General features: G+C 27.6%; 38 protein-coding genes (1 of these 38 only partly in view). 33 read left to right on the top strand and 5 right to left on the bottom strand.

Annotated elements, in window-relative coordinates:
* Nucleotides 1–285: 285 nt before the first annotated feature.
* The 6 genes from KW512_RS01660 (at nt 286) to KW512_RS01635 (ending at nt 7,467) form a co-directional block, all read left to right on the top strand.
* On the top strand, nt 286–651 hold the full coding sequence (locus KW512_RS01660; RefSeq protein WP_258841762.1) for a hypothetical protein: 366 nt from the start codon (nt 286–288) through the stop codon (nt 649–651).
* On the top strand, nt 623–2,425 hold the full coding sequence (locus tag KW512_RS01655) for a hypothetical protein (RefSeq protein ID WP_258841761.1): 1,803 nt from the start codon (nt 623–625) through the stop codon (nt 2,423–2,425). Before KW512_RS01660 ends, KW512_RS01655 begins: the two co-directional genes overlap by 29 nt.
* A gap of 668 nt (nt 2,426–3,093) precedes the next feature.
* Nucleotides 3,094–3,294, top strand: coding sequence for a helix-turn-helix domain-containing protein (locus KW512_RS01650; RefSeq protein ID WP_258841760.1), 201 nt, complete (start codon nt 3,094–3,096; stop codon nt 3,292–3,294).
* A 32-nt stretch (nt 3,295–3,326) separates the two neighbouring features.
* Complete coding sequence (locus tag KW512_RS01645; RefSeq protein WP_258841759.1) at nt 3,327–3,533, top strand: DNA cytosine methyltransferase; 207 nt, start codon at nt 3,327–3,329, stop codon at nt 3,531–3,533.
* A 164-nt stretch (nt 3,534–3,697) separates the two neighbouring features.
* The gene (locus KW512_RS01640) at nt 3,698–6,205 is read left to right on the top strand and encodes a DNA cytosine methyltransferase (protein ID WP_258841758.1); all 2,508 of its coding nucleotides are present in this window, start codon (nt 3,698–3,700) and stop codon (nt 6,203–6,205) included.
* Between the two features lie 2 nt (nt 6,206–6,207).
* Nucleotides 6,208–7,467: a restriction endonuclease gene (locus tag KW512_RS01635; RefSeq protein ID WP_258841757.1), complete on the top strand. Its 1,260-nt coding sequence runs from the start codon at nt 6,208–6,210 to the stop codon at nt 7,465–7,467.
* A gap of 24 nt (nt 7,468–7,491) precedes the next feature.
* Here the strand turns inward: KW512_RS01635 and KW512_RS01630 are convergent, their stop codons facing one another.
* A complete protein-coding gene (locus KW512_RS01630; protein ID WP_258841822.1) occupies nt 7,492–7,809 on the bottom strand; it encodes a KilA-N domain-containing protein in 318 nt (105 codons plus the stop codon).
* A 1,178-nt stretch (nt 7,810–8,987) separates the two neighbouring features.
* Here KW512_RS01630 and KW512_RS01625 point away from each other — a divergent pair.
* From KW512_RS01625 to KW512_RS01595, 7 genes are all read left to right on the top strand, one after another.
* Nucleotides 8,988–10,448 carry a hypothetical protein gene (locus KW512_RS01625; RefSeq protein ID WP_258841756.1) on the top strand — a complete coding sequence of 487 codons (1,461 nt, stop codon included), beginning with the start codon at nt 8,988–8,990 and terminating at the stop codon, nt 10,446–10,448.
* Nucleotides 10,420–12,189: a hypothetical protein gene (locus tag KW512_RS01620; protein WP_258841755.1), complete on the top strand. Its 1,770-nt coding sequence runs from the start codon at nt 10,420–10,422 to the stop codon at nt 12,187–12,189. The genes KW512_RS01625 and KW512_RS01620 overlap by 29 nt, the downstream gene beginning before the upstream one ends.
* Nucleotides 12,190–13,157: 968 nt before the next feature.
* Nucleotides 13,158–14,189 carry an Mbov_0400 family ICE element protein gene (locus tag KW512_RS01615; protein WP_258841754.1) on the top strand — a complete coding sequence of 344 codons (1,032 nt, stop codon included), beginning with the start codon at nt 13,158–13,160 and terminating at the stop codon, nt 14,187–14,189.
* Nucleotides 14,190–14,379: 190 nt separating this feature from the next.
* A complete protein-coding gene (locus KW512_RS01610) occupies nt 14,380–16,107 on the top strand; it encodes a hypothetical protein (protein WP_258841753.1) in 1,728 nt (575 codons plus the stop codon).
* Nucleotides 16,108–16,153: 46 nt separating this feature from the next.
* Nucleotides 16,154–16,951, top strand: coding sequence for a DNA (cytosine-5-)-methyltransferase (gene dcm / locus KW512_RS01605; RefSeq protein WP_258841752.1), 798 nt, complete (start codon nt 16,154–16,156; stop codon nt 16,949–16,951).
* A gap of 297 nt (nt 16,952–17,248) precedes the next feature.
* Nucleotides 17,249–18,985: a site-specific DNA-methyltransferase gene (locus KW512_RS01600; RefSeq protein ID WP_258841751.1), complete on the top strand. Its 1,737-nt coding sequence runs from the start codon at nt 17,249–17,251 to the stop codon at nt 18,983–18,985.
* Complete coding sequence (locus KW512_RS01595) at nt 18,985–21,435, top strand: DEAD/DEAH box helicase family protein (RefSeq protein ID WP_258841750.1); 2,451 nt, start codon at nt 18,985–18,987, stop codon at nt 21,433–21,435. Before KW512_RS01600 ends, KW512_RS01595 begins: the two co-directional genes overlap by 1 nt.
* A 231-nt stretch (nt 21,436–21,666) precedes the next feature.
* Here the strand turns inward: KW512_RS01595 and KW512_RS01590 are convergent, their stop codons facing one another.
* The 3 genes from KW512_RS01590 to KW512_RS01580 form a co-directional block, all read right to left on the bottom strand.
* Nucleotides 21,667–22,950, bottom strand: coding sequence for an IS3 family transposase (locus KW512_RS01590; RefSeq protein WP_258841749.1), 1,284 nt, complete (start codon nt 22,948–22,950; stop codon nt 21,667–21,669).
* Between the two features lie 81 nt (nt 22,951–23,031).
* Nucleotides 23,032–27,576, bottom strand: a complete 4,545-nt coding sequence (locus tag KW512_RS01585) for an MGA_1079 family surface serine endopeptidase (RefSeq protein ID WP_258841748.1) — start codon at nt 27,574–27,576, stop codon at nt 23,032–23,034.
* 392 nt (nt 27,577–27,968) lie between these two features.
* Nucleotides 27,969–29,264, bottom strand: a complete 1,296-nt coding sequence (locus KW512_RS01580) for an ATP-binding protein (protein ID WP_258841747.1) — start codon at nt 29,262–29,264, stop codon at nt 27,969–27,971.
* A 246-nt stretch (nt 29,265–29,510) separates the two neighbouring features.
* Between KW512_RS01580 and KW512_RS01575 the strand changes: the two genes are divergently transcribed.
* From KW512_RS01575 to KW512_RS01500, 16 genes are all read left to right on the top strand, one after another.
* Nucleotides 29,511–30,539, top strand: coding sequence for a DNA cytosine methyltransferase (locus KW512_RS01575; RefSeq protein ID WP_258841746.1), 1,029 nt, complete (start codon nt 29,511–29,513; stop codon nt 30,537–30,539).
* A gap of 26 nt (nt 30,540–30,565) precedes the next feature.
* Entirely contained in the window at nt 30,566–30,715 is a 150-nt protein-coding gene (locus tag KW512_RS01570; RefSeq protein WP_258841745.1) for a helix-turn-helix domain-containing protein, read from the top strand.
* Between the two features lies 1 nt (nt 30,716).
* The gene (dcm, locus tag KW512_RS01565) at nt 30,717–32,855 is read left to right on the top strand and encodes a DNA cytosine methyltransferase (protein ID WP_258841744.1); all 2,139 of its coding nucleotides are present in this window, start codon (nt 30,717–30,719) and stop codon (nt 32,853–32,855) included.
* Between the two features lie 55 nt (nt 32,856–32,910).
* Nucleotides 32,911–33,039, top strand: a complete 129-nt coding sequence (locus tag KW512_RS01560; RefSeq protein WP_258841743.1) for a hypothetical protein — start codon at nt 32,911–32,913, stop codon at nt 33,037–33,039.
* A gap of 1,074 nt (nt 33,040–34,113) precedes the next feature.
* Nucleotides 34,114–36,093, top strand: a complete 1,980-nt coding sequence (locus KW512_RS01555; RefSeq protein ID WP_258841742.1) for a S8 family serine peptidase — start codon at nt 34,114–34,116, stop codon at nt 36,091–36,093.
* Nucleotides 36,083–37,498 (top strand): hypothetical protein, encoded by a 1,416-nt coding sequence (locus KW512_RS01550; RefSeq protein WP_258841741.1) that lies wholly within the window; start codon nt 36,083–36,085, stop codon nt 37,496–37,498. The genes KW512_RS01555 and KW512_RS01550 overlap by 11 nt, the downstream gene beginning before the upstream one ends.
* 512 nt (nt 37,499–38,010) lie before the next feature.
* Nucleotides 38,011–40,092 carry a S8 family serine peptidase gene (locus KW512_RS01545; protein ID WP_258841740.1) on the top strand — a complete coding sequence of 694 codons (2,082 nt, stop codon included), beginning with the start codon at nt 38,011–38,013 and terminating at the stop codon, nt 40,090–40,092.
* Nucleotides 40,082–41,560, top strand: a complete 1,479-nt coding sequence (locus KW512_RS01540; RefSeq protein WP_258841739.1) for a hypothetical protein — start codon at nt 40,082–40,084, stop codon at nt 41,558–41,560. Before KW512_RS01545 ends, KW512_RS01540 begins: the two co-directional genes overlap by 11 nt.
* A 785-nt stretch (nt 41,561–42,345) precedes the next feature.
* Complete coding sequence (locus KW512_RS01535) at nt 42,346–42,747, top strand: hypothetical protein (protein WP_258841738.1); 402 nt, start codon at nt 42,346–42,348, stop codon at nt 42,745–42,747.
* Between the two features lie 49 nt (nt 42,748–42,796).
* On the top strand, nt 42,797–44,509 hold the full coding sequence (locus tag KW512_RS01530) for a putative immunoglobulin-blocking virulence protein (protein WP_309509543.1): 1,713 nt from the start codon (nt 42,797–42,799) through the stop codon (nt 44,507–44,509).
* A gap of 23 nt (nt 44,510–44,532) precedes the next feature.
* Nucleotides 44,533–47,001, top strand: coding sequence for an Ig-specific serine endopeptidase MIP (gene mip, locus KW512_RS01525; RefSeq protein WP_258841737.1), 2,469 nt, complete (start codon nt 44,533–44,535; stop codon nt 46,999–47,001).
* An 853-nt stretch (nt 47,002–47,854) separates the two neighbouring features.
* Complete coding sequence (locus KW512_RS01520; protein WP_258841736.1) at nt 47,855–49,735, top strand: AAA family ATPase; 1,881 nt, start codon at nt 47,855–47,857, stop codon at nt 49,733–49,735.
* Nucleotides 49,722–50,030, top strand: coding sequence for a hypothetical protein (locus KW512_RS01515; RefSeq protein WP_258841735.1), 309 nt, complete (start codon nt 49,722–49,724; stop codon nt 50,028–50,030). The genes KW512_RS01520 and KW512_RS01515 overlap by 14 nt, the downstream gene beginning before the upstream one ends.
* A gap of 30 nt (nt 50,031–50,060) precedes the next feature.
* On the top strand, nt 50,061–50,498 hold the full coding sequence (locus KW512_RS01510; protein WP_258841734.1) for a hypothetical protein: 438 nt from the start codon (nt 50,061–50,063) through the stop codon (nt 50,496–50,498).
* Between the two features lie 540 nt (nt 50,499–51,038).
* Complete coding sequence (locus tag KW512_RS01505) at nt 51,039–52,544, top strand: hypothetical protein (RefSeq protein WP_258841733.1); 1,506 nt, start codon at nt 51,039–51,041, stop codon at nt 52,542–52,544.
* A gap of 1 nt (nt 52,545) precedes the next feature.
* Nucleotides 52,546–53,991, top strand: coding sequence for a hypothetical protein (locus tag KW512_RS01500; RefSeq protein WP_258841732.1), 1,446 nt, complete (start codon nt 52,546–52,548; stop codon nt 53,989–53,991).
* A 333-nt stretch (nt 53,992–54,324) separates the two neighbouring features.
* On the opposite strand, the gene KW512_RS01495 is transcribed toward KW512_RS01500, so the two are convergent.
* Nucleotides 54,325–55,158, bottom strand: coding sequence for a hypothetical protein (locus KW512_RS01495; protein ID WP_258841731.1), 834 nt, complete (start codon nt 55,156–55,158; stop codon nt 54,325–54,327).
* Nucleotides 55,159–55,471: 313 nt separating this feature from the next.
* On the opposite strand from KW512_RS01495, the gene KW512_RS01490 reads away from it, so the two are divergent.
* The 4 genes from KW512_RS01490 to KW512_RS01475 form a co-directional block, all read left to right on the top strand.
* A complete protein-coding gene (locus tag KW512_RS01490; RefSeq protein ID WP_258841730.1) occupies nt 55,472–55,891 on the top strand; it encodes a hypothetical protein in 420 nt (139 codons plus the stop codon).
* Nucleotides 55,892–56,180: 289 nt separating this feature from the next.
* Nucleotides 56,181–56,678, top strand: coding sequence for a 50S ribosomal protein L10 (gene rplJ, locus KW512_RS01485; RefSeq protein WP_258841820.1), 498 nt, complete (start codon nt 56,181–56,183; stop codon nt 56,676–56,678).
* Nucleotides 56,679–56,690: 12 nt separating this feature from the next.
* Complete coding sequence (gene rplL / locus KW512_RS01480; RefSeq protein ID WP_010320971.1) at nt 56,691–57,056, top strand: 50S ribosomal protein L7/L12; 366 nt, start codon at nt 56,691–56,693, stop codon at nt 57,054–57,056.
* 195 nt (nt 57,057–57,251) lie between these two features.
* A protein-coding gene (locus tag KW512_RS01475) for a DNA-directed RNA polymerase subunit beta (RefSeq protein ID WP_258841729.1) crosses the window boundary here: on the top strand, nt 57,252–57,671 show its 5' portion. It continues 3,243 nt past the right edge of the window; only the first 420 of its 3,663 coding nucleotides appear in the window; its start codon is at nt 57,252–57,254; its stop codon lies beyond the right edge, outside the window.

Raw genomic sequence — 57,671 nt, 5'->3', positions numbered from 1 at the left:
TTTAATGATAAAAGATTTAACTTTATTTTTAAAATTTTTAACTTGTTTTTTTACATTCTTGTTTATTTAAAAATAGCAATTTTGTTAGAAAAATTTTGTTTATTTGCAAAAATGTGCCTGATTTTGAGCGGTTGGAAGTTTGCTAGCCCAATCAGAATTAGCCAAAATTATTATTAATAACTTGCTGCTAGTTCAATAAAAGCCGAAATGAATAAAAAAGATCGTTATAATATGGAGGAAAAATTAAATTCTCCTATTGATTTTTATTCGAACAATCGATAAGTTATGAAAAATCTGGCTGAAAAAACAAGAGATACAGCAAATTTGATTGTAGGAAACGGATGGCTACGAGGATGATCAAATAATAATTTAAATAAAGATCCTGGTTTTACTAAAGGTGCTTTTGTTACCGGAAGCGGACTTGCTCATGATTCTATTGATTGAACCGACCCTGATAACTTCTTTAAAACTACTCACAAAGATAAAGTTTCGAACAAAAATTCGAAAAAAAAGCGGCACATAAAAGTCTTTTTCCTCGGTTATCATGTAAGAAGAGCAAGATTTAAAGATGAATTTGTAGACAGGGATAGAATGTTAAATGTTGAAAAGGTACATTTTTTATATGGAACACCAATTAGATTTGATGTCTAAGGCAAAAAAACAATTAAAAAAACTAAAATATTTAGAAATTAATATTAAAAGTCGTTGTTCAGTTGAAAGTATAATTCAAGATTATGATCCTGAGTGTGAAGATAGGTCAGCCCGAATTCCTGATTTTTTATGAGTTTATGGTATGGATTTTTGTTTTGATGCAATTAACCCGATTGAGACAATTATTGGTATTGACTATAAACAGGATGACTATGTCTATAACTTAAAATTAGCAGATATTCCAAAAACTGTGTTTTTTTCTAAGGATCTTGAAAATTTCCATTTTTATAATGACATTAGATGTTTGATTGGTAGTCGTACTTATGAAGATCAAGAATATTGTCAAAAAAATAAAAATAAGAGTGGCGAGCCTGTTCCTCGAGTTTATTTTTCAAATACTTGGTACTACACTAAAGGTTTGAAAAAGGTTGTTGTTGCCTTTGAAAACTTTGATGATATTGAAAAATGTGAATTTTCAATTTCTTATCCTACCGTTTTTAGAAAAATATTTAAATCAGTAGAAAAATTAAAAGAAATTGAATCTTTAATAATTAAGGAAATCAAAGAAATTGTTCCTTATGCAAAGCCAAAAAATTTATCAAATTATCACGAAAAAATCTTTGATTTTTTATCAAAAAGATATGAATATAACTCAGAATATGTAGATATAAACAAACCATATTTAGGACAAAATGTAGAAAATATCTACAATTTATTATTAAAAGAGAATTATAATTTTGGCAAAAAAACCCAAATTGAACCAATTCAAAATGTATTTACTTTTGAAACTTATGAAAATTTGCTTAAAAAATTTGAAAAATACGGGATTAAAAAGCTTGATTTAAACATTGAAGACCGGGATAAATTTATTCTTAGTTGATTTGATAAATTCGGTCCGGAGTATCGAAAATTTTGCATCAACCTTTTTGGTAAAAAAGGCCAATTTTACTATGATAATTTAAATAAATGAACAAATAAAATTGAATTTATCTATTTGTTGCAAATTTTATTTGGCCCTAGATATTTTTTCCCCACCGAGAATGTTGAGCTTGTTGATCCAGATTATTTTATTTTACCAAGTTGAGCTAAACTTAAACTAGAAAATTTCCAAATTTTTTACTTTGGTGGGCAAGAATATGGACTTTTTGATGAAATAATTGCACAATTTGACTCAAAAAAACCAGTTTTTTGGTTTAAACCGTATTATCGTTCAGCTTATAGTACCGAGACTGGGTGAATTTCACCAATTTCCTTAAAAAATTTTATTTTATTGTATGTCCACGGGCAAAAAATTTATTACTGACTTGCCCATTCAAATTTATATGATGATATTTATCAAGGTAAATACCAAATTTTAAAATATTATTTTAAGGAAAAATTAGTCAAACTTGAACAAAATATTTTTCTGCGCGATAATCAAGATCCACAGTTATTTGTTTATTTTCCAAACAAAAATTATTTACATAAAAATGTAATTGAATCTTCAACTGAAGAACTAATTTTATTTCGTGATGCAATAAAACGATATCGTCAAGAAACTCCTGATGATTACTTATCATTTCAAAACTTTGTAAAAAATTCAAGTTTTTATAACGAGCAAGAAAAGAAATCGATTTTAGAAGAGCATTTTAATTTTTCTTTAAATAGTAGAGGCAAAAATTACTATTTTCAAGAGATTAAAAAGACAGATTTTCGCGGTGAATATAGTGAGAAAGCTCGTGATGATGAGAAAATGTTCGCTGATCTTTTCGATGGTGAAAAACTTCGAGGCTAAAAACTTTAAATTCTTTTTTTAAAATTTTTAGCTTTTTTATTTTAGCTTATTCAAAAATAAAAAATTTGTTAGAAAAATTTTGGGTATTTTTGCATATTTGTGTTCACTAAAAAGTGAATTTTTGCTGTCAAACTTGAAACTCAGGACTTAAAAATTCTTAAAAAAATTAGCGACTTGATTTTGTTTATTAAACTTGTGATTTACTCTTGACAAATTTAGAAGGTTTTCTTATTTTTTTACTAATAAGGTCAGATTTGATTTTCTAATATTTTTTCATTTGCATCATCTGCTTTATTTTTTTTACTTATTTAAAGTTATTTTTTATCTTTTTTTGGTATTAAAAAATGCAAGCAAAAGTGCTTGTATTTTACCTTAATTTGTGTTGCACTTGAACTTATAATTAAGCAAAACATTATCTATTTATAAATGCTTGTCTGTCAATTTTTGTTATATAGTTATATTTTTAATCTATAATTAATATGAAGTTCCGTCCAATTTGGAGCTTTTTTCTTTTTTTTGTTTTAAAAAAATAATAGGGAAAAAAATTTCTGTCACACAATTATTTTTTACCTTAATTTGTGTTGTGCTCGAACTTACTATTTAGGAACTTGAGGAAACTCAAGTTTTTTGTTATAATTAAACAAGATAAAAAGGCAAGAGGTGGGCGCATGAGCATATCATATGAGCCATTATGGAATCTTTTGAAATCAAGAAATATGAAGAAAAAAGATTTATTAGAAAAAGCAAATTTAACAACAAATTGCATAGCGAATATGTCAAAGAATGAGTATATATCATTAAAAAATATTAAAAAAATATGCGATGCACTTGAATGTAATGTAGAACAAGTTATTAGTTTTAAAAAATAGGAAGGTAATGATATGTTAAAATTTTTTGATTTTTGTTAGGAATCGGCGGGGCAAGAATTGGATTAGAAAACAATGGACTAGAGTGTGTTGGTCATTGTGAGATAGATGAAAAAACTGCAGAAACTTATAAATTATTTTTTAATGATGGTAGAAATTTTGGTGATCTAACCAAAGTTGATATCGACAAATTACCTAATTTTGATTTTATGATCGCTGGATTTCCGTGCCAAACATTTTAATTGTAGGTAAAATGCTAGGGCTTGAAGACGAAAAAAAAGGGGGGCAGATAATATACTCCTTAATTGAAATTATGAAACAAAAAAAGTAAAGTATTTTACTTTAAGAATTTATGAAGATTTGATAGATATTACTAGCAAAAATTATTGAAAGTGTGGAGGATAAAATGATTAATAATAAATTGACATATATTTCTTTGTTTTCATCTGCTGGGGTAGGTTGTTATGGATTTAAAGTTGAAGATTTTGAATGTATTGCTACTAATGAACTAATTGAAAGAAGACTTAAGATCCAAAAAATTAATAATAAATGTAGTTTTAATAGTGGGTATATCAGCGGAGATATCACAAATAAAAATATACAAAATAAAATCTATAATGAAATAAAATTATGGAACAAAATGGGTAATGATAGAGTTGATGTTGTTGTAGCTACCCCGCCATGTCAAGGAATGAGTGTTGCGAACCATAAAAAGAAAGATGATGAAATTGAAAGAAATAGTTTAATTGTCGAAAGCGTAAAGATAGTAAAAAAGGTTTTGCCAAGATTTTTTGTCTTTGAAAATGTGCCAGCATTTTGGAATACTGGATGCACATATAATTCTGAAGTAGTTTCAATTGGAAATATGATTACTTCAGAATTGTCTTCAGAATACATTATAGAAAACAGAATATTAAATTTTAAAAATTATGGGTCTAATTCCTCTAGAACTAGGACATTGGTAATAGGCGTTCATAAGTCAGAAAGTGATTTTATATTGCCACTAGAATTATTCCCTAACTATAGAAAAGAGAAAACATTAAGAGAAGTTATTGGAACTATGCCTGAACTATCATGGGGTGAATATGACAATACAGATTTTTATCATAGTTTTAGGGAATATCCTATTCATATGAGGGATTGGATTTCTAATCTCAAAGAGGGGCAAAGTGCATTTGATAATATAGATGATGTTAAAAAACCTCACAAGATTATTAATGGAGAAATAGTAATCAATAAATTTAAGAATGGGGATAAATATAAAAGACAAATTTTTGATAAAGTTGCACCATGTTTTCATACAAGAAATGATCAAATGGCAAGTCAAAATACCATTCACCCTAATCAAGACAGAGTATTTTCAATACGAGAATTAATGAAGATGATGTCTATACCAGATAGTTTTAAGTGGTCGGAGTTATCTTTAGATGATTTAAATTCTAAATCCTATAAAGAAAAGAAAGCCATCTCAAAAAAGGAAGAAATGAACATTAGGCAGTCTATTGGAGAAGCTGTTCCCACTGAAGTATTTAGACAAATTGCTAATAATATAAAAAAGCATCTTAGGCAAAAAAAAATTAGAGAGGTTGATATTAATAAAATAATTGATGAGGAAAAACTTGCTGATATTAGTAATTTGAAAAAATATGTTTTGAATAACAAGGATAGTGTCTGTTTTGAAAGCTTAGCTCGAATTATAGAACTATCGAATGCTAAAAGATATTCTCATTCTGCATTTTATACTCCAAAAAAAATATTAAATGAAATAGCCTCAGTATTACCTGACTTTGAAAAGGATGAGGTTCATATTTTAGAACCTTCTGTTGGAATCGGGAGCTTTATTCCCCTCATATTTAAAAAATATGATTATATAAAAAAAGTATCACTCACAGTAATAGATATTGACCCAGAAATGTTAGATATATTAAAAGTCCTGTTCGATAGTAAATCAATTCCTGTGAATTTTAATATTAATTTTATTAACGCAAACTACATGGATACAAAGTTTAATTTTAAATTTGACCTTATTATTGGGAATCCACCATTTACTAAATTAAGTTCAAAAGATATTTTGAAATACATTAAAAATAGTGCCTTTAGTAAGAATTTAACTAATTTGGCAGGATTATTCTTGGAAAAATCATTGTTAGATTCACACAATGTATCATTAATATTGCCAAAAAATTTATTAAGCAACGTTGAGTATATAGGAACTAGAAATATACTCAAAGAATACAATGTTGATTCTATATTAGATTTTGGAGAACTAGGATTTAAAGGTGTTTTAATAGAAACTATAAACTTAACAATAAATAATAAAAAAAATTCAAAAATATTGGTTAAATCACTAACCAAAAATGTTAAAATTATGCAACCTAAAAAATATATATTTTCTGACGATTTACCTTATTGGGTGATTTATAGAAATGATTTTTTTGATAAAGTTTCGAATAAATTGATATTTGACGTCTTTTCTGTATTTAGAGATAGACAAATCACATCTAAAATGCTTAATAACTCTTATAATGGTGATTCTGTACGTGTTATAAAATCTAAAAATATTTCTGATGATGGAAGTCAAATAGTTAATATTGAGGATTATGATTCATATATGGATTTATGTAAAGCCAAAAAATTAAGTGTATATAAATTCATTGACAGCGATGTCGTTTATTTAGCGCCCAACCTGACTTACAAACCAAGACTATTAAGAAAAGAAAAAGGCTATATTACTAATGGTTCTGTTGCAATACTTCGAAAAAAATATGACTTTGAAATATCAGAAAAACAAAGATTATATATTTCTAGTCAGGAATTTAGAAAATTTTATTCATTGGCAAGAAACTATCAAACTCGCTCATTGAATATTGACAATACAAGTGTGTATTGGTTTGGATTAAATAAGGAAGTCTAATAATGAGCATTTACTCTGATTTTTTAAATCAATTTGATTATGATGTAAGAAAAAGTAACGATGCTAGATGGATAGATCAAAAATGTACTTTTGATGTTGTGTCAATTATAGCGGATTGTATTATAGAATATGTGGAAAATGAAAATGAAGAATTTACAGTGTCAGATATATGGCATAGTGAATATTCTAGAAACAATGTTATTGAAATTTTTTCAAAACCTGACCCCGAATTAAAAGCAAGTAATGAGTATGATAAATATTTTGGCCAACCAATAAAATTATTGTCTTATAGCAAAATATTATCAACAAGAAAGGAAAATAATAGATATTTTTATAAGATTAATAACCAAGAGCTATTGGAAAATATAGCTTTAAGGCCAACAAATGCATTAAATTTTCTTTATGAGTATATAGTAAAAGTTTTAAAGGATAGCGATTTATATAAAAGCTTTGAAAAATTCTTTGAAATTCAAACTAAAGATTCATATAAAGATGTAAGGCAAGACTTTATTGATTTTACTATTGAAAATACTGCGATTAATACAGAAACAGAATGTGGGAGGATATTCACAAAAATAATAAATCTATTAGCATTTAAACTTAAGAAACAAGGCACTGAAAAAGGTAGAATGTCATCAAAAAATATTACTATGAATGACTTGTTGTATAATAGAGCTAATTGGAGAGATGAGTTAAGTGGTAAGGATAAATCGGTAACAAGAGAAGAATACGAAGACACTTTGGATCAAACTAGTTCTAAAGCTTATGCTAAATATGCTGTAAATAAAGCTAAAAAAGATCTAAGAAAATATAATGATAAATATTACAGTTCTAAATCTGAAATTAAGCAACAAACAGAAACAGTTAGTGCGACGCAAGCTCATCATATTTTCCCACAATCAGATTATCCGCAAATTGCTGCCTATAAAGAAAATTTAATAATGCTTACTCCTAATCAGCATTTTATTATGGCTCATCCAAATAATAATACTCAATATATCGATAAGGATTTTCAATATATTTGTTTATTAATAAAATCTAATAAGATAATGGATAATTTGGTTTCAGATTTATTTCCTAAATTTTATGATTTTTATGATTATATGTATGTTTTGAATACAGGTCTTGATACTGAAGAGTTTAGTGAAGTTGAATATTTGGATTTTGCTACAATAGTTAACAAAATAGACTATTTTTATAGGGACTACATTGATAATAATAAATATATTTCAGTAATTAATGATAACAAAATTGCTACATAGATGTGGTTAGTGGGGGGGTGTAAACTAGGACAAAAACCAACACCTATGCCTTAACTCTTTAGTCTGTTTTATTTCACTTGCATATTTATATGATAATTGTTCACTTGTTAAATCAGATAGCAGATGTTTCTTGATGGCATCTGTATAAATTTTGTAATTAATTTTGGAGATTTCACGATGTAAATTCCAAGTAAGGGATAACTTGGAATTTACATCTGGCTTAAGTCTTTTATAGTCTAGGATTAAATAGAACTTAAATTCTGCTGAAATCCAAGAAGCAAATTCCATGGCGATATCAGGATGGGCAAACGTACCTCCGCCTCTACTTGATTTAGAAACAATACCTATCGCATTTGTATTTTCAATCTATCTTTGTGGCGATAATGTAAAGGCATTGCTACCTACTTTCTTTTTAAAGGAGTCGAATTCGACTCCTTTAAAATTAGGGTTGTTAATAGTTTCCCATAGACCAAGGAATTAAATTGTATCTCTTAGCCTTAGTCAGTTTTTAACAACATCTTTTGGTTCATGAATATTTTTATACCTTGCAATATCTGTTAAGCTTGTATAATCATTTTCAAAATCTTTTGTATAAATTTGTATTTCAAAACCCCTTTGCCTCTAGTGTTTCTTTTTTTGTTTTTGGCAAAATATATCCCCTTCCTTTTCTTCTATGTATTGTTTACAATTATTTAAACTTTAAATAACTCTAAATAGTACATAGATTTTTAATTTTTATAGTTTTTAACTTTGGTAGAAACTTCAAAACCCTTGTATTTACCTGATAACATGCCTGTCTCTTTATTATGACACGAGCCAAGAAGTTAGACCATAAACTTTAATTGTTTCACACTCTTCTAAGTGATGATGGTCATTTAAAATTTCAATTTAGTCAAAATCAATTTATGGATAAAACAACAAAAATCATAAAAAACAACTACTATTTAAACTCAATGCAAATAGAAAACTCGTTTTTATTTGCATTGAGCCTAAAAAAATATGTGAAGTTTTGAAAGAACAATAAATAAAAGCCCTAAATTTATAGATTTATAAACGGTTAAATTTAAGGCATTCCATCATATTTAAAAATATAATGGATAATTCGCATTTTCTGAGTTTTTTATGGCAAAAACATAATTAATTCCCCCTTAATTCAATATCAAAATTTATTAATTTATTCTTAGTGACAATTATTATAACATAATTTTTTCTTAGACCAAACATTTTTTTTTTTTTTTGCAAAAGACTAATTTTAAAATAATAAAAATTAAGATTCTAGGTCAAAAAACACGGATTTACGGTTATTTTTGCATATCTATATTCACTAAAAAATGAATTTTTGCCATCAACTGGGAAACTCTCGAAAATATACCTGAATTTTAGTGCAGTTTATTTTTAGCAATTGATTAACATAATAACTTATTCTTTTAAAAAACAATTTTTTTAGGCATTTTTCCTAAAAAGTTTTTTAATATATGTTAAAATTTTAATACAAAAAATTATCGAAAAAAGGAAAAAACATGAAGAAAAAGTTAAAGTTTTTTAAGTTTATCACTAATATTGTTGCTTTCACTTCACTGACACTAAGCGTTTTTGGCCCGCTTTGACACTTTCAAAATACAAAAAGCTACTCAGATTTTAAACTTGAAACTCGTGATATAGATTTATCAAATTCAAAAAAACCGGTAAATTTTGATGATTTAGTACAAATTGTTTCGACCAAAAACCAACAAAATTCGCTTGTCATCAATGCAAATATTAAAAAAGCCAAAACACATCTAAACAAAACAAATACTAATTCAGACTCTCCTAATATAGATGATATTCAAATTCAAATTAATCAAGAAGGTGAGGTAATTTTAAATAGTGCTTCACTTGAATTTGTTAATAAAAAAGCTGAACTCTATTTTGAAGAAGGTGTACCAAAACTAAAATTAGAAGGTTATGTTTTTGACTTTAGAGAGCTTCAAAATCAAATTCGAGTTCAAAAAACCTTCTTTTTCCTTTTACCTTTTATTCCATTTATTTCAAATGCTGTCGCAGCTGCCATCACCGCAGTAGCAGTTACCACAGCTGCTGCGGTAGCTGTGGAAACTATTCCAAAGGTTGTTGATGATGTAGGTAGATGATTTGGGAACCGTGAAAGTTACTATCCGTCAGATAATTATGCCCCTGTTTCTGTACCAGCTGATAATAACCCTGTTACTTGAAGAACTGAAAGTTCAATTGTGGTTGACTTAGATAAATTACCAAAAGCAAAAGGTGAGCCTAGCATTAAAGAAATAGCAAATACAGCGACTTTAGAACTTTCTATTGTAAAAGCAAAAGAAAAGGAAAAATTAGTAAACTACACTGGAATCCATCCTGCCTGATTTTTCAATTTTCACAATGAAAAGTTAGAACCTCATTTTGTTATTAGTAAACAAGCAATTCCAGAACCTGCAGCCTGACTTTTAGCGGTTGGAAGTTTGCTAGCCCAATCAGAATTAACCAAAATTATTATTAAAAACTTGCTACCTAGCTCAGTAAAAGATAATAAAAATGTTTATGACCGTGAAAATATGGATAAGAAACTAAATTCACCTATTGATTTTTATTCATATAATAGATCAGTTATGGAAAATTTGGCTATAAAAACAAAATATACTGCAAATTTGATGGTAGGAAATAAAGGACCAAGAAACCCAAATTATAATTTAAATAAAGATATTGGTTTTGCTAATGATCGCTTTGTTGTTGGAAAAGGACTAGCTAGTGATGCTATTGATTGAACTGACCCTAAAAATGCGTTTAATATCGAACTAAATGATAAGAAAAATAAACAATCATACATAAAAATACTTTTTCCCAGTTATCACGTAAGGAGAGCAAGAATGATAAAGGGAAAATTCGAAAAGAAGGATTTTATACCAAGAGAAAAAATGTTAAATATGGAAAAGGTGCATTTTTTATATGGAGATGCAATTAGATTTAGTAACTAAGGCAAAAAAACACTTAATTAAATTAAAATATATAGAAATTGATATTAAAAGTCGTTGTTCAGTTGGTAACATGACTAGGGATGATGTTGATTCAACATCTAATTGTTATTATAAGAATTATCCATTTCCAAATTTTTTATATGATTACCTTTATGAAACCTTCAATCCCAATCCAATTGAAAGAATTATTAGTTTAAATTATAAACAAGAAGATTATGTTTATAATTTAAAACTGGAAGATATCCCAAAAAGTGCATTTTTTTCCAAAAAACTAAAATATTTCCATTTTTATAATGATATTAGGTGTTTAATTGGCAACTGAGATGACAACGAATATTGTGAAAAAAACGGAAAAGAAAATGTTGATTCTATCTCTGAACTTTATCCTTGGTATGCTTTTCATGACGGCAAAGGTTTTAAAAAAGTTGTTGTTGTCTTTGAAAACTTTGGTGATATTGAAAAATGCGAATTTTCAATCTCTTATCCGGCTATTTTTTGAAAAATGTTTAAATCAAAAAGCAAATTAAGAGAAATTGAAGCTTTAATTATTAAGGAAATTCAGGAAAGCGTTCCTTATGCAAAGCCAAAAAATTTAGCAAATTTCCGCGAAAAAATCTTTGATTTTTTATCAAATAGATATGAATATGATTCAAAGTTTGTAGATATAAATAAACCATATTTAGGACAAAATGTAGAAAAAATCTATAATTTGTTATTAAAAGAGAATTATAATTTTGGTGAAAAAACCCAAATTCAACCAATTCAGAACGTATTCACTTTTGAAACTTATGAAAATTTGCTTAAAAAATTTGAAAAATACGGGATTAAAAAGCTTAATTTAAACATTGAAAATCGAGATAAATTTATTCTTAGTTGATTTGATAAATTTGGTCCAGAATATCGAAAGTATTGTAGCGAACTTTTTGGTGAAGATGGCAAAAATTATTATGATAATGTGAATAATTGGGCAAATAAAATCGAATTAATCTATTTGTTGCAAATTCTATTTGGTCCTAAATATTGAGTTGAAGATTTAGATTTTTACCCCGATACACCTGATTTTCTTATTCTACCAAGTTGGGCAAAACTAAAACTTGAAAATTTCGAAATTTTTTATTTTGGCGGGCAAGAATATGGACTTTTTGATGAAATAATTTCCCAACTTGACTCAAAAAAGCCAGTTTTTTGATTCCAACCATTTTACTACTCCGCCTATGCAGCTGGCGAAGCACGGATTTTGCCAATTGCATTGAAGAATTTTATTTTATTGAATGTTGACGGTCAAAAAATTTATTACTGATTTGGCCATTCGAATTTATATGAAAATATTTATCAAGGTAAATATGAAATTTTAAAATATTATTTCAAACAAAAATTAGTCAAACTTGAACAAGACATTTTTCTGCGTGATGGCAAGGATCCTGCGTTCTATGTTTCTAGATCACCAAGGCAAAATAATTTAACTAAAAATGTCATTGGATCATCTATGGAAGAATTAATTTTATATCGAGATGCCTTGAATAAATTTCTAAAAGGAACAGACCATGAATTTGAGTATTTTACAGACTTTCTAGAAAATACTAATTTATATAGCCAACAAGAAAAAGAATTAATTTTAGAAGAACACACTCTCTTTTCTTGAGGTTCTGATGATTGGACTGAATATTATGATGAAATTGCAAGAGTAGATTTTCGTGGTTATAAAAGCAAAAAATATCTTGAGATAGAAGGAAAATCGTAGATCTTTTTGTTAATTAATGAATTTAAAGACAAAAGATTTAGGTTTATTTTTAAAATTCTTAACTTGTTTTTCTTTTTTATCTATTTAAAAATAGCAATTTTGTCAGTTGAAATTATGTTGACTTGCAAAAATGTGGCTCCCGAGTTTCCCGGTTTGGTAAGATATCTTAAAAAAGTGTCCTGGTTTATTTTTAGGTACTTTTTAACTTTTTGGCAAAAATTAATTACCTATTTTTTTTTTACTGTTTTATTAAGATATCAAAGCTAAAATCATACCTATTTCAAATATTTGGATCACTAGGAACACCATCGCGATTTTAAAATATCATTTACTGGTTTGAAGTGTTAAATTCATCCGTCTGTCTTAATTTTTGGTAGTGTTTTAACTAAAAAAGCTAAAATTTTGACTTAAAAAACAAAATTATGAAATTTTTAAACTACTTTTTTAGTTTAAAACACTAACAAAAATCATAAAAAATACAACTACTATTTAAACTCAATGCAAATAGAAAACTCGTTTTTATTTGCAGCGAGCCTAAAAAAATATATGAAGTTTTGAAAGAGCCATAACCAAAAGCCCTAAATTTATAGATTTCTAAACGGGTAAATTTAAGGCATCCCATTATATTAAAAAACATAATGGATAATTTGCACTATCTCATTTTATTAGACAAAAAACATAACTAATTCCCCCTTAATTCTAATCTCAAAATTTATTAATTCATTCTTAGTGATGCTTATTATAACATAATTTTATTTTTGACCAAGCATTTTTTTTTTTTTTTGCAAAAGACTAAATTTAAAATAATAAAAATTAAGGTTTTGCTGTCAAAAAACCCGGATTTATGGGTATTTTTGCATATTTGTATTAGGATTTTTTTAAATAAAGAGAAAATTTTAGGAAAATTTAACTTCTTTTCTTTATAATGTACCTTTAGTAACAATAAATTTTTATCCAAAGGAGTAATTATGGAAGGTCAAGATCCATTAAAACTAAAAAAATTTAGTCCTTTTAAAACTTTTGCTTTTAATAGTTTAGGCCAAAAAATAAAAGCAAGACCAGTCATTATTTTTCATGATACCGAAAATAATTATTACTATTATATTAAAGCTCGTGATGCTCGTTTAGATGATGGTACACTAAAAGAGCGTTTCAAAGGTGAAATTTTGATCCCAAAATCAGGCAAGGATAATACTTTATTTACAAAAGATTCTTATTTAGATTGTTCACAAATTTTTTATATGCGTGATAGTGAACTAGAAGAATTAGTTAAAAATCATCCGGATACAGAAATACTTGATTCAAAAGAATTAGAATTTGATCAAGTAGAAGAAATTTTTCACAAGATTTATGAATGTTTAAAATTTAAACCACCTTTTATTGTAATTTCCAAAGTTTCTTATGATTCAAAAACAGAAACAACTAAGTCCGAAGTTCAATATGCTAGTGATGAGCATTTAGAAAAGGATTATGAAAAAATAAAAGTCAAAACAAATGAAATAGACGAACTAAAAGATAGATTACAAAAGAAAAAAAGGCAAATAATACTAGATTTATTTGAAGGCGTTTTGTATGAAGCTTGAAACGAAAATTGAGAAGAAAAAGTGTATAACCCTTTATTTGAATGAATAAAAGAAAATGAATTTATCCAAAATGGATTAAATTCAATGGAAATTATTCATGAATATAGTAAGTTATCAAGACCATTAGTGCCAACAACAATTAACGGTAAAATAATTTATGCTAGCTTAATTAATAACAAATGGCATGATGGAAGAGATTATAGCTTATCTAAAAAAATAATAGACTCTGATTATAATTTTATGCTTGATTGATTTGAAGAAAATGATTTGGATACAAGCACGGAGTCATTTAACCAATTTCGTGAATCAATGCAAGAAGAACATGGTTTAACTGAAGTTTTTTATTATTATAAATTAGAGAATCAACTTAAACAAGAAGAAAAATTTAAAAAAGATGGACCAAAAATGAAAATGTAAAAAGGAGAAAAAATATTGAACTTGTACAATTAATTCTCGCTATTTTTCACTAGTTTTTTTGTCTAACTTTGGAATTTATATTAAAACAGTTAGCCAAACAAACAAGATAAAAGCATTTATTTTTAAAACATCAAGCCGCAAAGCAAATTTAACTTTTTAATAATAACTTGTTTAATTTATGGAGTAATTTATGTTACATTTGATCTATAAAAAATTAAAAAAACAAAAAATTTTATTACTAACTACTAGTTTTTTAGTACTACCAACTTTGATAGTTTCTTGCACTGATCCTCATCAGGAATCTCCAAAAAATATTTCTAAATCGCCTGGATCTGGGCAAGGAGATACCAATCCTGGAAATACTAATCCTGATCCTATTGAAAGAAACAACCCCAAAACCGCAGATCCCCAAAAAGGAAGCCCAATCCTAGAAGACAATTCTGAAATAATTACTAATTCAGTTCTGGGCTTTAACGGACAAAAGAAAAACCCCAAAGTAGCAAAAAACCGTTTTGATGTTACCAAAAACTACACCGAAGAAATCCCTAAGGCAAGTTTTATTCTTGACAATGGTGGCACTGGAAAATACGGACTCTTGCCTTATTGATATTATTTACAATCAATTCCTAAATATTTAGAAAAGAATAATTATATTATTAATAATAAATATAATAGAGAAGAATATTTAAAAAGATTAGAGTATTTTAATACAGAAATTAGGGATTATTGAAGTCGTAATTTAGTAGACTATAAAGCTGGCGGCAAGCGTGGCGAAGTCCAAGTTTGAAAACAAGGACTAGCCAATCAGTATAAACAATTCCTCAAAAAAAATGATAAAGAAAAAGATGACAATAATATTATTTTACCCGTTGATCTGACTGATGATGATAAAATAGATCTGTCAAAAAACTTTGACGATGATAAATATTTTTCAATAATTAAGTTTGAACTTGATAAATACAACGCCCAAGTTCCTGATGAAATGAAATATAATGTCGTCTTTGACTTTTTACTTGCCAACCAAAGAGCTTGACCCTCTACGGTTGATAAACTTGTTTATGGTGCGAAGAACAAACTTGATGAAGCCCGACTATTTCGTGACGATCTTTATATTGAAAAAGGATATAAGCCTAGCCAGCCAGAAAGACTATGATACGAACTTGGCTGATTTATGCTTCGCCCACAACGGATTATAAGTTCCGCCGGCATCGCCCAAGAAGTTTTAGGAAGCGTTTATCAAATTGAAAAAAATCTTTTTAAATTAACAAATAAAAATAAAAATATTGGTGAACAATTGAGTTCTTCTATGGTTCGCCCAATCACAAACTTTATAGAAGCGCTTGCTAATTTTTTAACTCCAAAGCATCATTTGGGTCTACGAAAAGACTTGATTTTTAATATTGATATCTCAAATAACGCAGATGACCAATCGCTAATCAGTGACTTTATTGAATATTACAACCAGAAACTTGTGCCAATAATTTGAAAAAATAATTTAAAACAACAAAACACCGCACTAAAAATAATACCCCTAACAAAACACCTCAAAGACCTCAAAGATGATTACTTTTTTAACAAATATCTTGCTCCTTATTTGCCAGAAATTAAAGAACTAACAAGCGAAGAAGACATCAAAAACGACCAAACACTTGATGAAGAAGCCAAAACAAAAGCGATTGAAGAAGCCAAAAAAGCTGGCATCAAAGCATGAAAAGATTGGCTAAAAACCTACCAAGACAAATACTCAATTCAGTTTAAAGAAGAACCAGGAATTGACAACGAAGACTTTGACCACGAGAGTTTATCCTCTGTTGCCAAACCAGATCCAAGTCAAAGCGCTAGTTCAGATAGTACAGAAACAACAACCGTTGGAAGCGAAGAAACCCAAGAAGAAACCGAAGCTCTGTCCACAAACTAATCCAATTTTTAAACTTTTAAAATAAAAAACAAAAAGAGAATAATCAATGCGACAAACAAAAAATCACATATTGAATACTAACGACAGTGATAAAAACACTTTGACTACTTTTCTAAACAAAGATAAACAAAAATTAAGATTTGTTGATTTATTTGCTGGAATTGGTGGTTTTCATCAAGCAATCGAGAGTGTTGCCAAAAAGAATAAGTTTGATATTGAATGTGTTTTTGTCAGTGAAATCGATCCATATGCGATTACTACTTATATTAATAATTTTAATGTTGACCAGAATAAAATTATTAATATTAAAGACCTTGACAACAACGCTAGTCAAGTTCCTGATCATGACTTTTTATTTGCCGGTTTTCCTTGTCAAGCTTTTTCAAATGCTGGTAAAAAATTGGGATTTTTAGATGAAATCAGAGGGACTTTATTTTTTGATATCGTAAAAATTTTAAAAAATAAAAAACCAAAATATATTTTGCTCGAAAATGTCAAAGGACTGCTCAGTCACGATAAAGGAAAAACTTGAAACACAATTGTTAAGATTTTAAAAGATGACTTAGACTATATGATCCCAGAAAAACCCCTTGTTTTATCACCTAATGATTTTGGAATTCCACAAGATCGAAAAAGAGTTTATATCCCTGGTGTGCTAAGAACAAAAACTAATAATCCCTCAAATTTTTTAAACATTGATGACCTCCCCAAAAACAAAATTAATAACCCTTTAAATAATAAAAATGTTTTCGAAGTTAAAGATTATATTTGGAATAATTTTCTATTAGACGGTGTTGATGATAAATATTATTTGAACCCAAATAATGAATTTAACAAATATTAAATAAGTAGAAAAATTTTAGACAATTAGTTTTTTATGTATTATTTTCCCGGTTTCCCAGTTTGATAAGACAATTTTAAAAAAGTCTCCGTTTTTAGGCGATTTTTTAATTTTTTTGGCAAAAGTTAATTACAATTTTTTTACTGATTCATTAAAATATCAAAGTAAAAATCATACCTATTTTAAATATTTAGATAACAAAATTATTGACACTCCCACAAGCTAAAAGTAATTTAATAAAAATATTTTTTTATTCTTATCAAGTATAATTATTAAAAATAATAAATATATGGAGGATTTATGAGTAGCTTAAAAACTTTACAAGAATACAAAAATGATATTAAAAATATGTCTAAAAGTCTTTTAAATGATGACCAAAAGAATTTGATTATCGAAATATTAGAAAATTCTAAGACAGAAAATTTAGACAATATATTCCAATTATTAATTCAAAAAGTAAAAATTGGTTTTACTTTTGATGTAGCACCTAGTGTTGATACAACACAAGTTGCTCTATTAACAAAAGACCAAAAAATGTCTTTTGTTAATGATTATTCAAAACATCAAAACAATAATTTAATTATTGGCGAGAATTATGATGTGCTTAAGAATCTACTAGCTCTAGAGAGAGAGAGAGAGAGAGAGAGAGAGACCGCGACCGAGGCGCTAAGCGCTAACTACGATATTATCTATATTGACCCTCCATACAATACAGATACATCAAAGACTGACGGCAATCAATTTTATAGTGAAAAAGATGATGTAAAAGCATCTAAATTTATTTATCGCGACAAATTTAGTCGCAATGGCTGACTAAATATGATGAATGAGCGATTAAAAATGGCTCGCTCATTATTAAAAGATGATGGTGTTATCTTTGTTTCAATTGATGACAATGAACAAGCATATTTAAAAGTCTTAATGGACGAAATTTTTGGTGAAGAAAACTTTGTTGCTAATTTAGTATGACGAAAGAAAAATACTGGTGGTGGCTCTGATAAATCCAAAATTGAAGTAGAAACAGAGTTTGTAATTTGTTATTCAAAAAATAACCAACCAATTTGAAATAGTCACCCAATCAATAAAGAAGATTACAAATTTGAAGATGAATACATCAATGATCGCGGAAAATATTATTTAACTGATTTGGACCATGTTTCTTCTTCGAGTTCTTTTCAATATTCCGCGTCGCTGGATTATGAGATTCAGGCTCCAGATGGATCAATGTTTAAAAATCACAGAAATATAAAAAATCCAATGTCTTATCGGTATACCTTAGGTAAAGATTTGTTTGATTTTTCTTTCAATAATGGCTTTATCGAAATACAACGAAAAAAAGCAAAAGATGGAACTGAATATTGAAAAGCATATAAAAAAAATTATGAAAAAGTCATTATCAAAAGAGAAGAACCTTATCAAATCATCCCTAGAGAAAAAGGTAGAAACTTCTCAAACTTAATTTGCGATAGTAAAATAACTACAAGCAATGGAAAAAGAAATTTAATTTCAATAATTAAAAATAAAGATAAAGATAAAGATGAAGACAAAGACAAAGACAAAGACTTTCCTTTTCCAAAGCCAGTGGGACTAATTAAATATATAATCAATTTAATATCTAACAAAAATGCTCGTATTTTAGACTTTTTTGCTGGTTCAGGCACTACGGCACATGCTGTTTTGGAACTTAACCAGGAAGATGGTGGAAATAGAAGCTTTACAATTGTAACTAATGATGAAAATAACATAGGAACCAATATTTGTTATGAACGAATTTACCGAATCAACAATGGAATAGGTACAAAAGGCGAAAGTTTTAACTGAACACAAAAAAATCAACCCTTTAAAGCCAATCTAAATGTGTTTAAAACGCAGTATTTTGATACATCAATAACAAGCACGCAAAACGATTTGATTAAAAAGACTTATTTAGAGATGCTAAAAGATTTTAATATCAAAGATATTAATGAAAATAATATTAATGAACAAAATATTTTAGTATCCTTATGCGCTCTAAAACCAATTAAAAAAGGAGAATAATGGTTTTATCAAAAATCCAAGAACGTGCTGTTAGTGAATTAATTAACTGTTATAATGATTTTTTAAATAGCGATGAAGATGTTAACAAAAAAATCGTTTGTTTTAAAGCGCCAACTGGTAGCGGTAAAACCTTTATGATGGCTAATTTTATTCATAGAATTATTGAAAATAATGCTAATGACGGTTCGCCACATAAATTAGTTTTCATTATTGCTACACTTTCGTCGGCGGATTTACCTTACCAAATGGAGCAAAACTTGCTTGATTATAAACATGTTTTACAAGCTAATTATCAAGTTATAAAAGTTGATTCGCCAGGTGCTAGTGAGTCAAAAAATAAATCAAAAAATAAATCGAAAAATAAAAATGCATCGAAAAAGAAAAGGGACTATGACCCACAATTGCATGCTGAAGCTAATAATGTATTTATATTTGGTAAATCATCATTTGGTAAAAAGCGGATTTTAACTGAACATGGGATATTTGATGCATTTTTAGACCAAATAAGAAATGAAGATTACCGCTTAATTTACATTCGTGATGAAGCACACTATGGGGCGAATGAAACTAAAAGTAAAAAAGAATTTGAGTCTAAAGTTAGTGGTTTTGCAAGTTATGTAATTAAAATGACTGCTACTCCAGATTTTTGTCCTAATATTGTGTCTATTGATGAAAAAGATTTTGAAAATGATAATATCAAACTAATTAAAAACAACCCTGTTTTCAATGATTCAATTAACGATATTGATATTGATAAAATTGATGATATGCAAATTCTTGAGTTAGCTTGCAAGAAGTTTAACGAAATTAAAGATAAATACGCTCATAACAACAAAGAGGCATTAAATGTGCGACCAGCAATGCTTATTCAGGTTGATAGCGAAATTGAAGACCAAAGTGATGAATTTCAACAATACATCGCTAACTTAATTAAAATTTTAGAAAAGCACAATTTAAGTTGGGTTAAATATTTTTCAAATGACAAAAATGACAAAATCACATCAAATAAATTAATTGATTCTGATTTAAAAATTTCATTGAAAGAAATCTCAAGAAAAGGCGCTAATTATGATGTTATTTTATTTAAAATTGGTCCAGCAACTGGCTGAAACATACCGCGAGCGTGTATGCTAGTACAACTTAGAAAAGTTGCATCAAAAGTTTTATCAACTCAAACAATTGGTCGCATCAAAAGAGTACCAATTCCAATGCCAAGACATGAATTTGATGATAAATCAATTGCAAACACTTATTTTATTTATTCAAACCACAAAGAAACAAACAAATCTCGCATCCAATATCAATTGCAAGATGAATACAAAAATACCCAATTTGTTTATGGACAAATCAACACAGAAGCCATTAAAAAACAATTAAATAGTGCGAAATATAATGAGCAAATAATCAAAAATGTTTTTAATAAAGAACGTTTTCTTGAATATCAACAAAACTATTTAAAAGATTATAAAAAATACCATTTTTTAGATGGTAAAACTTCAACATACGGTGATAAAGTAAAAATTGATACAAAAATTACTAACTCAATTGAGCTTGAATTATACGTAATTGGCCAGTTAAATAAATTAAGAAAATATTTACCAAATGAATTGATAAATAGTATGCATCGGAAAATGTTGGACGAAAAAAATGGTGAATATTTAATTGACAAAAATATGTTTTGTTACATTCTTATCAAAAAATTTCTTGATAGCATCAAACAAAACTATCAAAATTGTTTAGAAAAAACAGTAAATTCAACAAAAAATCAAATTTTTGAAATTAAAGAAAGCAAAAATTTACCTGATAAAATTTTTATGACTATTTCTGATAACAATAAAAATAATAATATTGTTATTAAAGATGCAAGCAAAATCAAGTACGCTTACATTCCAATTGACCCAAGTCAAAATAATTACTATTTTGATTCAAATTCTGAGACTGCTTTTGTTAAAAACATTAATGATTCTCTATCCAAAAGTAATGACAATGTTCGATTATGAACTAAAAACCCACTATCTAGCGACATTTCATTTCAGTACTTTGACAATGATGATGAGATTTTAGCTTCATTTCCCGACTTTATTTTTGAAATAAAAAGTAAAAACGATGTTAAACATTATTTATATATGGAAGTCAAAAGTATTAATGATTACAACCCTGAAAAAACAAAGAAATTAATTGAATCTTATAAAAAATATATTCAAAATCAAATCGATTCAAGTGAAAATAAATCTTTTAGTAGTGAAATTAGCATTGCTGTTTGCTTTGTTAAAACCGAAAATAATGAAGACAAATTTTACTTAATAGGCGCAAGCACTAATAAAGAATTTAACAACAAAATCAATTTAGAAGTGCCATCAAACTTAGATGAAATTATAAGTAATCCAAAAAAATACATTACATATGAAAACGCCATAAATATAATTGATGATGCATTAAATATTGATTAGTTTATCGAACTTTTTCAAAAAAATTAAATCACAACACAGTATTTAGCCAATTACTGTGTTGTTTTTATAAAAAAATTAGAACCAAATTCTATTAAATAAGTAAAAAAAAATTAACAAAAGCACAGCACTCAAAATCTTGACAAAAAACTAGTTGCCTGATTTTTTTCTACTAACTTACAATTTTAATGTATTTAAATTTGTCTTCAATTGTGAATTTGTATTGTTTCATTTTTACACACCTTTTTTCGAATACGTCTGAAATTGGTGTACTAACTTACTTGGAGTTTTATATGATAAGCAACTTTGAGGTCTTTCATAGTTATACCAATCAATAAATGAACTTATTTTTTGATAAGCGGTAGCCACATTTTCAAAATTTTGACCCTCAATATTAATCAATTCTCGTTGAAAAACCGCATAAAAATATTCAATAGGGCGGTTTGCAAGGGCATTTCCTTTTGGTGACATTGATTGTTGGATACCATTTTGCTTTAAAAAATTAGCAAATTTGTAGTTCGCATATTCCACACCATGATCTGAATGGAAAAATTTTGGTTTAATATTATACTTTTTGATTGTTTGTTTTACTAAGTTTATAGTTTCTTCTGAAAATCTTGTTTTAGAAATTGAAAAATTTAGCAGGTAATTGGATTTTGTTTCAATAATTGAGTGTAGGTAAAATCATTCGTTGTTAATTTTGATAAATTTAATATCAGCAAACCATTTTTCACCAAAATTTTCTGAGCTAAATTCACCTTTGATATGATCTTCAGCCCAAATTCGTGTAAACTTTTTCTCTTTTGGAGCTGGTTTTCCTTGCCTTTTATAAGCTAGTGATTTTAATCCTAAAAATTCGTAATGTTTTTGAAACACGTACGTGGATACATAATTTCCCTGATTTATGTAAATATTATATAGGACGTCACGGCCTTTAACTTTTCGATTTAAATTGAAATTTTCAAGAATTCACTCAAGTAATTTTTCATCATAAACTATTTTCTTTGGTGGTTTTTTTGCCCTTATTTTCTCATAAATCGAAGTGCGATTAATATTAAAAACACTGCAAATTCTAGTGCAATTTTCGATTTTATCTTTATCTTTATCTTTCTCTTGTTCTTGTTTTAGTTTTTTGAGCTCCTCAAGAATAATTGCGGGGTCAATTCCGGATCTTTTAAGAACCCTCTCCACTATTTCTTGATAAATTCCACGATCATTTTCAGAAAGATCGTTAATTGTATATTTCTTTTTTGGTTTACGCGGAGATTTAATTTTTCCACGAGTACTTATTAGACTTTTCATATCATTATTATAAAACTTTTTTTGCCAATTTCTTATCAAATTATTAGCATATATATGCAACATTCATTCTTTATCCGCTTTTTTACTTTTAGATTTGTTTTTGTAAATTTCTCTAAATTCTTCTGCAAAATGCAAAATTGCGTTTTTTAACCCTTTAGATTCGGCAATTTTGATATATTTAAATTTCTCTTCAATTGTGAATTTGTATTGTTTCATTTTGACACACCTTTTTTTGAATGGTCTGAAACTAGTATACTAACTTATATATAAATTTATACACTTTTTTGACATTTTGATTTATTTTGTGTTTGTTTTAAATGGATTAAAAAATCATGGTGAATTTGCACTGGCGGGCGCAAGTAGATGCCATCTTAAAATTTGAGCAGCAAATGATTTAGTATTTTTTAAATCCAATGGATGTTCACCATTGAAGTTCACACCAAAATAGTTAAAACCGCGAGTTGCATAATTTCAACCTTGCAAACTGTTGCGAGGTGTTCCGGAGTTAATTAATGAAATGTAATTGTTATCAGCGCTTAAAATTCCAGTTCCTGAATTTCCGGCGTCAAAATATGTAGGCACATAGCCATTTTGATGTCTTAACATTACATTATAATTGCTTAATCCTGGTCGGTGAATAACATATGCAGATTGTTTTCCATAAGGGAAACCAACAATTGAAAAGTCATAAATTAATGACTGGTGGTTTATATTATAATCCATACCATTGAAATTAAATTTCATATTTTCAAGCGCTAGTCATGATTTTAATCAGTTGGCATACTCATATTTTCCTTGTGCAAGCGCTTCATCATAAAGTGGCTTAACATCGACCACAAAAATAGTAGCATCAATATTGCGGCCTTTATGTTCCTTTCCATCCCGACTTTGTTGATCTGATCCAGATCAAATTTGAGAAAGTAGAAATCCAGAATTTGGGTCTTCTTCTTGCTTTTGGCCTTGTATTGGTTTAGGTTTTGTATTTTTTGAAGAATTTGGACCTTTTAATAAGCCACCTCAGTAACTAAATCCAGCATTAACATTATTTCCAAAATTAAGTGAAGGTTTTACAATGTAACTATATCTTCGATAAGTGTTTGGCAGGCCAGTTGTTGAGTTATTTAGCTGGTCAAAATTTTTGACATTTTCTACGTGATTATTAGTTATAAAGTAGAATTTTCAGTCATTTTCATCATTATTTACTTTTCCAATCATCGTTGCAGAACCAAAACTAAAAGCAAGTGCACGTTGGAAATTATTTTCAAATTGAGGATTTGATTTGATAGTGGAATAATTTATATAATCATTGTTTTGTAAATAACCATTATGAATTTCATAGGGAACGTTTTGGTTTGGAAAATAAACATTTTTTCGAACACTAGGATCGGTATAAAAAGGAATTGGTGCATTTTCTTGAGTGTATGAAATCTGCTTATAATCGAATAAATTAGTTCGTCTAGTATGCTCTTCATATTGTTCATAATTCTCATAAATAACATTTACACCAGCTCCTCTATCTCACAAGATAAAAGCTTTATTTTTGTCAAATTTATCATTATTTGTAAAAGGATCATAACCTTGAGTGGTATTTACATAATTCACAGGATTACCAACAATAATGCTATATTCTTCACCTTTCAAACTTAATTTAAAGTGCAATCCATCTATTTTTTTTGTAACATTTAATACTAATGTTAATTTGGGAAGTGGTGTAGAGGAAGTATTAGTATTATTATATCTTTCTGGTAGTTCAAGTTCAATATTTAGTTTTGACTTTATTTTCAGTTCTGAATAGTCTATAGTAAATGAAGGAAACTTATGTTTAGCTTCATTGCCAATGATAGGATCGCCTGGTTTAGTGAATCTATTATAGCGATTGTCATCTTGAATTAAAACATTTCCATAAATTGTTAAATCTAGTTTTACATCTCGAGCATTTTCTAACATTTTTTCAAGGTACTTTTCTTTTAAAACTCAGGATGCACCTTTTCCATCTTGTGATCAAATTGCATCTTTAGCATTAAATTCAATTTGCCGATTTCGAATAACTTGATAATTTTCTACTATTAAAGTATTAAGACCCGAATGTCTTCATTTGAAACTTGAATTTTTGATATCATCAAGTGAAACAGAATTCGAACCAGCAACCTTGTATCAATTATTACCAACAACTATTTTTTCTGTTTCTTTTTTTTGGTTAGGGTAAGTATATTTTAAATTAATATAAGTATTGTTTTTATACTCAACTTTTTCATGAATTGTAATATCTTTAGTCTCAATAGAATAGTTATTTAGTGTCAAAGTTTGTTTATTTCAAGTTAATTGTTGATTATTATATTGAAAATCTTGTAGACTCACTTTATTCATAAGTAATTCTGGATATATATTATTTTGAAAATCATTTGATAAATTCACAAGTGTAATTTCTTCTGATTTTGAATAAACTTTGCTAGGATCACTTTTATTAATAAAGCCAATTTTGAATTTTAGCTCGCCTGTTCTTTCTGATTTTACATCATAATATACAATAAAATAGTCATTAATAATAGCAGAAATATTATTTGGATTAGTTGTTACTCCACTAGGAATTATGCTATTTGTATTTACTACAAAAACATTTGCTGAATTATCAATTTTAGCTTGAATACTTTGTTTGTCAAATTCATCTCCTCCGGTGGCAGCTTTTGATTCATCTAAAGTTCCTTTAAACTCTGTTGAATCATTTTGAGTCTTGTTATTATGATTATTTTTAAGTTTTAATAAATATTGTAGGGCACTACCAGCATCTTGTTTTCGAAATTGGCTAACTAAGTGTTGAGGGTTTAAAACACTAAAAAGTGTTTCTTTTCCGTTCACTTTAGCACCTGGAGTTTTTCTTAAATCGAAATTAGAGGCGTTAATTTCATCAATTAATTTTTTATGACTATTATCAAAATTACTACTTACTCAATTAGAAGGTAATTCAATATCACTAGCACGAAGTGGTCGAAAATATCACATATTTTTAGCATATTTAGTTTTATAATCGCTTTCAGTTATCTCTAAATTTCAATCTTGAAAATTAAGTTCTTGATTGTCCTTTTTGATTCCAAAAATTAATTTTGCTGTCCCGCCGCGATTAGAATCATAAATATTTGAATGATCAAGTACTTCCTTAACAAAAAGTGAGTACTTACCAATTTGTGGCCACTTATAGATTTCATTCAATTTTTGTAGTGCTAACATTGAAGGAATTCCATGATGATCAACATCTTGTTTAATAGGTTGTAGATCTTTTAAAATTGGTTGGCTAGCCTCTAGACTATGGTAAGATCAATCTTTATTTGTAAGGTAACTAGAAATTAAAAGTTCTAGATCAGCTCGATCCTTTTTGCTTCCTATTAAATCTTTTGTTCGTAGTTCAATCTCGACATTGGATTTTAGCTCTAAAGTTTTAACAACTTTGTTGAACATTAAAAAATGCACTTGTGCACTAAAGTGTTTATTTTTATAGCTTATTTGGCCTAAATTATGTTTAAAAATTTGATCAATTCTATTACCTTTAGATCTAAAATTTTCTTTAATAAAATCTTGTAAATTATCAATATACGTCTCTTGAATTTGTGATAATTTAATTTTATCAAATTCATATAAATCATCAAGTGAGTTAAATTTTTTGTCTAATTCTTTAATTTTGCTTTCTATATTAAACTTGCCTTTGTTGTGAAAATCAAGAGTTTTTGTAAGGCGAGCTCGATGATTATTTTTATCTTTAACTTGATATGTGATTTCTAATTTGTTATTGTCTAATTTACTAATATTAGTATCTTTTATTTCAAAAGTGTAGCCTTCTTTTTCAATTTTAGTTAATAATTTTGTAGTTTCAACATCAAAAGCTGCAGGATTTAATTTGTCCTGTAGTTCATAAGTACTTATTTTTTCATCATCAAAAGAGGGATTTGCATCATTAATTGCTTGCTCAATATTTTTAATATTTTCTTCTGATGTGTTGCCATTCAATTCATTTTGAAGTCTTATTATTTCATTTTGTGTACCATTAATTTGTACTTCTAAATTATCTATATTATCAGAAAAAGCTAGTTGGTTATTGTGAAAAAATGATTGTGCTTTTAAAAGTGTTGTATCTAATAATTTATCAACATTATTTGTGGTAGAAGTATATTTCGAAGTTGTTTTTACAAAGTTTGCTGATTCAATTGTTTCCTTTAATTTTGCTGATAAATTTGAAATTTTGTTAAATTTTTCTTCTAGTTTTTTAAGATCTTCAGCACTTTTTTGCTCACTTACTTTTTCTGCAAAAAAGTGTTTAAAACTAGAAGAAATTGTACTAAGTTTACTAATTTTTTCAATAGTGTCTTGTTGTTGCTGTTCAAATAAGGTTAGTTGAGTTTTTTTAGATGTTTTAGAATTTGTATTATTTTCTAAAGAAGAGGCGTTATTAGTTTGGCTGGCATTATTTTCGGTAGCACTTGTAGTATTTTTTAGAGAATCTGAATCAATATTAGTATCAATTTTGGAAGATTCATCTGTTCTTGTAGCAGAATTTGATGTATTTTTTATATCTTTTTCTGATTCTTGATTTTCCTCTTCTGTTTTATCTTCTGTCTTTGTTTTGATTTGTTCATTATCTCTTCTTGAGGTTGAATTATTTTCCTCTTCTTTTTTGTCTGAAGATAAATTATTTTGGTTATCTAAATTTGGTTTCTTAGGCAGTGGTTTTGCATTTTCGTTTTGTTTAGCTGGTATTTTAATTTCAGGAGTAGTTCCACAAGCAATTGCAACACCAAAAACTGTTACAAAAGAAGATAAAAGTAAGCTAAATTTAGTAATTTTAGATTTCATAATTAACCTTTTATTGAATACAATATTTTTTTTATTATATAACACATTTTACTTTTTTGTAAAAAGGTGAAAAATAAACTTTAGGTTTTGGTAATAAAACTAAAATTGTTCATGGTTTTGCAACACAGTTTGGGTTTTTCTAAATATTTAAAATAAGATCTTCTTTATAATAATTTGGAAATAAAAAATGCAACCATAACTAAACCAGAACAAAAAAGCCAACGCCTTAATCTTAATTTTCTTTGTCCTGGTTTAGTCCAGACAATTAAATTTTTTACCTTAATTTGTGTTGGCTTGAACTTACAATCAAGCTTTTAAAAACCCCTCGAATTCGAGGGGGTTAAATTCAAGATCATTTAATTGCTCCCATATTCCTAAATATTCTTTAAAAATTATAAGTCTATTATTGATTCATTAAGCAAAAAATCTTCTAAACCAATGTATAAAATACCATTTTCATCGTGTTTTGGAATTATTTTGTTTCTTACTATAACTATTTTTTTAAATGAATCATTTATTTTTTTAAGCGAGGTTATTTCTTGTTCTTTTTTCTCTAAATTGTCAATATTAAGTGCTGATTGAATATAGTATCTTTTGTGGCCTTTATTTATAACAAAATCTATTTCAAGCTGAATTTTTTTTCTTGTTGAGCCATTTTTAAATTCATGTTCTACAACACCAATGTCAATATTGTATCCTCTTCGAAGTAAATCATTGTAGATTATATTTTCCATAATATGAGTGTTTTCTATTTGACGAAAATTTAATCTTGCATTTCTTAGCCCAATATCTGAAAAATAATATTTAAGTGGGGTTGAAAAATATTTAGAGCCCTTTACATCGTAGCGATAAGCGCATTGAATAATATAAGATTCTTCAAAAAATTTAAGATACTTAAAAATTGTATTTGATGATATGTGTATTTGTTTTTCTGACAAAAAACGGTTTGCAAGCTTAGAGGGGTTGGTTAAAGAACCAATATTTGAAGATGTAAAGTCAAGCAGGATTTCAAGTATTTGTTGCTCATTATGTATTTTGTTGCGCTCAAGAATGTCTTTAATATACGTTTGCTTGAATAACTGCTTTAAATAATGACTTTTTTGTTCATCATTTTGCAATTTATAAATATGTGGCATACCACCATATACAAAATAATGTTCAAAAGCTTCTGATTTGTCATCAAATAATTCATAAATTTCAGCAAAAGATAAAGGATTTACATGCACTTGGTCTCCGCGGTCTCTGAATTGAGTTAATAAATCTGATGAAAGCATTTTAGAGTTACTACCAGTAATATAAATGTCTAAGTTACTATGTTTCATAAGACTTAAAAGCACATCTACAAAGGTTATATTTTTTTCTTTAGTCTCAACATAGGGATTTGATACATTTTCAGATAATTGAATTTCGTCAATGAAAATGTAGTACATTTTGTTTATATTTTTTGTTTTTTTCTTAATATATTCATTTAATCTAAATGGATTTCGGTATTCAATATTATCAATTTGGTCAAGAGCAATTGTTATAATTTGATTTTCTTTAGTTCCATTGCTAAGTAGGTAATCACGATAAAAATTGAATAATAAATATGATTTTCCACACCTTCTTATTCCGGTGATAATCTTGATTCTGCCATTCTCTTTTTTATCAATTAATTGGTTAAGATAAAAATCGCGCTTTATTATCATTTTGCTACCTCGCTTGAAAAATTTAAGTGGATTTCCACCTTTTTATTTCAAAATAATTTTAACATAAATAAACTTATGTTTAGTAATAGTTTGAAAAATTTAGGTGGATTTCCACCTTTTTATTTCAATGTATCCAATATATTTAATTTAAATTTGCGAAAATACTTAAAACATTATCTATTTATAAATGCTTGTCTATCAATTTTTGTTATAATTAAATAAGATAAAAAGACAGGGGATCTGTTAATGAATAGTGAGTATACAAGTATTGAACTTTTTGCAGGCGCAGGAGGATTGGCGCTAGGGTTAGAGCAGGCGGGATTTAAGCACATCGGATTAGTTGAAAATGACAAATATGCTGTCAGTACACTAAAAGCTAACAGACCAAAATGGAATGTTATTTGTGAAGATATAGAGATTGTTGCTAAGAAAGATTTAGAAAAAGAATTTAACATAAAAAAAGGAGAATTAGATTTATTATCTGGTGGGGTACCTTGCCAAAGTTTTAGTTATGCTGGTAAAAGATTAGGACTTGAGGATGTTAGGGGTACAATGTTTTATCACTATGCAGTGTTTTTAAATAAATTGCAACCTAAAATGTTGTTGTTTGAAAATGTAAAGGGACTTTTATCTCACGATAAGGGGAGAACATTCAAAACAATTATTAATATTTTTGAGCAAGAGGGATATAAAATATTCTACGAGGTATTAAATGCTTGAGACTATGGTGTTGCTCAGAAAAGAGAACGATTAATTGTCGTTGGCATAAGAAATGATTTAGTTAATGATAAAGAATTTGTCTATCCTTCAAAATATGAATATAAACCAGTATTATCGGATATTTTACAAGATGTTCCTAGTAGTCTAGGCGCCAAGTATTCAAAAACAAAAGAAGATATTTTTTCATTAGTTCCTCCAGGGGGATATTGAAGAGATATTCCCGAGGATATAGCTAAAAAGTATATGAAGTCTTGTTGGTATATGGGCGGTGGAAGAACAGGAATACTAAGGAGATTGAGTTTAGATGAGCCGTCATTAACAGTTTTAACTACACCCCAAATGAAACAAACCGATAGATGTCATCCAACAGAGACTAGACCATTCACCGTCAGAGAAAATGCTAGAATACAATCTTTTCCAGATGAATGGATATTTACAGGGCCAATGTCTTCACAATACAAGCAAGTAGGAAATGCAGTTCCTTGTAATTTAGCAAAAGAAGTAGGTTTAAAAATATTGGAGAAGTTAGAGGAAATTAGATATAGAAATTTATAAGTTAGATTTTATTTCACAAGAAGATTTTGAAAAAAGCTTCTGGTATTAGCAGCAATATTGTAGCTAGAATGGGAAAAGATGAAAGTGTAAGTTTAGAAACGATAGTAAAAATATGTGCCGCACTAGATTGTAAAATTAAAGAAGTGGTTGAAATAATTAGGGATACGGAGATTTAAAATGAGTAAGAATCTTAAATTTATAGATTTATTTTCAGGAATAGGCGGATTCAGGTTAGCGCTTGAAGAGTTGGGATTAGAATGTGTATTTAGTAGCGAAGTAGACGAACACGCAATAGAAATGTACAAAGCTAATTTTGGCGATAATTCTAAATGTGATATTACACAATTAAATCCAGAAACATTGCCTAATTTCGATATTCTTTGTGCAGGATTTCCTTGTCAAGCTTTTTCAATTAGTGGAAAGCAAAAAGGTTTTGAGGACAGAGCAAGAGGAACTTTGTTTTTCGATATTTGCAGAGTATTAAAGGAAAAAGAACCTAAAGCATTTATTTTAGAAAATGTTCAAAATTTAGAAAAACACGATAAAGGAAATACTCTATTTATAATGATAAAAACTTTGAATGAATTAGGATATTCTGTTTCATATAAAGTTTTGAATGCTAAAGATTTTGGTGTACCTCAAAATAGAGAAAGAATAATAATAATTGGAAATAAAGAGGGTAAGGTATTTGATTTTAGTGATATACAGAAACATAAAGTAAGTTCAATGTATGAATTTCTTGATAAACAGGGTGAGTTTGAATACTTAGAAGAAACAGACTACACTTTAATAGAAACAGAAAGAATTAAGAAGCAAAAATCAGGGCTTATTTTTTGTGGGTATCGAAATAAAAAAATTCGCACAATTGGAGTTAGAGAGGGAACAAAATATTTATCAAGAGTTCATAAACAACCAAACAGAATTTATTCTGCTAAAGGAATACATCCAACAATTACTTCTCAAGAGCAAAGCGGAAGATATTTTATTTATGTTGATGGTAAAGTTAGAAAACTGACACTTAATGAATGTTATAAGTTTATGGGATTTCCAAATGACTTTATAAAGGTCGGGACAAAAGCAAAATTGTATGAAAGAATAGGGAATAGCGTTTGTGTACCAATGATAAGAAATGTTGCTAAAGAAGTAATAAATCAATTTTGGAAGGAAAGTGAGGGCAATGTAGTGAATGTGAGTGAGTTTTTAGAAAAAACATATAATGATAGTTTGTCAATTAAGTCCTTAGATGAAATTGATTTAACAGATACTCAGAAAAATTATATTAAGTCAATTGTTGAAAAACAGGAAACCTTAAAAGGTGTATATACTGTCTTAGTTACAAGTTTAGTATATAAATGTTTGCATATAGAACAAGATATTAGATTACATCAGGCAAATATGGAGAATGGTTATAGCGGAAGAAGTTTTGATACTAAATACATTACTCCATTTATGAAACAGAAGCAGTTCTTAGGAGCAATGAAAGAGTCAGGATGGTTCACAAGAAGTCTTGAACAGAATATACCATACAACTTAGATTTTCCAGGTAAGATAAATAATAAAGTGGTTAAAGACGCTTTCTTAAAGATTTTAAATGATATAGAAGAGAATGGGGCTAAACCACAAAATTATTTAATGGGAATCTTTCATTTAAGCATAAAAGCAAGGGAACTTAAATCTGTTAGAGTGATAAACCCGGTAGAAAGAGAATCGAGTTTGAGTATAAATGAGATAATAGATTTGTTAGAAAAACATTTTTATTATAGTTATAAAAGTAGAGGAGCTTCCATATTGCCAGTAGTTGCACTATACAGTGTGTATGAATGTATAACTAAAGAGTTAAAAAGATTTGACGATAAATTTTTACAGCAAATATCATCTCATTATAGTTCTGATAGAAGTAGTGGAAATGCTGGCGATATTGTAGTTATAAACAACGATGGAAGTTTATATGAAGTTGTAGAAGTAAAGTTTGATATAGCACCAGACTATATAATGGTAGATGATGCCTATAAAAAGTTTTGTAATACAACAATACAAAGGTATTATATATTAAGTACATTGGCTCCTAAAGATGATGAATTAGAAATAATTCATGATTTAGTTGAAAAAATCAAAACTGAACATGGTTGTCAAGTAATTATAAATGGTGTATTTCCGACCTTAAAATATTATTTAAGATTGTTAGATAATACGGATTTATTTATGGAAAGGTATATTCATAACATACAAACTCATCCAGAAATAAATGCAGAACACAAAATAGCTTGGAATGATTTATTAACAAAAAAAGAAAAAAACAATACTAAAGGCGGTTAAGAAATAAAAATCTTAGTCGCTTTTTCTATGCTCAAAATTCAAAAGAAGAAGAATTGTGGAAACTAAAACTGAATTACAAAAGCTAAAATCAGAGATTGAAAGTAGACAAGAAGAAAACAGAAAACAAGAAAAAAATAAAATTAAGTATAGAAGAACAGCTAAAACAGGGAAAATAAAACACTAAAGAAAAGTGGAATTAAACTATCAGAACTAAAAGAAGTGAAGAAAAATAAAATCCCGAGTTTGCCAGTTTTAAGGCAAAAATTCACTTTTTAGTGGATCTAAATATGAAAAAACACCCGGATTTACGGGTATTTTTGACGCTAAAAACTTAATTTTTAATATTTTAAAATTAGTCTTTTGCAAAAAAAAAAAAAAATGTTTGGTCTAAAATAAAATTGTGTTATAATAAGTGGCACTAAGAATGAATTAATAAATTTTGATATTGAATTAAGGGGGAATTAGTTATGTTTTTGCCATAAAAAAATCAGAAAATGCGAATTATCCATTATATTTTTAAATATGATGGAATGCCTTAAATTTACCCGTTTAGAAATCTACAAATTTATGGCTTTTGATTATGGCTCTTTCAAAACTTCACATATTTTTTTAGGCTCAATATAAATAAAAACGAGTTTTCTATTTATATTGAGTTTAAATTGTAGTTGTATTTTTTATGATTTTTGTCAGTGTTTTAAACTAAAAAAGTAGTTTAAAAATTCCAAAATTTTGCTTTTTAAGTTAAAATTTTAGCTTTTTTGGTTTGCTTTATTTGATTAATAAGTGTTTTTTTCTTTCGTGAGTGTCAGATTTAAAATTCAGTGTTTTGGCTTTGATAGTCATTTTTCGTGTTTGCCCTCAAACTAACAAACTCGGATTTTTTTCCCGAGTTTCCCAGTTTCATAAGGTAATTTTAAAAAAGTATCATGGTTTTAGGTGCTTTTTTAAATTTTTGGCAAAAGTTAATTACAATTTTTATTAGCGATTTATTAGGATATTAAAGTAAAAATTATACCTATTTCAAATATTTAGATCACAAAATTATGAACACTCCCGAAGAAAAATTAACAAAGGCGTTGCAATTAAAATTACTGGTAAAAACTAGTTGCCTGATTTTTTTCTATTAATTTTTTTTTAGTTTTTATAACAACTTTTATTGAATCACAACTATTTTTTGGTATAATTAATTAAGAATAAAAAGATAGTTTAGAAATTTCTTACTTGATATAGATTAGATAGAAGATAAGATTTGGTTTTTATGGTTAAAAAATTTAAAAAAATTAAAAAGTTTGCCTTATATTTGTCTGGTTTTGCTTCAATTCCATTAATATACAGTTCGCTGCTTATAAATTGAAATAATAATAAGCAATATTGGTATTCTACAAACTTTAGTAATAAAATCGATGTAAGGGAACCTTTTATTAAAAAATTAAATAAATCGTCAAGGGTTGAAAGCCTAGATAATAATTTTGAATTAAAATTATTATTAGACCCTGACTTTTTAGATACTGATCCTGAAAAAATAACTTCTTTTAATATTGACTTTTTAGAAAAAATGAAGAAGTTAAACTTAAGATATAAAGAAACAAAATACAGCCAAATGTTGCCAATTGTCTGGTTTTATTTTGAAACTGAAAATGATCGAGAATTTTTTGTTAAAAATTCCTTAAAAAATTCTACTATCAGTCGATTTATTGTTTATAAAAATGAAGAAAAAGACAAACAAACAGGACATGTTGAAATTATTGATGATAATAATCCGTTAAATAATAATGATAATTATCACTCACTTTTTAGCGAGTCATTAAATAAAAATATTTCAATAGTAAATTTTCAAAAACAAGCAGCAAAAGACAGTGAAAATCAAGATAAGACCACCTCAAAGGTTGGTGCTATAGAATTTTTAGACAAATTTAACTCAAATTTTAATATATATTTTAATGAAAATCAATTAACTATAAACGATCTAGTCTCAAATAGACCTAAGCAAGCAGAAAAACCATATCATTCAACGCTAGTCTCATTAATTTTAGGCGGCAAGACAGGTGTTGATAAAAAGTCGGATTTGTATTTATCAATATTTAAAACAGATGCTGAATGACACAAAGCAATCGAATGAATGGCTACTAATAATGTAAGGATAATAAATCATAGTTATGGAAATAAGTTTGTTGATTTTAAAGACTACAACGAAAATGCATATTTACTTGATTTTTTAGCAAGAAAATATGGCGTAATTAATGTCTTTGCTGCAGGTAATGGTGCTGATAAAATTGACAAGCATGAATTTGGCAAAAATAAATCTGATTATAATCCATGAATTGATGATAGAAGCTTGTCACTAAATTCAATAGTAGTTGGTGCCCTCCAAGATAATTCTAGTAATTCTAATATTCCAAAAAATGAAATAGCACCTTATTCTAATTTTAAAACTGGTGATCAATACTTGCAATTTGCTAAGCCCTTATTAGTAGCTCCAGGTCAGATTTATAATGTTCTTGATGATAAAAATCAATCCGGTCAAAGCAAAAAATATGTAAGTGGAACTAGTTATGCAGCGCCTATTGTAACCGGACTAATATCAACACTTTTAAGAGAAATAATTTTTGTTCGTGATGATTTTAGAGTTCCGGCAATAAAATCCCTTCTTTCTGTTTCTGCAATAAGTCCAAATCATATTGATTTGGATAAAAAAGATAGTGGTTATTATGAAAAATATGGGGCTGGAACCCCTGATTTTGAAAAAATGAAAGAAGCAGTAGAAAATACTAGTTATATTTTCGGCAATAAAGAAAATGAGGGCGAAGTTATTTTTACTGGCAATAGGTTCTGAGTTAATTCAAATGAGCGAGTTAAAACCTCTTTGTCTTGAAATTTTAACGCTGGTTTGCTAAAAAATAACGAAAAAAGCCAAAATACATCTAGCTGATGGTGATTTTTACCGGCAATTACCAGAAATGTTACCGGCGATTGATTACCATTAGAGGCAACAAAAAAACGACAAGGTGGTACTTTTGTTTCAGATTATGATCTTTACTTACAAAAATTAAATTCAAATGGCGATTGAGTTGATGTTGCAAGATCTAATAGCATCCTGAGCAACGATGAATTAATAGATTTTAAGTCAAACGAATCTGCCTATTATCGTATTTATGTTAAAAATTATAGATCTTCCGTTTTTGAAAATTCGGAGGATGACAGATTAGTTGCTTCATATTTGGTGCATAATGAAAATTAAATATTTTTTTAGTAAATTTATAGTTATAAGTTCCTTAACTTTGCCAGTTTTTTTGAGTTCATGTGGTCAATTTTTTAATTTCACCACTACTAAACCAAGTCTACCAAGCCTAGATGAAGATAATCATAAATATAGTGGAGATTATTTTTTAAATCTATTAGATAAACATTATGAAGAGAACAATGTAAAAAGGGCGACATTTTCGCCATTAAATTTTTTCTATTCCTTGCAAAAAGAAAATAAAGATAGCAATGTAGCCCAAAATCGAAGCCGAAATTATTTTCTTGGTAATAAAAACTCAATTGATATTTATACTCTTGAAGAATTTCAAAAAAATATAGTTGACAAATCCAAAGAAATTACAAAAGACGCCAATATAGATCGTTTTGTTAGTGATGCTTCAATAAAAAAAGAATTTGAAGAAAAATTTCTAAATGGTACAACAATAGAAGAAACACTTAAGAACAACAATATTTTAATTATGGAACATTTTGGCGAAAAAAGTCTATTATCGGCTAGACATTATTATTTTGACGATAAAGAGGATCACTATATAAATATGACTCCTTTTCGAGCAAAAGATATTCATTATATTCAGTATACGAATTTGGGGATTGAGCCAGTTTTTAATCCATATTTTACCGTTGTTTTATATCCCAAAGATCGAAAAATTTATTTTCACTATGATTTTAATAAAGCTGACGCAGAAACTTTAGTAAATAAAACTAGAAAAATTTATCATGATCTTGAAAAAAGGTATTTACTTCCGAATTATTTAAAAAATAAAGCATTTTATGATATTTTCGATGAAATTAAGTCTATCCAAAAGAAAAATAAAATTCAATTTTTTAAATTAAAGCAACCCTACGATAAAGTTGCTGAAAAACTCGACCCTTGAGTCAATAATTTTTTCGAAAATAAACATGCGATAATAAAAAATTTAGAAGAATTTAAAGATAAAATAATTAATCGTATTTCAAAATTGGATCCAAGTTTAAAGATAGATGAAAAAGAATTTATAAATGATTTTGAAACAAAAGTATTTAGTGGAAAAAAGCTAGAAGATATCTTTAAAAATTCAAATATTTTTATATATGAAACATGAGAAAAGTTTGTCTATGGTTCTCCTCAATCTTATTATTTAAATTCTGGTAATAAATCAACAACAGTAGAATTTGAAAATATAATCATTACAAATGAAGAAAATAACAATATTTTTTTAGAACCTATTAGCCATTCAGATTATAGTTTTGATGCTTTTACGCGTTTTTTCCCGTCATCAAAATTTAATAAACTTGCCTTTCAAATTTTAGTAGTTCCAAAAGAAAAAAATATTGTCTTTAATAAAAAAATTAATCGCCTTAAAACACTCGAATCAGTAATAAAAAATTATTTACAAAAATAGAAAAATGAAAAGAACGAGCTAGTACAGATTTATTTTTCATAGACTTATCAAACTTTTTTGCCAATTTCTTATTAAATTGTTTCATATACATGCAAAATTAACTCTTTATGTCAATTTTGCATTTTTTTTCCAATTTTCCCAGTTTGATGAGGTAATCTTGAAAAAGTCTCTGTTTTTAGGTACTTTTTTAATTTTTTTGATAAAAGTTAATTACAATTTTTTACTGATTTACTAAAATATGAAAGCAAAATCACATCTATTCCAAATATTTAGATCACAAAATTATGAACACCCCCTAGAAAAATTAACAAAAGTACTACACTCAAAATCGCTAATAAAAAAGTAGTTGTATGAATTTTTTCTACTAATTTACATTTAGTTTTTATAACAACTTTTATTGAATCACGACTATTTTTTGATATAATTAATTATGAATAAAAAGATGATTTATAAATTTGTTAAGTTCATATAAGTTAGATAGAAAATAAAATTCATAATAAGGTTTGGTTTTTATGACTAAAAAATTTAAAAAGTTTAAAAAATTTGCTTTATATTTGTTTGGTTTTACTTCAATTACATTAATATACAGTTCATTCTTTATAAATTGAAATAATAATAAGCAGTATTGATATTCTACAAATTTTAGTAATAAAATTGATGTAAGAGAGCCTTTTATTAAAAAATTAAATAAATCGTCAAAGGTTAAAAATCTAGATAATAATTTTGAATTAAAATTATTATTAAACCCTGACTTTTTAGATACTGAATCTAAAAAAATAACTTCTTTTAATATTGATTTTTTAGAAAAAATTAAAAAGTTAAACTTAAAATATAAAGAAGCAAAATACAGCGAAATGTTGCCAATTGTTTGGTTTTATTTTGATACTGAAAATGATCGAGAATTTTTTGTTAAAAATTCCTTAGAAAATTCTACTATCAGTAGATTTATTGTTTATAAAAATGAAGAAAAAGATGTACAAACAAGATATGTTGAAATGTTTGATGATAGTTATGAGTTAAATAATTATCAGTCAAATAATAATTATATTAATGATTGACTTTTTAAAATCTCGTTAGGCAGAAATATTTCAATAGTAAATTTTGAAAAACAAGCAGCAAAAGACAAACAAAATCAAAATAAAATCACCTCTAAGGTTGGTGCTATAGAATTTTTAGACAAATTTGACCCAAATTTCAATATATATTTTAATGAAAATCAATTAACTATAAACGATCTAGTTTCAGATAGATCTGATCAAAACAAAAAGCCAACTCATTCAACGCTAGTTTCATTAATTTTAGGTGGCAAAGTAGGCGTGGATAGAAAGTCGGATTTGTATTTATCAATATATCGAACAAATGCTGAATGACAAAAAGCAATCGAATGAATGGTTGGTACTAAGGGTGTAAAAGTAATAAATCACAGTTATGGAAATGGGAAAGCGGATTTTAAAGACTACAACGAGAATACGTATTTGCTTGATTTCTTAGCAAGAAAACATGGTGTAATTAATGTGTTTTCTGCAGGCAATAGCGCTGATGAAACTGACAAAAATAAAGTTGGTTATAATCCATGAATTGATGATAAAAGCTTATCACTAAATTCAATAGTGGTTGGAGCGCTTGAAGATAATTCTAATAGTTTTAATATAGCAAGAAATAGAATAGCTCCTTATTCTAATTTTAAAACTGGTGATGAATACTCGCAATTTGCTAAACCCTTAGTAGTCGCCCCGGGGCTGATTTATAATATTTTTTATGATAAAAATGAACCCGATAATAACAAACAATATATCCATGGAACGAGTTTTGCAGCCCCTATTGTAACTGGGTTAATATCAACACTTTTAAGAGAAAAACCAAATTTAGATTATAATGATTATAGAATTCCGGCGATAAAATCGATTCTTTCTGTTTCTGCAATAAGTCCAAATCATACTGGTTTGGTCAAAAAAAAGAATGGTTATTATGAAAAGTATGGGGCTGGAACCCCTGATTTTGAAAAAATGAAAAAAGCAGTAGATAACACCGCTTTTATTTCCGGCAATAAGGAAAATGTGGGCAAAAGTATTTTTACTAGCGATAAGTTTTGAGTTAATTCAAATGAGCGAATTAAATCCTCTTTGTCTTGAATGTTTAATGCTGGTATTCTAAAAAATAAGGAAGACTACAAAATAGGGCAAAATATACCTAGCTGATGGTGATTTTTACCCCCAATTACCGGGGTTGTATCTGGACTATTTAATCCTACAATTCCTATTAAAACTGCAGTTGGTTTAGGTCTAGCAGATATGCATAAGTGATCATCAGATCATCTTAACAAGCAATGATTGTCATTAGACGCAACTAAAAAACGACAAAATAATAATATTGTTTCTGATTATGATCTTTACTTACAAAAATTAAATTCATATGGCAAATGAGTTACTATTGCATCATCTAATAGTGACCTAGGTAATGATGAATTAATAGATTTTAAGTCAAACGAATCTGGTTATTATCGGATTAATGTTTGAAATTATAGATCTTCTGTTTTTGAAAATTCGGTGGATGACAAATTAGCTGTTTCTTATTTGGTAGACAATGAAAACTAAACTAATTCTTACTAAATTTTTGGGAACAACCCTTTTAATTCCGGCATTTTTTTTAACTTCCTGCGGAAATTTAATTCATTTTATTACTAAACAAATTTTTAATATAGATGAGGAAATTAACAATCCGAAAAATTATAATTCTAACTATTTTTTAAATTTACTAGCAAAACATTATGAAGAATTTAATGCAAAAAATGGTACTTTTTCAGCCTTAAATCTGTTTTATAACCAACCCCAAAGAAAACGTGACAAATATTTATTCCTTGGCGAACAAGATATAATAACAATCGAAAACCTAGAGCAATTTCAAAAAAATATTGTTAATAGAACAGAAGAAATTATAAAAAATAATCCTAATTTTGCCAAAGTTAATACTTCTGGACTCAAGTCAGAATTTGAAGACAAATTTCTAAAGGGAGAGCCTCTTGAAAAAGTATTAGAAAAAAACAATATTATAATAGACGAAAATGTCAGAAATTGAATGCAAACTCGTGTTACCCACTATTATTTTGAAGAAAATGGTTCTTCAAACATTATAGCTACAAGACTTGTACCAGATTATATTATAGAAGGAGAATTAGTTCAACCCCATGTAGTTTTTGATGATTCGCCTTTTTTTAATGTTATAGTTTACCCTAAAAATAAAACAATCACCTTTAGGGACATTGACGAAGGAATTTACATTAAAGATAATGATACAATTAAAGATTCTAGAAATAGGGAAAAGATAATTGAAAGAGAAGCTAGAAAAATTTATAATAAACTCACAAAAAAGTACAATTTGTCAAAAAACAAGATTAGCGGTTCTTCCCCCTCTTTTATATTTGATATTATCGATTTTAGCCAAGAAATTAATAATATTAAAACTTTAAAGCCAAAAATTCTTGATTTAATTACAGACAAAATTAAACCTTCATCTAACAGTTTTTTACCAAAAAAACATGCAATTATCAAGAATATTGACGAATTTAAGACAACAATTATTGACCGAATTTTAAAATTAGATCCTAAATTAGAAATTGACCAAAATGATCTAATTTCTGATTTTGAGCAAAAATTTCTAAACGGCGAAAAACTTGATGAATTTCTAAAAAATAACAATATTTTTATTTACGAAACTTGGGAGCGAATTGGTTATGAATCATTTTGAAGGTTGACTCCCGACCCTATACCAGATCCTGCTGATTTTCCAAAAAGGGTGGAGTGAGAAAAATTGCTTCTTAGAAAAACAGAAGATAATAATATTTTTTTGACAACAGTTTTTGAAACGGATTTAACACTAAATTTTGTTGGAAGTCCTAAATCTAGTTTTGAGAAGGTGGCTTTCCAAATCTTGGCTTTTCCTAAGAATAAGAATATCGTTTTTGATAAAAACGTTAGGCGGCTTGAACTAATTGATGATTTAAAAAAGAATTATTTAGATAAATATGAAGAAAAAGACAAACAAACAGTAAATAACGACGTATAAGTTTAAATTAGTAGAAAAAATAAGACAAATAATTTTTCATTTATAGTTTTGATTGTACACTTTTGTTAATTTTTTCTATCATGTTCATTTTAAAAGATTTGGAGAAATTAATTTAGGTTGTGTGGGGACTTGACTCTTTATATACAAATAACATAAATTCCTAAATTATGCGAGTTTCCCAGTTTGATGAGCTAATCTTGAAAAAGTCTCTGTTTTTAGGCACTTTTTTAATTTTTTGCAAAAGTTAATTACAATTTTTTTGCTGATTTATTAAGATATCAAAATAAAAATCATACCTATTCAAATAATTAGACCACTAGAAAACTCAGAAAAATCCTTTTAAAAAAGCTTAATATGATTAAACAACTAGCAAAAAACTACCAAAGTTTAGAAAATTTAAATCTTTTGAGCGTTCTTTTTGTACAAAATATTCATTTTTTACTTGAAAAAAATTATTAATAGTTTAAAATTTTTATTATATATCTAAATTTTCTATAAAAAATCACATTTTAAAAAAGAGGTTGGATATTAATTTATACTAAGTCCCCCTTTTTAAAATTTTCCATTTTAAAATATCACTACGAGGTGTTTCTTAAACTCAAAAAAATATAATGAAAATTATTAATTTGACTGTTTTTTGGCAAAAATAATTAAATTAATAATAAAAAGGCGATTAAAACTACATAAACTAACAAATTCAAAATTTGTAGTACATTTTTTATTTTTAAAAAATAAAAAATTTGTATAATTATTATATCCTATATGAAAAGTAATAAGGAGGAAATATGCAAATTTATGTTCCAAGAAGAAGAAAATTAATAATTTTAGCCGCATCCGCTATGGTTTTAGTTGGTGGTTCTTTTGCTAGTTCCTTAGCTAATAATTTTATTAGCTCCAGTAATGAAATTCACTATAGTTCTTCGACCCCTTCAATTGTAAATAAAAATAATCCAAATGATTTAACTTATGTCTCACCGGTCGTTAATTCTGATTTTAAACCACAAGAAAATAACCAACCGAAAGTGGATTTAGTTAAACCAAAAGAAGAAACACCCAAACCGATAATTAAACAAGAAACTCCTAAAGTTCAAACAAAAATAAAAGAGCCGGTAGTTATAACCAAAATAGAAACTCCAGTTCAAAGACCTTCAACTCCACGTCGCTCTCTCTCTCTCTCTCTCTCCTAGGAAACCTGCAGAGGTTTCAACCCCACATACGCAAACTAGATCACCAGTAATTGTTCAAAATTCATCGCCAGTTCCAACAACTCGTCAAAACCCGGTTCCAGGAGTTTCTCAGTCAAGAATTCAGTATGCTCTTGAAAGATATAGAAAAGCTCTTGCTAACGAAATTAAAACTATTGAATTTCGAGTTTCAAACTTGCAAGCTGAAGTTAATGAAATCGAGCGTTCCTATAAAGAAGATTTTGAAAAAGATCATATTCGCGGTAAAATTCCTAAAACTGAGGCTGGAAAACACCTCTGAAAAGAAGCCTACCAAAGAAGAATTGATCTTCCTAGATATAATTTAAATCGTGAAAAAAATTATTTAGAATATTTAAAAAACCTTCCAGAAAAAACTTCCCTTACTTTGGAAGAGCTAAAATCACTTAGACAAGGTTTGGTTCCTTCACTTGATACGATTCATGCTTGAGAATATGAAGATGAAAGTAAAAATCCAACTTTAAATAGACTAAAAAAACATAACCAAAGTCGTACTTTTAATACTCCAAGTTGGTATTCTTTAAGTCCGTGGAATATTTCTAATGGCGAATTTCCCGGTTGGTCAAAATCAGATGTAAGTTCAACTTTTTCTTCAGAAATTGGCAGTTTTACTAATTCAATTAAGGTTTATGAATACAGTCCTAATTCAGAAAATGAAGATAAAAATCGCCAACCTTTAAAATTAATTCAGCTTGATGCTAATGATAATAATGCTTTTGAGAAATTTCAAGAAATTATGGCAAAAATTTCGCAAAAGGACGGCAAAGTTCAAGCTATAAGAATAAAAAATATTGGTGAAGCTAACTCGCTTCAAAATGCTTCAAGCATTCTTGAAGCCATTCCTAGTCAAATTAATACAGTTTCAGTATTTTTAAATAATATAAATGCCACAAAGTCCTTACGTGGTCTTGAAAATAAAAAATTAAAAGAACTGTCAATTTATACAGAAATTAATTCGGTAAGTGATGAATGAAGTATTAATCCTAATGGTCTAAAAAATGTTGATTTTATTAGTTTTGACTATAATAATCAAGCAACTTTTGATCAATCTCAAGGTAAAATTGGTGGTTCAATAGTTTTTTCAGGTCTAAGATGAGAAAAAGGTGACACTGTTGAAAAAATTAACGAGGGTCTCTCGATAGTTTTTGACTCAAAAATTAATCAGCGAGTGTTCCAAGGAAACTTTGGTGGAAAAGGTGGCTGACCAACCACACTTGATTTTTCAGAAACAGATGTAAATACTTTTAAAGGGATAAAATTTGCTGAATTTGATAAAACTTTTAACGAAAAAGTTAAAAATTGGGAAGATGATCCTTATGCTCAGGAAAATTACACTGGCTTTAGAAAATTAAAGTTCACCAAGTTAATAATTAAAGGTTCAAATTCTAATGGGGCTAACAGTCTAAACTTTAAATTTTCTGATCTTGATGGTGCCCAATTTACTGAAAGATTTTCTGAATCTGTCCCTGGAAGTAGTCCAAGAGTTGATGTGAAAATTGATGGGCGTCAAATTAATTCTTACCCTGTTTATATTTCTGGATCACCAACAGGCGATTCAGTTGAGCAACTACGAAAATTCATTAGCGTTGCAAATGCTTCAGGAAACAATATAAGTCAAATTTTTGTAGAAACTGAAGAAGCAAAAAGTAAAATTGGCTCAACAATTGGAACAGCACAAGTTCTTGTTGGTCGCCAAAGTAGCTCAAGTTCTTCTGGACTTGTCTAATTTAATTTTTTTGGTGGTGAAATATGAAAAAAAATAATTTTTTAGTAAAAAACAAAGCACTTTTTTTACTTTTTGGACTTGGTTTAAGTAGTTTTGTTTTTTATTCATGTACAACTAACAATGAAACTAAAGTTGAACAGCCAAAAAAAGATCCAAAACCAGGGGGCGGCGGTCAATCAAATACTGAAACTCAACAGCCTAAATTTGATGAAAATGCCAAAAAAAGTTTTGAAGACAAAATAAATTCTGCTTATTCTACTTTTGAAGCTAGTTCTTCACAGACTTCATACCAAAATTTGACCAAAACTCTTGATGAAGTTAAGTCTTCATTATCTCAATTATTTCAAAATGAAGATTTAGAAAAAAAACAAATTGACTGAGATAGTGCTAAAAAAACTTTGGATTTTCAGCTTGAAAAAACTGGCTACCAAACTGATAATTTAACTAAATTAATAATTGGATCTTTTTTAGATATTCTAAAACCAATTGAAAAAACAAGAGAATTACCACAGCAAAGTCAGCCCGAAATTCCCGAAGATCGAGTTAATAAATATTATGAACAATTAAATGCTGTTGCCCCAAAAGGTCAAAATTGAGCAATTGTAAAAGATGGAAAACGAACTGTTGAAGATCAATATAAATACGATTTTCCTGATAATGAATGAAGATATTACCTCGAAAAATACGGTGGTGGCGGAGCTAAAGTTCTTGGACTTGATGACCCTGATGGACTTAGTGATTATCCACTTGGCAATACCAAAAAAGTCTCTTCAAATTTAAAATCATCTTTAGATCAAAAAGCTAAAAATGTAAATCAACCTTTATATGATAATGCTTCTCAGCGAACTTTTGTCTTACCAAAATATGATAATTCTGGAAAAATAACAGGAATTGATATTCCCGAACATCATAAAGGTGATACATCCCCGGCAATTCACCTTGATCCTCAAAGCGGACAAGTTTTAAGAGGTGGACCTGGAAGAGTTGGTTTGCCACGGATTTTACCAAACCAAGAGTATAAAAAATTAACAAAAAGTGCAATTTCTGTTGCTTTTAGAAATGGTCAATTTTTAAGAACTCACAATGGAAAAGAGGGTGAGCCTGATTATTTACCCCCTAATGAAATAGTTCATTTTAATAATATGCACAGAGGAACTCTAAATATTATTGACTATAAAAAAGAAGATGGCAATAAATATCCTCTGACTTGGTATTTTATTACAAATGCACACGTTTTAAATCGACTTCAAGTTGCAAATGACTATCATAAAGATAAAATTTATGGCCGTGATGATGATGCTTATAACACTCATAACCGTCAATATAACACATGAAGTTTGGTTTTTACAAAAATTAAAGATTCTGTTAGCCTAAATAATATAATGCCAACAACTGCTGAACCTCGCCACCAAAATTATTATGATACAGTCAATCTTACCGTGCGAACAAAAGGAACAAATATTCATAATGCCGGAAAAACACTTGATAGTTCCAATAATTTTGCCGTAAATGATGAAAAACTTGATAGTCAAACAATTCCCGAAAATGCTGAACTAAATGTTAGAACAATTGTCTTTGGTTCAAATGTTTTTGACAAAAAACTAGGCGACTTTACAAATCAAGAAAAATACAAAAATATGGAAGAATTGCTTGATTTTGCAATTATGGAAGTTACCTTTGACAACGAAGACCAAGCAAAAATAATCACAAAAGACTGGTATGATGACCATAAAGACCAAAAAACCAAAGACAAATCAACAGCAATTACTTCTGATGCTGACTTTTTAAAAGATGAACAATATGACAAACTACCAGCAAATCAGTTTTATGGTCTAGGTTTTCCACTTACAGAAGCAGAAACAAGTCAAACTTTAAATGAATTCAAAAATAAAAATGCTTGAGAAACAAGAAAACATAGCGTTAGTCCTTATGTAAATAAAGATAATGGTCTCTATTTTAATCAAGATCCATCTAACCAACAGTTACAAAATGGTGGCGATCTTTCTTGATCAAGATCTTATCGTTCATTCATGAACAAGCCTGGTTTGACTGATATTTTTATTGCAATGCCTTATGTAAGTAATGGTTTTATTAAAATTACTAAATTTGATCCGGCAAAAAATGTATTTAGTCATACTCCTTATTTATTTTGAGGTTTAGGCACTTTGCTTGATAATTTCACTGGTGGGGGAGGAATGTCAGGAACTGGAATATATAAAGATAATAAACTATATTCATTAGTTTTTGCAACTGATCCGCGCGCTTCAACTGCTGTTAGTTTAAATTTAAGATCATATGGAAATGACTATAAAGGTTATTATGGACAGTACAATTTGCCAAAATACGACCTAATTTATGGCTCAAAACACCAACGAAAATCATATTTTCAAGCAATGCAACAACTTTATAAAGATAAAGGAATTAAAACTTATCTCTTTCCAAATGGCTTTGATGACTCACAAAAAGTTGATGTTTTTGGCGACTGAAATTAGTTAAAATAGCAAAAAAAAACTTTTATTGACAGTTTTAGTTGCTGAACCCGAGTTTCCCAGTTTGATGAAATAATCTTAAAAAAGTGTCTGATTTTTTTGGGCACTTTTTTAACTTTTTTGGTAAACTCAGGAATAATAACTATCAAAGCAAAAACACTAAATTTTAAATCTAACACTCATGAAAGAAAAATACAACTACTATTTAAACTCAATGCAAATAGAAAACTCATTTTTATTTAAATTGAGCCTAAAAAAACATATGAAGTTTTGAAAGAACAATAATCAAAAGCCTTAAATTTGAAGATTTCTAAACGGTTAAATTTAAGGCATTCCATCATATTTAAAAATATAATGGATAATTCGCATTTTGTGATTTTTTTATGGCAAAAACATAACTAATTCCCCCTTAATTCAATATCAAAATTTATTAATTATTCTTAGTGAACTTTATTATAACATAAATTTTTTTTAGACCAAACATTTTTTGTAAAAGGTTAATTTTAAGATAATAAAGATTAAGGTTTTAGGTCAAAAAACATGGATTTTACAGGTATTTTTGCGTATTTGTGTTCACTAAAAAGTAAATTTTCACCATTAAACTAGCAAACTTAGGTTTGCGGCTGAAATTAGTCAAAATAGTGGAAAAAGCATTTATCGGCATTTTTAATTGTTAAAAATTTATGCTATAATTTTCCTAGGATAATTTTTTTGCAAATAACCCTAAAATTTACAGGGTTGCATAGAACGTAAAACAATAGAAAAAACCAGAGTCGGGTTTTTTCTATTGTTTTAATTTATAAAAAAAACATAAATTAATATTATTTTATAATCAAACTTAATAACTAACGGAATTATGGCTAGAAAAACAGAAAAACAAAAAACACAAAATATTGCAGAAAAACTCACAGAAGAACAACAAAATGTTGTTAATTTAGCATTAAAAGGTGAAAATATCCTGGTTGATGCTTGTATTGGAAGTGGAAAAACATCAGTAATTCAAGTTCTCTGTGACAAATTTCCTATTGATAAAAAAATTTTGTACTTAACTTACAATAAACTATTAAAAGTTGAAGCTAAAAACAAGATTAAAAACAAAAATGTTAAGGTACAAAACTACCATGGATTTGCATACCGATTTTTGTGAGAAAAAGGTATTAGTTCTTCTTCAGCAGATTCAATTAAAATATTTTTAAGAAATAACATTTCTGTTGGCGCTTATGATGTTCTACTAATTGATGAATATCAAGATATTACTGAAGAAATATCTTTGTTATTGGAAAGAATAAAAGAAAAAAATCCTAATATACAAATTGTTGCTGTTGGAGATATTAATCAAAAAATTTACGATAAAACAAAATTAAATGTCACTGATTTTATTGATAAATTTTTAGGATCATACAGAAAAATTAGCTTAACATTTTCGTTTAGAATGCCAAAAGAACATGCTGATATGTTGGGCAGAATTTGAGATAAAACAATTAATGGAGTAAACGAAAATTGTCAAATCGAATATATGGAAATGGAAGAAATTCAAGAATTTTTGGCTACACAAAAACCCGCTGATATCTTATGTTTGGGCTACCGTTCAGGCAAAATGACAGAACTATTAAATTATCTTGAAGAAAATCATAGTGATATTTTTAATAAAAAAACTGTTTTTGCTTCTATAAGAGAAAGAGACGCAAATTTGTCTCCCAAAAAAAATTCAGCTATTTTTACAACATACGATAGCTCAAAAGGATTGGAAAAACCTATTTGTGTTGTTTTTGATTTTGATTTACTATATTGACAAATCCGCTTACAGCAAATTACAGCAAATTATGAAATTGTAAAAAACATATTTTGTGTAGCAGCAAGTAGAGGAAAAGAAAAAATCATCTTTTTAAAACCAGAATTTCCAAACCTGCCATTAAATGAAGTAATTATCAAACAATCTAAATATTTAGAGAAATGATCCGAAGATTCGTTTGCAATGTCTACAATGTTTGATCACAAGTATGAAGAAGATATTGAGTATATGTTGCAAATGCTTGATATAAAAAAAATTAATACAGAAGATAAAAGTGAAATAAAAGTAAAAACAAAAGATGCATTAATTGATCTTACACCATGTGTTGGTATTTTTCTTGAAGCATCTTATTTCAATGATTGACAAATAGATAAAGAAATTAGGCATTTTATTGAAGTCAAATATGACCATTCAGAAAAACAACAAAAAAAACAGTTAAAAGAATATGAAAATTACATCAAAGAAAGAAATTCAATAAAAGATTTAACACTCTATCTTGTTTATTTGCAAACAGACCAAGAAAGATATATTAAACAAACGCAGCCCGATTTTGTTGATGATAATGCTGTTGATCAAATGCATAAAAGATTATCAAAAGTGCTTGGAAAAGACGAGATAATTCAACAAAAATGCTGGTTGGAATTTAGTGATGATGATCTTAAAATAATAGTCGAAGGAATAGCTGATGTTATCAAGGATGATATAGTTTATGAACTTAAATTTGTTAGCGATTTAACAACTGCTCATTTTTTACAAACTGCTTCATATATGCTAGCCTTAAAAAAGGAAAAAGGTATATTGTGAAATATTAGAAATAATCAAATGCACGAAATTAGAATTAAAAATCGAGAAGAATTCAGCGAAAAACTTGCACAAACAATTTCAAAAGGAGTTTATAAACCTAAAAGTCAAAGAGAATTTGAGGAATCAGATGGAAGCAATTAAAAAGGAAAAAATTACTAACGTCAATAAAAACATTGCTGTAATTGATGTTGAAACAAACTATGAAAATGAAGTTTTTTCCGTTGGAGTTGTAATTGCTGATAGTGCTGATTTTCAATGATTTGATAAAGAATATTGAATAATAGAAAACAATTTAAAAGTAGGTGGAATGTATGCCCGTAATATTTGAGCTTCTCTTCCCTTTGAATTTAGAGAAGAAATTAATGTTGTTAAAACACGCCAAGAAATGATTGCTCAACTAATTCATTTCTTGAAATTTTATGAAGTAAAAAATTAGTTTTCATATACAAAATTTGATTTTAGACATTTGCCTGAATTGCACAAATCATTCGAGCATAACGATATTTCTATATTCGATAAAAGCAAGCAATTTAACAAACATATCCCATTAAACGCAGAAACAACTAAAAATGGTGATTTAAAAAGAGGGTGAAACGCAGAAAATATATACAGAATGCTAACCAAAGATCAAAGTTATGTTGAAACACATAATGCCTTGCTTGATGCAATGGACGAATTACGAATTATGGAATTATTAGACTTAGATATTAAAACATTTCTAAATCCAGATAATAATAAAGAAAAAACGACTAGTCCAAAAAAAATTAATTTGACAAAAGCGAGTTTGAACAAAAAAAACACTCTTAAAAGTACAAAAAATACAAAAAGTGGAACAACTGCAAAAACTGCAAAAACTGTAAAAAATACAAAAACTACAAAAAGTAAGAATTTAATTTTAAATTAATAGACTAGATTTACCGGTATTTTTGCATATTTGTATTCACTAAAAAGTGAATTTTTACCATCAAACCTGGAAACTCAAGATATAAATAAAACACTTTTGCAAAAATTTTTGTTGTAAAAGTGTTTTTATATTTATTTATCATAAATCTAAGTTTTTCTATTAAAATTATAATTTTGTATTTTAATTTTAGTTTTTCTGCTAAAAGCCATTTAAAATTGTTATAATTTATATTATAGATAATTTATTTCCCATTCATAGTTCAGTTTTTAGTGAAAATATAGATATTTATTCTCAACCGGTTTATTCTTTTGCTTCATTGCAACTAAGAAAAATACATTATTTAGCCATTAAAATTTAATTTTGCAAAGAAAAGAGGGAGGATTTTGGCAAGACATTAAATTAAACTCTGGAAAATCAGAAAAATCAAATGTAGAATTAATAAGATATACAGCTGAAAAAACAGGAATTTATCGGTTAGTTGTTAAAAAAATAAATCCTCTTTGTTTAAAAATTCGATAGATGATGATTTGGCGGTTTCACATGTCATTCAATAAGAAAAAATATTTATTTTTAGCACCTTTAATTGTTTTACCGTGGATTATTCCAGCTATAATTTTTGCGCTTCAAAATAGAAACAACAATTTTGAAGCAAAAATTTCAAATCCTGGCAATAATAATTTGTTCAATATAAGCATAAACGATAATGAAAATTTAAAATCTAAAATTTCTCCCAATAATGATTTGTTCACTATAAGCGTAAAGGACAGTGAAGCTTTAAAATCCAACATTTTTTCCTATTATGATTTAACACGAATGGATAAAAAAAAGACTATTTGGCTTAAAAATAGTGAATGAATGCCGATTTTTTTGAACGACAATGAAAAAATTCAAGAAATAATCAAAAAATATCTATATTTTGAAAGTGACAATTTTAAAACTTACAACGACAAAGAATTCGATAAATTGTCTACTTTTTTCTCCAAAGAGTATGACAAAGCTACTACTGAAGGTGACAACTTCCAAAAATTAAGAGCAAATTGAAGTTTTGTTGATTACGAAAAAATATTTACTAAAAAATTTTTTATTATCGATGGTCTTAATCAGTATAAGGAATTTTTTAAAGAATCCGATCTTAAAGAACCATTTTTAAAATACGAAAACGATAATGAATTTTTTGCTAAAAATTTATTTTTTGCATATATTGCCGGGAAAAGATTAACTAACCCGTTACTTATAAATGAAAAGTATTTGCCCACTAATTTGTTCCCCATTAAATTTCTAGCTTATAAAAATCATAATTTTATTATTTCACTACCAGAACAACTTTTTAATTATAAAGATGTAAGCAAAAATAGGAGTGGTATCCCAGAATCAGAGGATTGATTTGAGATTTATTTTAAATTTTATCTAAAAGACAATTTTCAAAAAACAAACGATTTATCAACTATAAAATTAAATAAAATTCAGGATTTATATTTGTACAACTTGCTAGATAAAACATCGCCAGAATTTGCGACTTTTTTAGATCTAATGAATAAAAAAGAGAAAATTTTAGCCCGTAATAATTTGAAGATAACCACATTATATGGCGCCAAAAATGAACAGTATTCAAAAAATGAACCCAAAACAGAAATTTTTTCAAATTTTGACGATGTAAAACAACTTATTTATAATAAAAATTTATCCAAAAACCTTGAATGAGAAGAAGCATTTCACCTCTCCAATTTATTTATTCCTGGCAAAAATACTCATGAACCTGAAAAATTTAATAAATTCATTCTCAAGTCTCAAAATGTAGATGAAATTTTTCTTGATGAAGTTTTTTATTCAGAAGTTGATAAAAACTCAGGCAAAATTACGCTCTATTCTTTAAACTACAAAACAATTTTTCCAAAAACCTTAAAAAATATTGAAAAATTAAATTATAAAAATTTACTAATGTTTGAAAAAATTGATTTTGGGGATATAAATATTAAAAATGTCGAGTTAAAAACAGTAAATTCACTCGAAGAATTTAATAATATATACAAAAAAATACAAGGCTAGCATGGATTTCAAAAAATATAAAAAAATTTTTCTATTAGGATTTATATTAACTAATTTAGGTGCCGCTGCTGCACTTTCGGTTGCTTTGGTTCTTAATAATAACAAATTTTTTAGTGTCTCAGACACTAAAAAAATAACTGATCTTAATAAACTTTTATGACTAAACAACCCATATTGACATAACATTTTGAAAAAACAACCCCAAAAATTAGATTTATTAATTCAAAAATACCCCCTATTTGAAGACTATTGATTTGATAATTCACGTGACAATATCGCTTTAAGAAAATTGTCTGGGTTCGTTTATTCTGAGAGCGCCAAAAACAAAGACACAATGGAATTTGATGTTATTTGGGATCAAGGACAACTAAAAGACAAGAAAATTGCAGATAATTTCATTGTCTTAGATAATAAACATGATTTCTTATCTTTTATTTCTAAATTAAAAATTGAAAAACTAAGTAAAAGAATTTTGTCAACTCCTGATTTTTTTGAGAAAAAATCAGTTATTATTTATATACGACCTGAGGATATTGCTGATGACTCATCGTTTAATTCAAAATCAAAAATAACATCATTAAACCCTAATCATATTTTCCAAAATAATCAAAATGATGGAAAAACAAGTATTATTTCTTTTGATTCGAAATTTAAAAATTTTTTTCACTCAGGAATAGAGTACAGATACACCGGTCCACAAAGAGTAAGGACGCCAAAAGTAATTACAGGAATAAAGAAACCAAGAGTAATCGTTCCTAGAGTCCCTCTGCGTCCAAATACAACAATTACAGATTTTGATATTTTTTATAAAATTATAGATAAGTCAAACAAACATGTTTTTGACCGTAGTTTAGATATTCATATTAAAAATATCGAAGATCTTGTACTTTACAATAAAATTATTCGCCATAAAGAATCAAATGAGTTTAGGAAATTTCTTTTAAAAAAGCAAGAAATTTTTAAGAAAAACCCTTTTCAACTCACTCGTTTATATGCTATGCAGGAGTTAAATCCATCAAACCAAAATACTGAAGAAGACCAAATTTTTTCTACATTAGAACAGACAAAAAAATTCATTACTAATAATTTGCAATTAAAAAACTGGGATTGGGGCGATGCTTTTCACCCTTCAAATTTGTTCACTTATAAGGATAATAATTCTGAAGAATTTAATAAATTCATACTTAAAAAACAAAATCCAAAAATTATTTTTGACGATCAGATTTTATATTGGCAAATAGAGAAAGGTACAATTAAAATTTATACCTTTAATTATAAAGACTTGTTTCCTAATTTTGCCGTTGAACCTGATAATTTTATAATAAAAGATCTCCAAAAATATGAAAAAATAGATATTGGAAATACTGATATTAAAAAGATAGAGTACATAAAAGTCAAAACATTAGAGGAATTTGACTCATTGTATAATCAAATAACAACAGCTTAATTTGAGTTTTGACAAAATCATTAAAAAACCGCCAATATTTATCATATTTTGGCGGTTTTTTTATTAAGACAAATTCTATGGACTACGAGAACAAGAATAAAATTTAGATATTTTAATTAAATCAAACGATATTTTGCTGGTCCAATTATTAGTTGTAATTATAAATTTCTGGAATAAATTTAGACTATCAGGACTGAAACACAAGGCAGCAACATATCTCAACTAAGCAACCCTAACAGTCAAATCTAATGAAGCAAAGTTGCAAATATTAGAGACTTTTTGTTCAAAATCTCCAAGTTAAAAAGATGAAATTTAAAAAACTTATCTAAAATTTTAAGAAAAGGTAGATGTAAACTTTATATTATCAAGACTATCAATTTTATTTTTATCAATTAAAAGAACATAACTTTTAAACCAATCATAGTAGCCTACTACTGGAACAATCACAGCTCTTTTGCGGTAGTCTTCGAATTTCCATTTTAATTCTATTGTTTTTGTATTTTCATTAAAATTAAAATCAACAAGATTTAGCCCTTTTGCTCTTCGGTCACCTCAATAACCAGAAAGTTCACTAACATAATTATTTAAAATGATTGCATCTTTGTTTGATAAATCAATTGTTTCACTTAGATCATTAACCTGTTTTTCATCAAGAATTTCAACACTATGTCTATTAGTTGTTGAGAATGATTTTTGCTTATTAGGTATAGTTAAGTCAACAAGATCTTGTGTATTTTTAACTAAATAACTGTTATATAATTGCTTATTATTTTCACTTTCCTGGTTTTTCTTTTTAAATAAAAACTGATTTTTATTAACATAATCTTTATAAATAAATACATACTCATCTCTAAAATCATTAAAACTCAATGATTTTTTAGAGCCTGTTTTTGTTTTTCATTCTTCATTTTTTGTTTTTCATTCTTCATCAGTTAATTTATTGATATTATCTATAAAAAAACGAGGATAGTCACCTTCAAATGTTAAAACATTCTTTTTATCATTTCAAAATTGATATGTACTTATTTTTGCCAACTGTTGTTGATTTTGTAGATCATAAAGATAAATCAAGTATCCACCGACACCAACTAAAATTGAGCTTTGAATTCAAAATCAGGTTCCAAGTGAGAGAAAAGTTCAAAAATTTCCTTTACTATTTTTTGACATAAATTATAACCACCTCAGGAAATTGTTTTTATTTTGTGAATCCATAATTAATTATAACATTACTTATAAAATAAAGGGAAATTTACTGAAAATATACACTTTTATATCAAAAAATTTAAAAAGTTCAATTTTTTGAATTTTTATTCAAATTTTATTTGGAGCAACAAACATTTGCGCCTTAAAATTTACAACATTTTTAAAGTATAAATTACAGAACAACAAAAACTTAAAATTTAAAAATAAATTTATAGGTTTTAAACAAGAATAGACTATAATTTATTATATTATGAAAATTAGTAAAACAAGAAAACCTGTGGACAATTTGAAAAATTTAGTTTTTTTGTCACTAGTAATGCGTCTTATTAAATTTGTATTGGGTACTACTTTATTTTTCATATTTGTTATTCCTTCCATTAGCGCATGATTTTCAACTCGCGATTCATTTATTGTTGGTTCTGAACTCATAGTAGCTATGCTTATTTGAATTTTTGTTACTATTGTAAGCCGAGTTTTAACGATTGCTTATATCATAAAAGTAAGCTTCCCTAACAAAATTTTTATGAATATAGAACCAAATTCGCCAAAATCACTAAAACTTTCAGTAATTAAAATTACAGCAATTATTGGTTTTTTCATACCATTGTTGGATGTATTTTCGATGGTGATGTTTTTATTTTTTGCCCGCAACTACAAAAAAGAATCACTAGACAATGCCACTCCAAAAATTGCATAAGTCACATTAATAGTTTAAAAAATTAAAAATTACACTTCTCTAAGAAATCAATACCAAACATTAAAACGTTTTTATGGCGGCTTTAGTGTTTGGTATTAGTTTGAAATAGCGATTGTTCTAAAGTCAAAAAACCCATTATTAATTTTTTTTACTAATTTACTTGGAAATTTTTTTCTTTCTGGTATAATTTTTAAGGCAATACATAGAGATAATAACTGTCAGAATGACTTAATTTGTTGTTTGAATGTATTTTCAAAGTATTGCTCCTAAAACAGAAAGGAGTCTAGATTTGAACGCTTTTCGCCAAAAAAAGGCAGAAATAATTACTGAAATTAGAGATTTGCTCGAGAAATCTTCTTCTTTAGCAATTGCTGAATATCGCGGACTTTCAGTTGCTGAATTAGAAAGTTTGCGTCATGAACTAAAGAAATCAGGTGTTTTTACTAGAATTTATAAAAATCGACTTTTCAAAATTGCAGCAGATGAACTCGGTTTTTCTAATCTAAAATCAGAATTAGTGGGTCCAAATTTATTTGCTTTTGGTCTAGAAGACCCAATTGCACCCGCTAAAATTATTACAAAAGTCGCAAAAGATCAACCTTTATTAATATTAAAAGGTGGGATTTACGAAAAAAGTGTTGTTACAGCGCAAGAAAATACTGCTATTGCTGCACTTCCAAATTACACTGAAGCAATTACAATGCTTGCTTCTTCTCTTCAAGCCCCACTGAAACAATTGGCTTTTGGACTTAAATTATTAATAGATGAACAAAAAATAACTGCATAAAAAAGGAAAAAAATGGCTAAAATTACTAAAGAACAATTCATCGAGTCATTGAAAGAAATGACAATTAAAGAAGTAATGGAATTTGTTGATGCTCTTAAAGAAGAATTTGGGGTAGATCCTTCTGCTGTTGCTGTTGCAGCTGCTCCAGAAGCTGCCGCTGAAGTAAAATCTGAAGTTAAATTAACACTAAAAGCAGCCGGACAACAAAAAGTTGCTGTTATAAAAGTTATTAAAGATATGCTTGGATTAAGTTTGATGGATGCTAAAAAACTTGTTGATGCAGCACCTTCTGTCATAAAAGAAGCAATAAAACCTGAAGAAGCTGAGGAATACAAAGCTAAATTAGTAGAAGCCGGAGCTGAAGTTTCTATTGATTAATATTTCAAAAAATTAATTTTAAAAAGCAAAAATGGTGTTCTAAACGCCTTTTTTGTTATTTTTACTTTACTAAAATAAAATATTTTTTTAATATTTTATTAATTTTTTTGAAATTTTGTATAAAAACGCTTTGATTTTTTTGCTTTTTAAATATAATATATAACCTAAACAAAAAAGGGGAAAAAGGGGTGAGTCATGAACCAATTATTTAAATTAAAATCTTATGGCATAGGAACCCAGCGCCGTTTTTACGGAAAGACAAATAATACACTAGAAACGCCAGATTTCTTAGATTCCTTGCGTGAATCTTTTGACTGGTTTTTAAGCACTGGAATTGCACAAGCATTTGATAAAATTTTTCCAATTGTTTCGTCAAACGGTAAATTGGAAATTAAATTTCGTCCTGATTCAATTAGAGTTGAAAAACCTGAAAATGAATATTTAGCAATCCGTGAAGCTAAAATTAAAGGTAAAACTTATGCTGCTAGAGTTTATGTTACTTTAGTGAAAATTCAAGTTGAAGATGGTGAAATGGAAGAGCAAGAAATTTTACTTTCTGAATTTCCATTTATGACTCAAGGCGGAACTTTTATTATAAATGGCTTTGAAAAAGTT

The sequence above is a fragment of the Mesomycoplasma ovipneumoniae genome, from assembly GCF_024758565.1.
GTDB classification, from domain to species: domain Bacteria; phylum Bacillota_I; class Bacilli_A; order Mycoplasmatales; family Metamycoplasmataceae; genus Mesomycoplasma; species Mesomycoplasma ovipneumoniae_B.
The sequence above is the reverse complement of the archived record's forward strand: the minus strand, read 5'-3'. Positions and strand labels throughout refer to the sequence as shown.